This is a genomic window from Micromonospora sp. LOL_021, assembly GCF_048060215.1.
GTDB lineage: Bacteria > Actinomycetota > Actinomycetes > Mycobacteriales > Micromonosporaceae > Micromonospora_E.
Genome location: NZ_JBHMIN010000024.1, coordinates 56,098 through 97,169, shown reverse-complemented (window position 1 = coordinate 97,169; position 41,072 = coordinate 56,098). Strand labels below are relative to the sequence as shown.

The window sequence follows — 41,072 nt, the reverse complement described above, 5'->3', positions numbered from 1 at the left end:
CAGAGGGCACTTTCTACATCCGGGGTCCTGCCGGTCCAACCTTCATCGGTGGATCGAGGCTCAGGTCGACACCCCGGACCGGGACTGGTTCACGTCGTCACGCAGCTCAAGCAACGCCAACTGCGTCGAGGTCCGCTTCGCTGGCGGCCAGGTGGACGTACGCGACACCAAGGACCGCACCGGCCCGACGCTCGCCTTCGACGCCACCACCTGGACGAGCTTCGTCACCGGCCTCAAGCACACCCCCACCCAGCCTTGACCGCAGGATCCTGCGGGGCTGGGCTCCCCCGAAGTCAACCGTGCGGGCTGATCCGGCAGCCCCGGGTCAGCCCACCCAACCCCGGCAGCACCACCCGCGCCCGCTGACACCTCCAACGCAGACGAATAGACCGCTACTACATCCTGGCATCCAGAAACGAACTTCAGGGCAATCAGGTTTCCGAAGCGACCAGTAAGAGCGCCACCAAGACCAGGATGAGTGGACCGACAGCAATAATTGCAATTGCAGACTGCGGCACGGGCGGTGCCATCTCCGCGCCGGTTCGTGGATCGATGACTCGATCACCCTTTCTACGCCGCCGCACTATCAACCACATTGCGACAGACAGCAGAGTGACTTGGCCCAGCATCACCGAAAGAAGCGCAGGAGATCCAACGACGTTGGACTGCCCGGTCAGCAGCTGATGTAGACCTCGGACCAGAAGCGCCACAGCGGCAGCGAACAGCACCGCAGCGGCGATCGCACTCCGAGTTAGCGCCGCAAAGGTCGTCCTCCATCCGCCTCGCCGACGACCGAGCGCTCGAGCCAGTTCATTTGCGTATTCGACCGGCTCGCCGAACGCAAGTCGAGGGTCCTCGCCGCTCTCAATGACATGACTCTCCACCTCGGCGAGCGCCTCTGCTATACGTGGTGCAGGTAGCTTGCACATCCGCAGCGCAAGCAACAACTCCTGTTGGTACCTCTCAAGTCTGATACCCACACTCTGATGCATCACTGTCCCGTCGGATCACTGATCTTACTAAGGATTAATCACAGGGAGGCTTCTTCTCCGAAGGCGCTCTCTTTATCAAAAGCTTGAATCATCGACAGACCGCGCGTCAAACTTGTTGATTACCGTAGCCACCTTGTCGGTAAATGTTCGCCAATCGGCGATTCGCGCTCGCAACTCTTCAAGGCCAGCATCGGTGATAGTGAAAAACTTGCGCCCCGGACCTGCCTCACCCTCGCGCCAGGATGAGATCACTAGGCCATCGATCTCCAAGCGCGCAAGAACGGGATAAAGCGTCCCTCCCTTCACAGCTCCGAGACCAGCACCCCGCAGACGCTGTGCAATCGCGTAGCCGTAGATTTCCCCCTCCGCGACCATCGCGAGCACGCAGAGCGCAAGCGCACCACGCATCCACTCTGTCGGCCACTGCCTGTTGCCATCCACTGGACAACTGTAACGCCAACTAGTTAGGCACACAACCTAGCTTACCGAACCACTGCCGGTCCTCGTCGCCATTGACGCGCCTGTGGCGCGGGGCGCGCTGCCGATGGTCTAGCGGCACCCACGACCACGTGAACCAGGGTATGTTGGTGATGTTGGGAAGGCTCATACATGATGGGGGTAGCGATGACCGTCACGCAGATCGACCTTGACGATGAGGCGTTGGCCGAGGCAATGCGCCTGTCCGGGGCCAGGAGCAAGAAGGAAACTGTGAACCTCGCGTTGCGCGAGTACGCTGCACGGCATCGACGCATCGCGGCACTCGATCACCACGCCGCAGTCGCGCAGGGCTGGGACTACGAGGGCTGGCAGGAGATCCGGGCAGCAGGCAAGGCGCCAGCTGCGTGATCCGGTACCTGGCTGATTCCTCGGCGCTATGGCGGCTCCTACGTGAACCTGCCGTGCGAGCTGCCTGGGCGGACGTCATTTCTGATCATGCGATCGGATCGTGCCAGCCGCAGCGCACAGAGTTCCGGCGTTCCGCTCGCTATCTGGACGAGTATGAGCAAATGAACGAAATGTTCGCCGATCTCTACCCCGATGTCCCTGTGCCCAAGGCAGCATGGCGGTGGGTGGAGTCAGCCCAGTACCGGCTGCTGCGGGCCGGCGCGCACCGGGCTCTGTCCTGCGTGGATCTTCTGGTATGCGCGTGTGCAGCCGTCAACGGTCTGGTGATCCTGCACGACGACAACGACTTTGTCACTGCTGGCCAGCACCTGCCAGATCTCGCCGAGAGACGGGTCAAGATGCTCCCTGCAACAGAGTGATTGGCAAGCGATAGCCTGCCCACCGGAGGGTGGTCAGGCCTGCTCGATCAGCTGGCGAAGATCGACTGCGCGGGCGTCATCGAAGCGGCTGAGCAGCGTCAACACGTCTTGCCGTACCGGCAGTGCTTCTACTTCGCGGCCGGTCGCCGCGAGGGCGGTCGCCAGGTTGTGCAGTGCGACGGCGGCTTGCCAGGAGTCGCCGAGCCGGCGGTGCACTCCGGCGGCCTGGCGGTGGAAGTCCACTGCCTCCGCCGACCTGCCAAGATCCTGATACGCCTCGCCGACGCCGTCGATTGCGGTTGCTTCCCGGCTGCGGTCACCGATCCGTCGTTGCAGCGCAGCAGCGCGGTGCAGGATGTCGAGGGCGGCGGCAGGGTCACCGATGGCCCGCCGCACCCGGGCCAGCTCGACCAGCCAGTGGCCCAGCCACAGCGAGTTGTTCGCCTCCTCGGCGATTGCGACCGCAGTCTCGATGTGGGGCCTGTGTACTGGCAACGTCGCCCAGCCCGCTCGGCCCTGCTGAGGCAGAACAATGCGTTACCTTCCTGGCCACGGTCGCCGAGGTCGCGTAGCTCAGCGAGGGCTTCCCGGAGCAATTCGGCGGCCTCCGGCAACCGCAGCATCTCGTACCGTGTCTCGCCCAGATTGCTCAGCACGAGCGCCCGCCAGCGCCGGTTGCCGAGTCGGGTGACGATCTCCAGGGCTTCGGAGAAGAAGCGGACCGAGTCGGTCAGCCGGCGATGCGGCAGCCCAGCAGGCTGAGCGCGTTGATCGAAACAGCGGTGCCGAACTCGTCACCGATCTCGCGGCGGACCGTCAGGGCCGCCTGGTGGCACTCGGCCGCCTCGTCGAGTTGGCCGTGCCTGGAAGTGTGCCTTGCCGCCTGGCGGGTCTTCCTGCACCCGACCCAACGGGAGATCGCCCACCGCCCGTCGTACGCCGGACCGGCGCTGGTCACCGGCGGTGCCGGCACCGGCAAGACGGTGACCGCCCTGCACCGGGCGGTGTTCCTCGCCGCCCGGATCACCGGCGGCCCGGACCGGCTGCTGCTGTCCACCTTCACCCGCAACCTCGCCGACGCCCTCGACCGGCAACTCGGCCTGCTCACCGACGATGCGCCGATACGGGACCGGATCGACGTGCTGAACGTCGACCGGCTCGCCTACCGGATCGTCGCCGAAACCCTCGGCCGCCAACCGGTCATCGCCGACGCCAGGACCGTCACCCGACCGCTGTGGGAACAGGCCGCCGACGCCACCGGCGGGCAGCACAGCGCCACCTTCCTGCAACGCGAATGGGAACAGGTGATCCTGGCCCAGGGCATCACCGAGCCGGCCGGCTACCTCGCCGCCCGCCGGCACGGCCGCGGCGCACCGCTGCGCGCCGACCAGCGGCTCGCCGTGTGGGAAGCGATCCGGCAGGTCACCGACGCGCTGCGGCAACAGGACCAGCACACCCACCTGCAGCTGGCCGACCAGGCGGCGAAGATCCTCGCCGAACGGCCGGACCGCCCGTACCGGCACGTCATCGTCGACGAAGGCCAGGACCTGCACCCGGCGCAGTGGCGACTGTTGCGGGCCGCCGTCGCCGCCGGCCCCGACGACCTGTTCATCGTCGCCGACCCGCACCAGCGCATCTACGACAACCACGTGTCGCTGGGCAGCCTCGGCGTCGGGATCCGGGGGCGCAGCCGCAAACTGACCATCAACTACCGCACCACCCAGGAGATCCTCGCCTGGTCGGTGCGGCTGCTCACCGGAGTCGACCCCACCTGGACTCGACGACCAACCGGACAACCTGACCGGCTACCGCTCGCCGATGCACGGCCGGCGGCCCCGGGTCGCCGGGCACCCCGACCGCGACGCCGAGCACGACCAGCTCGTCGACCAGGTACGCCGCTGGATCGACGACGGAGTCGAACCGCACGCGATCGCCGTCGCCGCCCGCAACGGCCACCTGGCCCGCGCCGCCCGCGACCGGCTCGGCACCGCCGGCATCCCGGTCAGCACCCCCACCGCCAGCAAGACCAACGCGGTACGGGTCGGCACCATGCACGCGATGAAAGGGCTCGAGTTCCGCTGCGTCGCGGCGATCGGCGTCGACGCCGACACCATGCCGGCCCGCTCGACGATCACCGCAGCCGACGACGACCCCACCGCGCACCGGCACGACCTGCAAGGGGAACGCTGCCTGCTCTTCGTCGCCTGCACCCGCGCCCGGGACTCGCTCTACGTCTCATACGCCGGTGCGCCCAGCCCGTTCCTCGACGCCCGGCCCACCCACTGACCAACCCCTTGAACCCTCCGCCACACAGCCCTGCTCAACGGACGCACGGTGGGGACCGCCCGTCGAGCCCGCCTCAACACTCGGCCGTCGAGGCGGGCTCGACGCAGACAGAAAGCCGGTGCGGGAAGTCGATCGAGCGAACGCCCCCGGTCGACCGGTAGGTCACCGTGACGGGTGGGGCCTCCCACAGGCCGGGCCGGACGGCCGTGATCTTGAATACGGCCGAGTAGCGTTCCCGGCTGGCATCGCTCGGCAGCAGCTTGGCCGAAGCCGGGTCGACGGCGGTCAGATCAGGTGCGAAAACGGGTGGGAACCGGTCGGTGAAGCCGACGCCGTCGGCCTGGTCCGGCGCCAGCGCCACCAGGCCGACCCGGTCCACGCTGACGACCGTCGAATCACCTGCCGCCATCTCGACGGAGATCAGCTGGACCGGAGAACCTGTCACGTTCCGGAAGACGACCAGGCCGTCGTAGCGGCTCTGGCTGACCTCCAGCTGTGAGCTGTGCTGGCTGCCGCGCCCGGCCCATTCGAGGGCGACACCTCGATGGTCGTCGTCGGCCAGGCCTGCGGACGACGACTGCCTGGGCGCCCCGGTATCCGGGCCGTCCGAGTCGCCGGTGCACCCGGCGACGCCGAACGCCAGGACCACAGCAAGGCCCAGGGCGACAGGCAGCCTATCCATGTCTCCCCACGTCACCCCTTGTTAACACCCGCCCTGCTGGTTCGGATACCACCAGGCCGTCGCCGGGTAGTCGTCCCGCTTCCAGCAGTAGTAGTTCGAACTGTGTGACGCGAGTGGGGCGTACGCCACCGCGTCAGCCGACGTGGTCACCGTGCAGTTGGTGTTGAGCCGATGCTTCCTGAAGCCGAACAGCCGGCCTTCTTTCGTCCGTACCAGGCGGGACGTCACACCGGACGACAGCGGGATCGAGTGGCTCCAGCTGGTCGTGTGGCTCGACCCGACGGTGAGGTCGACACCGAAGGTGGTCTCAGCCGACGCGACGAGCGCACCGGCCGAGACCGAAAAGCTCGCCGACGTGGTGACCGAGATGTCGATCGTGCCGCTACCGGTGAAGTCGATGGACCCGGGACCGGTCTGCCAGTCGCTCGCGGTGTCGGTGGAGATCCAGACCTTCTGTGGCGACCAGACCTCGTAGGTCTCCTCGATCGGACAGGCCTGGGGCAGGATGTCGGCGGCCCGCACCGGAGCGACCGCGAGCAACGACAGCGCCGTGCCGGCCGCCACGACCATGGCGGCCCGTACCCCGCTCGGCAGGCACCCCCGCCCCATCAACGACAATGATCGGGACATATCGATACGGTAGGCGGGCCAGTCCACGGATCACAAGGCGGACCCGGGCAGCACGGTGCAAGATCTCCGACAGACACCTCGGCGCTCAGGTCAGGCCGGGGGTCAGCAGGCCGCTTTCGTACGCGAGGATGACCAACTGGGCGCGGTCGTGCGCGTACAGCTTGGTCATGATCCGGTTGACGTGGGTCTTCGCCGTGTGCGGCGAGATCACCAGGTCCCGGGCGATCTGCTGGTTCGACCGGCCGCGCGCGACCAGCAGCAGCACCTCGCGTTCCCGGTCGGTCAACTGGTCCAGCGCCTCGCTGGCCGGATTCGGCCGGCCCACGGTGGCCGGAGCGGGACCTGGCAGCACGTACCGCTCGATGAGGCTGCGGGTCGCGGCCGGTGACAGCAGCGCGTCGCCGGCGTGCACCGCGCGGACCGCCCGGACGATCTCCTCCGGCTCCGCACCCTTGCCGATGAAGCCGCTGGCACCGGCCCGCAGCGCCGCCACCAGGTACTCGTCCTCCTCGAACGTGGTGAGGATCAGCACCCGGGTGTCGGCCAGCGCCGGGTCGGCGCAGATGGCCGCCGTCGCGCCGATGCCGTCGAGTTGCGGCATCCGGATGTCCATCAGTACGACGTCAGGACGCAGCGACCCGGCGAGCCCGACGGCCTGCGTACCGTTGACGGCTTCGCCGACGACGCCGATCTCGTCGTGGTCATTGAGGATGTCGGTCACGGCCTGCCGGATCAGTGGCTGGTCGTCGACGACGAGCACGCTGGTCACCGGGGATCCTCCTTGGGCAGTGGCAGGGTGGCGGCGAGCCGGTAGCCGCCCGGGGACAGGCCGGTTTCGACGACGCCGCGGACCGAGGCGACCCGTTCCCGCAGGCCGACCAGTCCGTGCCCGCTACTGGGCACGGGTACCTCGGGCCGGTCGTCGGAAGACCGACCGGACACCGGGTTCGTGACCACCACGCGGATTCGATCAGCGTCGACCTCGATCAGGACGTGGGCGCGGTGCTCGGCGCCGTGCTTGTGGGCGTTGGTGAGACCTTCCTGGACGACCCGGTATGCGACCACGTCGACCGCGCCGCTGACCACCGACAGGTCCCCTTCGGTACGCAGCGAAACGTTGAGGCCGGCCCGGGTGAATCCCGCGACCAGCTGGTCGAGCCGGCGCATACCCGGCTGCGGGGCGGTCGCCGCCCCGGTGGCGGGGTCGTCGTCCTCGGTCCGCAGCACCCGCAGCAGGTCGCCGATCTCGGTGAGCACGGTCCGGGCCGCGCCCCGGATGACGCCGAGGGCCTGCTGGGCCCGGTCGGGGCGGGTCTGCAACGCCGACGAGGCCACCCCGGCGTTGAGGCTGATCACCGAGATCTGGTGGGCGACGACGTCGTGCAGGTCACGGGCGATCCGCAGCCGCTCCTCGGTCACCCGTCGACGGGCCTCCGATTCGCGGGTCTGTTCGGCGCGTTCGGCGCGTTCGATGATGGCCAGCAGGTACTCCCTACGGGAGCGGGTGGCGTCGCCGGCGGCGGCCGCGAACGCGATCGTCACGGAGAACTGGAGTGCCCGTGGGTCGGCCACGCTCTGGATCGCCGCCAGCAGACTCAGCACAGCCGTGGCCACGACGGCGACGCTTGTCACGGCGAACGTCGTGCGCCGGTCCATCCGGTTCGCGACGTGGAACACAGCGGCCGACGACGCGATCACGACGCCCGGAGCGAGCGTGCCGGCGGAGGCCGCGACGCCGTAGATCGCCACGCAGCCGGCGAGTACCGGGACCGGCCAGCGCCGCCGGGCCGGCAGCAGTACGGCCGGCACGATCACCAGAGCGGTCACGGCGGGCCCGTTCGACCGGAAAACCGGCACATCGTACGGGAGGAAAGCCGCCGGAACGATGAGACCGGCGACGATCAGGTCGCCGGCCCACGCCGGCACGCGTGAGCGGCGGTATCTCGGTCCCCGAACTCCGCCGGCCGGGCTCGTCATGGCCCCAGTGTGCCGGTCGCCGTGGCGAGTGGAGTCACCCTGCAGCGGCAATCCGCCTACCACGTACGCGGTACGTGGGTGCCCGCAGCAGGGTGACGCGGCGGGCCCTGACCGCCGGCAACGATGGAGACACCCCACAGAAACGTGACCTGATCCGGAATGAGGAGTCCTGTGGAGAGCCCCATCATTTCGGCCGTCGAAGTACGCAGAACGTACGGTCGCGGCGCGAGTAGTTTCGACGCGCTGAAGGGAGTGAACTTCGACATCCGGGACGGCGAGAGTGTCGCCATCCTCGGCAAGAGCGGGTCGGGCAAGTCGACCCTCATGCACATTCTCGCGCTGCTGGACGCGCCGACGTCGGGCTCGATCATGCTCGGCGGCGTCGATACTCGTACGCTGCGGGGCAGCCGGCTCAACCAGACCCGCAACAAGACCTTCGGGTTCGTCTTCCAGCAGTTCTTCCTCACCCCGAACGTCTCGGTGCTCGACAACGTCATGCTTCCGATGAAGATCGCCGGCGTGGGGCGCACCGAGCGCAGACGGCGCGGCATGTCCGCCTTGGAGCAACTGGAGCTGGTTGACAAGGCGAAGAACAAGGCTGCGAATCTTTCCGGCGGGCAGAAACAACGCGTGGTGATCGCGCGGGCGCTGGTGAACAATCCGCGGATCATCTTCGCCGACGAACCCACCGGCAACCTCGACTCCGCGACCGGCTCGGTGGTGGAGGACATCCTCTTCGGCCTCAACCGCCAGCACGGCATCACCCTGATCGTCGTCACCCACGACGAGGAGCTAGCGGCGCGCTGCGACCGCCGCATCCTTGTCCGGGACGGTCAGCTGGTCAGCGACTCGGCGGCGGTGCCGGCATGAAGATCTCCGACCTGGTCGGTTCGGCCACCGCGAACACCTTCCGGTCCAAGACCCGTACGCTGCTGACGATCCTGGCGATCTTCATCGGCGCGTTCACCCTGACCTTGACCAGCGGGCTGGGCACCGGCATCAACGCCTACATCGACGACACGGTGACGGCGATCGGCGCCTCCGACGTCATGACGGTCGTCAAGACCGCAGAGCAGGGCGACGGATTCGGTGCCGCCGACACCGGGCCGGCCGAGTACGACCCGGACACGGTGTCGAGTGGGCAGCCCGGCCCACCCGGGCAGACGGTCGTCGCCCTCACCCCGGCCGATTTGGACACCCTGGCCGGGATCGACGGGGTGCTCGATGTCGTGCCGACCAGGTCGATCAGCGCCGACTACATCCAGGTCGGCGACGGTACGCGCTACGTCGTCGACGTCGGCGGGCTGGTCGCCGGGCAGCAGACGCCGCTGGCGGCCGGGGCCGAGCCGGACAACTCGTCCGCCCAGCCGCAGCTCGCACTCCCGACGTCGTACGTCGAACCCCTCGGCTTCGCCGACGAGGCGGCTGCGCTCGGCGAGACCGTCTCGATCGCGGTCACCGACGTTGAGCGCACCCGGCAGGTGGTCGAGGCGACGATCGTCGGGGTGGCCGAGGAGACCCTGGCGACCCCGGCCGGAGCCAGCATCGTGCCCAACGACGCGCTGACCGACGCGCTGTTCGACGCGCAGACCGCCGGCCTGCCCGCCGCCGAGGCGCAGCGGTACGCCCAGGCGAGCATCTGGTTCGACCCGGTTGCCACCGACGCGCAGATCAGCGCGCTGAAGGAGCGGCTTACCGCCGCCGGCTACACCGGGCGCACGGTCGCCGACCAGCTCGGCGCGTTCCGGACCGTCATCGACGGCATTGTCTGGGTGCTCAACGCCTTCGCGGTGATCGCCCTGCTGGCGGCGAGCTTCGGGATCGTCAACACCCTGTTCATGTCGGTGCAGGAGCGCACCCGTGAGATCGGCCTGATGAAGGCGATGGGTATGGGTTCCGGCAAGGTGTTCGGCCTGTTCAGCCTGGAGGCCACCGTCATCGGCCTCCTCGGCAGCGCGATCGGTGCGGTGCTGGCGATCGTGGCCGGTACGGCGATCAGCGGCGTACTGGCCGATGGCTTCCTGTCGGACCTGCCCGGACTGACGCTGATCGCGTTCGAGCCGGCCTCCATCGCGATGATCATCCTGCTGGTGATGGCGATCGCGTTCCTGGCCGGCACGCTGCCGGCGTCGCGGGCAGCCCGGGCCGATCCGGTCGAGTCGCTGCGCTACGAGTAGCAGCGACCGGGCCGGTTGACGGCCGGCAAGCACCACGTGCCTGGCGGGATCCGTTCCCGCCAGGCACGTCACTGCTGCCAATCAGGCTCCGCAGGTCGGTCAGGACGGGAAGTACGAGTTGGTGGTGGCGCTGCTGTACGGGGAGTCGTTCCAGTGGTGGTACATCAGGGGCAGCTGGCCCCACTTTGACCGTACGTAGTTGCCGGTGCCGACCCAAATCCCGGAGTGATCGTCACTGGCGTACGACAGCTTCATGCTGGAAAACCAGATGTACGGCGGGTGCCAGCGGGTGTAGCTGCCATCGAGCCAGTACTGGTCGTCACCGGGGCTGTTCATCCACCGGTTGTTCGCGCTGGAAGTGCTGTACCAGGCGTACGAGTGGCAGTTGTACATGCGCGAGGCGTTGCTTTCCCGAGTGGCCGACGGATAGGAGTTGTCCACGTAGTTGTTGTAGCTGGCGATCTCGGCGCTGGTCAGCTCGTACGTCCTGGTGATCACCGTGACCGGGGTGCCGTTGGGGGTGTAGACGGTGCTGTAGTAGTCCAGCGTCCCGACATCGTCGCTGACCGGGTGGGCGACGCTGGGATCGGCCAGGTGTGCCCGTACAGCGGCGACGATGGTCTCGACCGCGCCCGGCCGCAGTTGCAGGCCCTCCCGCAGCAGCTCCGAGCGGGTCCAGTCCCAGTTCTCCCGGATCGCGAGCGTGCGGCCCAGCAGCACCGCGGTCGGTTCCAGGCTGGCCTGGCCGTACGTCTTGGCGTCGGCCTGCTTGGCTCGGTGTACGGCGAGTCCGACGTGCAGCAACTCCGTGGACTGCGCCGTGGTCAGGGTGGCCAGCACCTGCGGCTGGGCGAGGATGGTCTCCAGTTTCCACGCGGCCAGGGCCCGGTCGCCGGCATCGGCGAGGGACTCGCCGCTACGGGCCGCGACATCCATGGTCCGGTAGCGCTTGAGCAGTTCCTGGCCGGCGTCGGGGCGGCGGAGCAGCTCCTGCAGTCCGGTGAAGCGGGCGGTGACGGTCTCGAAGCCTTGTTGGACGCTGTTGAAGGCCAGGGCGTCGGGCAGCAGCGGGTACGCCAGGACGGCGTCGACGAGCAGCGGGGTCCGCAAGGCGACGGCGGTCTTGTCCGGCATCTGTACGGCGTCGACCATCTCCTGATGGCTGCTGAACGCGCGCCACTGCTCGGTGCCGGGGGTCACCTGGTAGGTGAAGGGTCGGTCGGCGGCCGAGACCGGGGTGCCGGGGGTGAGGGTGGCGACGAGGGCACCGGCGACCGCTGCGACGAGGGCGCGCCGGGCGAGGCGGGCAGGACGGGACATCCGTGATCCTCTCGACGAAGAACTGGATCGACACACCGCACTTCATGATCGAGATACATCTATCTGTGTCGACTCAGAAACGTTACCAGGATCAGCAGTTGTAAAATTGCCGCAAGTCTCAATCAGGATACGGGCAGTGTCAGTAGTTCATTGGACACCAGACCAGCGGGTGACATGATCGTCCGATGCCGTCCTCCCGTGCCGAACTGCTGCGGTGGCAGTTCGATCTGACCTGGTCGCTGTTCGAGTATCACCTGGAGCGACTACAGCCCGACGACTTCCTCGCCGAGCCGGCACCGGCGTGCTGGACACTGCGGCCGTCCGACGACGGCGACTGGCTGCCGGACTGGGCAGAGACCGAACCGGATCCGGTCCCGGTGCCGACAATCGCCTGGCTCACCTGGCACATCGGCTGGTGGTGGACTGTTGCCATCGACCACGTCGAGGGTCGTACGCCCCACGACCGCGCGGACACCCGCTGGCCGGGCAGCGGTGCGGCGACCATCGGCTGGCTGCGGGCGTTGCGTACCACCTGGACGACGGTGCTGGACCGACTCGCCGACGCCGACCTCGACCGCCCGACGGCCTATCCGTGGCCCGCCGAAGCCGGGCTCAGCCTCGCCCACCTGGCCAGCTGGGTCAACGCGGAACTGATGAAGAACGCTGCGGAGATCGGCCAGCTCCGGATGCTCCGGGCGGCGCATGGCGACCTCGACGAGACCACCTGCTGACCGGTGCGGGACCCCGCCAAGTCAGACAACTGCCAGAATTGTTTTTCATATTGGCTATTGTCTAAGTAATCTTAGCGTGTTAGCGCTTGCATCAACATCGACAGACAACAAAACTGTCAATATCCAGTAAGCCTGAGATCCCCAGTCCCATTCAGGAGGGAACAGTGCGGATCAGCCACACGACCAGCCGGGCCACCCGGCTGCTCGCCGTCGCCGTCGGCGTGGTCACCGCCGGCGCGCTCGCCCTACCATCCGCCGGGGCCGCCGCCCCAGTGGTCTACACCGCCAGCGAACTCGCCCAGGTCAGCGACCTGGTGGAAGCCTCCGGCGTCGAAGGGATCGCCTGGCACGTCGACAGCGCCTCCGGTCGCGTCGTGGTGACCGCCGACAGCAGCGTCTCCCGCGCCGAGATCGCCAAGATCCGGCTGACCGCGCGCGGCAAGGCCGGCGCGATCCGGGTGGAGCGTACGCCCGGTGTCTTCACCCGACTGGTCTCCCCCGGTGACCCGATCTACGGCAGCGGCGGCCGGTGCTCGCTCGGCTTCAACGCCGTCCGTGGCAGCACCTACTACTTCCTCACCGCCGGGCACTGCGGTGAGGTGGTCAGCACCTGGTACAGCAACTCCGCGCAGACCAACCTGATCGGCCCGACCATCGACTACAGCTTCCCGGGCGACGACTACGCGCTGGTCCGCTACGACAACCCGGCGCAGAGCCACCCCGGTGGGTTCAGCGTCGGCGACGCCTTCGTCGGGCAGTCGGTGACCCGCACCGGTTCGACGACCGGCACCCACAGCGGTACGGTCACCGCGCTCAACGCCCGGGTCCGCTACCTGGGCAGCGGAGTAGTCCGCGGTCTGATCCGGACCAACGTCTGCGCCGAGCCGGGCGACTCCGGCGGCCCGCTCTACTCCGGGTCGACCGCGCTGGGCCTCACCTCGGGCGGCAGCGGCAACTGCCGGACCGGCGGCACGACCTTCTACCAGCCGGTCCGCGAGGCGGTCGACGAGTACGACGTGACGATCTACTGATCGCCCCGGGTGGCCGTCGCCGCTGATCGCGACCGGCGGCCGCCGCTACCGATCAACCTGCGGCCGGGCCGGTCGCCGGAGGGCGTGCTCTCCGGTGGCCGGCCCGGCCGACGTCGGGTGGTTCGGCCGACGTCGGGTGGCCAGCAGCATCCGCAGCATCATCGCCGGAGTCGCCAACGACACCGGCCGGGCCAGCAGATGCTGCACCAGCAGCGCCTGCCGGGCCACCACCGGCGACGTGTGGCAGGCCCGCGACACCAAATCCCGGTACCGGTTGACCAGGCCGGTTCCGACCGGCCGGCGGCCGGTGGTCCGCGGGTCGGCGAAGTCGGCTCCCACGGCGGTACGCCACAGTACGTCGACCGCCCGGCCGGCCCGACGATAGAAGGCACCGGGCAGCCGTGGCGAGGTCGGCCCGTACCGCCGCAGCACCCGGTCCAACGCCAGGGCCTGCAGCGCGGCGGATGTCATGCCTTGCGCGTGGATCGGGTTGAGGCTGCAGATCGCGTCGCCCAGGACGAGGAATCCGGCCGGGGCACGGCGCAGCCGTTCCACCTGACGGCGCTGATCGGTGGCGATCCGGTGGGTCAGCACCGGGCTGAGCGCTTCGGCCTTGGTCAACACGTCGGCGATGGTGGGCGACGGGAGCTCCCGGGCGAAGGTCTCGAACTCGGTCGGGTCACTCGGCGGCACCTCACCGTGCCGGGAGCCGATGGTGATCAGCCAGCGGTCGCCTTCCACCGGCACCATGGTGCCGGTCCGGTGGCCGCCGGCCCGGTCGTCGACCATGACCGCGAGGGCACCGTCGAGGTCGTCCGGACCACGCCGGACCAGCTGTGACGCGTACGCCGCGTCGACCCGGACCGCCGCGACCTCCGGTGCCGGGAAGCCCAACTCGGCCAGCTGGTCCAGAAAGTGGGTGTTGCGCCCGGTGCAGGCCACGACCAGGTCGGCCCAGTGCTCGACCCCGTCCACCCGGACCCCGACGACCCGGGCACTGTCGATCCTGGCATCGACCACCCGGGCACCGGCGGTCCGGTCGGTCGCGACCACCAAGCCGTCGACCGCGGTCTGGTCGACGACGGTGACGTTGCGCCGCTGCCGCAGCAGGCACCGGCGGACGGCGTCCTCCAGCAGCGGCCGGCTCGCCGACATGGCGAGGAAGCCGAGGTCGGGACGGGCCCGGTAGCCGCCGCCCTGATGCCACACCAGGTCGGCGCCGTGCAGTGGGACGGCACCGGCGGCGGCCAGCTCCCCGGTCAGCCCGGGGAACCAGCCGTCAAGGAGCCGTCGACCGGCCGCCAGCAGCAGGTGGCCGTGGCGGCCCTGCGGGACGCCTCGGCGCGGCACCGCGTCGTCGGGTAGCCGGTCGCGTTCCAGGACCGTCACCCGGTCGACGTGGTCGCTCAGCACCCGTGCGGTGATCAGGCCGGCGATCCCCGCCCCGATCACGATCGCGTTGGTGCCGTCGCTGTCGCTCACCCTTGTTTCGCCCTTCCGGGTCGAACTCGCCGACCCGTCGACGGGTCCTACGATCATCGGGCCGCGACCGGACACGACGCGTGATGGAGATCTGAGGATTCTCTGAGGAAGGGCTGAGCCCCAGGGTTCAGCCCAAACCGAAGCGTTCGGCGTGGATCTGGGCGTTCGGCACGCCGATGGCCCGGACGCTGGCGACCACGGCGGTGGTCATCGCCGGCGGCCCGCAGACGAACACCTCGCGTTCGGTGATGTCCGGCACCCGGGCGAGCAGGTTCTCCGGGTCGAATGGCCGGTTCGGCGGCGACCCGGACCCGGTGCGCCCGGTCAGCAGGTGCAGCTGCGCACCCTGCGCGGCGGCCAGCCCTTGCAGCTCGCCGAGGAGCACCGCGTCGGTTTCCTTGGCCGCCCGGTAGAGCACCACCGTCGAACCGCCCGACTCCTCCAGCAGCGCCCGGATCGGGGTGACCCCGACGCCACCGGCGACCAGCAGGGTCTTGTCCAGTTTGCGGTGCAGGTTGGTGAATGCGCCGTACGGCCCCTCGATGAAGACCCGGTTGCCGACCTTCAGGTGCCGTAGCCCGGCGCTGGTCTTGCCGGCGGCCTTCGCGGTCAGCCGCAGGGAACGTCCGTCGGGTGCCGCCGACAGCGAGAACGGGTTCGCCTGCCACCAGCGGTTGTGACCGGGGAACCGCCAGATGCAGAACTGCCCGGCCCGCGACGGCAGCCGGTCCAGGTGGCGGCCGGTGACGTACACCGAGGTCACGTTGTCGGCCTCGGGCACCACGGCGGCGACCCGGAACCGGTGGTACGCGTTGCGCCACAGCGGCACAGCGACCCGGTTGACGATCAGGGCCCCGATCACCAGTGCCCACAGTGTCCACCAGTAGATGTTGGCCGGGGCCGAGTCGAAGGTGGTGGTCTCCATGAACTGGTGCACCAGGCCGGCCAGCAGCGCGAGGTAGATCAGCACGTGCAGGCTGTGCCAGGCCTCGTACGGCAGGCGGCGTCGGGCGTACCGGATGGAGGCCCCGACCACGACGATCATGATGCCGGCGGCGATCATTCCGAGCAGCGAGGCGGTCACCCCGGCCAGGCTCAGGAACGTCTCGCCGAAGCCCATGTCGTACAGGGTGGCGTAGCCGGCGATCACGAACACGGCGTGCAGCATCACGGTCCAGAACAGACCGAAACCGATCCACCGGTGCCAGGCGGTGAGCCGGTCCATCCCGAGCCGCCGGTCCAGCCAGGGAATCCGGGCCACCAGGGTCAGCTGCAGCATCATGATCATGGCGGCGTGCAGGCCGAAGAACTTGGCGACGGTCAGCACCGGGTGCTTGCCCTGGCCGTACGCGAAGAAGGCCACTTCGAGGATCAACAGGTTGGCCGCCAGCACGCCCCACAGGGTCCAGCGGGCCAGGGTCATCGGGGGGATGCCGGTCGGAGGGGTCGGGGTGGGGGTGGCCTCCATCGCGTCTCGCACGCGATTGGGATCGCCGTACAGCCGGCTCACTGCCTTGCTCCCTGCTATCAGTTACTATCAATCGAATTCCGGAAAGGGTGCCCCGCCGCCGATGCTGGTGGCAACCGGCGGACGGTTGGGTCCGGTTCGATCATGAAGCAGGCATGTCCCGCGACGCTTGGCGGAGATCTGAGGATTTCCTGAGGATCCGCGTGCCAGGGTCACGGGTACGGCTCAAGAGCCGAAGGGTACGGCTGAGAGCAGCTCGTGGCGTACCACGTTCTCCTCCCGGCCGGGACCGACGCCGACCACGCTGACCCGGGCCCGGCACAGCTCCTCGATCCGGGCGATGTAACGCCGGGCGTTGACCGGCAGCTCCGCCTCGGTGCGGGCTGCGGTGATGTCCTCCCACCAGCCGTCGTGCTCCTCGTAGATCGGGGTGGCGTGGTGGAAGCCGGTCTGCGTCATCGGCATGTCGTCGAAGCGCTCGCCGTCGATCTCGTAGCCGACGCAGATCGGCACCTTGGCCAGCCCGGTCAGCACGTCGAGCTTGGTGACGACCAGGTCGGTGATGCCGTTGAGCCGTACGGCGTACCGGCCGACGACCGCGTCAAACCAGCCGCAGCGGCGCTCCCGACCGGTGGTGGTGCCGTACTCGGCACCGACCTTGCGCAGATGGTCACCGGCGGCGTCGAACAGCTCGGTCGGGAACGGCCCGGAGCCGACCCGGGTGGTGTACGCCTTGGTCACCCCGATCACCTTGGTGATCGCGGTCGGCGGGATGCCGGTGCCCACGCAGGCCCCGCCCGAGGTGGGGTTGGACGAGGTCACGAACGGGTACGTGCCGTGGTCCATGTCGAGCATGGTGGCCTGCGCGCCCTCCAGCAGCACGGTGTCGCCCCGGTCCAGCGCGTCCCAGAGGATCGCCCGGGTCTCGGCGATGTGCGGGCGCAGCCGCTGCGCGTACGCCAGGTACTCCTCGACCACCGCGTCCAGGTCCAGCGCCTTGCGGTTGTAGACCTTGAACAGGATCTGGTTCTTCTCCCGCAGCGCCAGCTCCAGCTTCTTGCGCAGGATGCCGGGGTCGAGCAGGTCCTGCACCCGGATGCCCATCCGGGCCACCTTGTCGCCGTACGCCGGCCCGATGCCGCGCCCGGTGGTGCCGATCCGCGACGATCCGAGGTAGCGCTCGACCACCCGGTCCAGCGCCCGGTGGTGCGGCATGATCAGGTGCGCGTCGCCGGAGATCCGCAGCCGGGAGACGTCCACGCCGCGTTCGGCGAGGCCGTCGATCTCGGTCAGCAGCACCTTCGGGTCGACCACCACCCCGTTACCGATGATGATCATCGCGTTCGGGGAGAGGGCACCGGACGGCATCAGGTGCAGGGCGTACTTCTGCCCGTCCGGCGTGATCACGGTGTGCCCGGCGTTGTTGCCGCCGGAGAACCGCACCACGTAGTGGACCCGCTCGCCAAGCAGGTCGGTAACCTTGCCCTTGCCCTCGTCACCCCATTGCGCGCCGAGCAGCACGATCGCTGGCATCTTGTGTAACCCGCCTCCATGGGGCTCGGGTGCCAGGTGGCGACCGCGTGGCAAGCCCGAGGAGTCAGGCTAACAAGGGTCACGAACCTGGTGGACGTGGCCGCAGAGATCGGCGGAAGGCGGCGACGGTGTACGACGTGGTGCTGCTGACACTCGGCAGCCAGCCGGACGCGGGCTGCGACGGCGGCTGCGGTGTCAGCTGCGGCACGGCACTCACCCGGGCGAAGCCGCACTGCGCCGAACCGGTCCGGGTACCGGTGCTGACCTGCCGGGACGCGCTGATCGCCGCCGGTGCCCGGGTCGAGACGGTGACGGCGCGGTCGGACCGGGAGATCGACGACGTCCTCGCCCGGTTGGACGGCCCCGCCCGACCGGACGGTCTGACCTGGCCCGACGACGACGGCAAGACCCGGCTGATCGTCGCCACGGCCACCGACGGGCAACTGCGGGCGGTACTGCGCCGGATGGTCCGCCGCTACGCACCGCCGCCGAGCCGGCGACCCGCCGACCTGGCCGACTCCCGGACCCTGCCGGACCTGCCGGCGATCGGGGTGCTGCCGCTCGACCCCGGCGGCTCCACCGATCTGGCCAGCCGGCTCGGCCTGCCCCGGGAGCCGGCCGCGGTCGCCGCGGCGGTCCTCGGCGGCCGGCAGCGCCGGCTGGATCTGCTGCGTACCGACGGCGGTTCGGTGACCCTGGACGGCGCGCTGCTGGGTGCCGCCGACGAGCACGACCACCCGTTACCCTGGCGCGGACGGATCGAGGTCGATGACGTCGTGCTGAGCGCGGGCAACGACCCGCTGTTGGCCTGCGTGGTGGCGAACGCCGACGGGTACGCCCGGCTCGCGGAGGTGGAACTGGTGGCCCGGGCGGACCCGGCGGACGGGGTGCTGGAGGTGGCGGTGGCGGTGCCGGTGAAGACCAGGTCGTGGTGGCGCGGCGACCGGGTACGCATCGAGATCCGCCGGGCCCGTGGTCGCGCGGCGGCGGTCACCCCGCGCGACGGCGAACTACCGTTCCTGGACGACGGCGTAGCGGGCGGCTTGACCCGGAAACGCTCCTGGTGGGTGGAACCAGGCGCCTGGGCCGTGTACACATACTGACCTGGTATGCGACGCTAAGTAGCGACTGACCTGCACATCCTCGGGTGGTCCACGGGGGGCGAGGGGGGTACTACGCAGTGCACGACAACACCGATCCGGGGCGGTCGACCGGCGCCGACGGAGGCCAGGTGGAGGAGCCGTTCTGGCCGCCGGACGAGGTCGTGGCCACTCCCCGCAGCGATCAGACCATCGCCGTGCCGGTCATTCCGACGGCGACGTCCGGAGCCGAGGCCCGGCCCGGCAACGGCCAGCCACCCGGCAACGGCAGGCCGGCGGGCAACGGTCAACTGAGCCGTGATGGGCAGGCCAACGCGAACGCCAACGGCAGCGGTGGCGGCCTGCCCGCCGACCGCGATCCGGAGCTGCCGCATTCGCCTGCGTCGCCGTGGGCGCAGCCACCCAGCAGGTTGACCAGCCGCTCGACCGGTGCGGCTGGCGGCACCGCCGGCGACAGCGGCACCGGCGGCGATGCTGGTCCGTCCGGCGCTGTGCCGCCGGCTCCCCGGCGGTCACCGGAGCAGCCCGTACCGCTGGCGGAGCAGCCCGTACCGCTGGCGGAGCAGCCCGTACCGCTGGCGGACGCGGCCGCGCCCACGTCGGAGGCTGCCGGCCGGCCGCACCCGACGCCGCCCCGGCCCGGCCCGACCCACCCCCGCCAGCCGCATCCCGGCCCCAGCCGACCCGCCCCGCCACCCGGTCAGACGCCGACGCCGCCCCCACTGCCACCGACCGGCCCCGGCCGACCGGTTGAGCCCCGGGAAGAGGCGACGGACGAGGCGACGGAACCCGCGCCGGGCCAGCCCGCCGACCCGTGGGCCCCGCCGGCCGCCGGCCCGGTGTCGGCAGCCGTGTCGGCGTCGGCGTCGACACCCGGCTGGGACGACTGGACCCCGACGGACGGCGGGGCCTGGTCACCGACAGCGCCACCGCCTACCCAGACTTCGGCGTACCAGCAGGTGAGTCCGGGCGTGACCGAGCTGCCCCGACAGCCGTACCAGGAAGCGCCCGGGGTACACCGGATGCCGTCGCCCCCCGGGCCGGACACTGCGATGCCGGACACTGCGATGCCGGGCGCACCGGGGCCGGACACTCCGGTGCCGCCGCCGCGGTCGGCGATGTTCGACTCGGGCTACCCGGTGCCGCCCGGGGTGCTCGGGTCGGTGCAGCAAGGTCCCACCCAACAGGGTCCCGCGTACCAGGATCCTGGGCAGCAGCCGGCCGCGTCGGCGCACCACCAGACCGGCCCGCCGGCCGGCGGCAGCCAACTGCCGGCGGGCTGGACACCCGACTCGTTCGTGCCGACCGCCGAGGAGTTCGCCCTGCGCCGAGCGGCGAAACCGGCCAACCCGGTCGCCACGATGGGGGTCCGGGCCGCGCTCAACCGGACCACATTGGGCCTGGTCAAGCTACCGCCGGGGCAGCACGAGCAGGAGATCCGGCGGGACGTCGAAATGGTGCGCCGCAACTTCGGTGGGCTGCGCCAGGTCACCGTGGTCAACCCGAAGGGCGGTGCCGGCAAGACCGTCGCCATCCTGATGCTGGCCATGACGTTCGGGCAGAAGCGCGGCGGCTACGTGCTGGCCTGGGACAACAACGAGACCCAGGGCACCCTCGGCATGCGCGCCCAGCAGGACTTCCACTCCCGTACGGTTCGCGACATGCTGCGCGACCTGCGCCTGTTCCAGGGGTCACACGGCCGGGTCGGCGACCTGTCGCAGTACGTGCGGGCGCAGGGCGAGGGCATGTTCGACGTGCTCGCGTCGGACGAGTCGGCCACCGCCGGCGAGATGCTGACCGCCGCCGCGTTCGCCGAGATCCGTGAGGTGGTCAGCCGGTTCTACAAGTTGATCTTCGTGGACACCGGGAACAACGTACGGGCGCAGAACTGGCAGGCGGCGATCGACGCCACCGACCAGCTCGTGGTGACCATGTCGGCCCGCAACGACTCCGCCGAGCCGGCCGCCCGGATGCTCGACCACCTGGAGCAGACCGGCCGGCAGCGGCTGGTCCGGCAGGCGGTCACCGTCATCTCCATGCCGCCGTCCCGCCGGGAGATCGACCTGGCGCCGATCCAACGGCACTTCGCCGCCCGCACCCGTACGGTGCTGCTGGCACCGTACGAGCGAATCATCGACAGCGGGGAACCGATCCGGTACGGACAGCTGTCCGCGACGTTCCGGCAGGCGTGGCTGAAGATCGCCTCGGCGGTGTCCGAAGGGCTCTGAGCCGTCAGCTGCTGGCGAGAGCGTCCCCGGCGGCCGGGTCGCAGTCCCGCAGGAACTGCGCGCACCGGGCGGCCTCGTCGCTCTCACCGATCTCCCCGGCCGCCCGGGACAGCAGGTGCAGGCAGGCCAGGAAACCCTGGTTCGGCCGGTGCGACCAGGGCACCGGGCCGTGCCCCTTCCAGCCGCTGCGGCGCAGCTGGTCCAGGCCCCGGTGGTAGCCGGTGCGGGCGTAGGCGTACGCGGCGACGACCTCGCCCTTGGTGAACGCACGCTGGGCAAGCACCGCCCAGGCCCGACTGTAGGTGGGGTGGCGGCCGGCGGCACCGGCGTACGCCTCCTCGGTGTCCACCTGGGCAGCCTCGGCGAGCGCCGCCTCGGCCTGCTCGTCGCCGGGCAGCATGGTGGCCGGCGGTTCGGGCAACAGGTTCTGCATTTTGCCCATTCAACCTGGATTCGCAGCGACATGGTGTCTGAACGGATGAGTCCTTCGTCACGCGTGCGGCCGGTGTGCCGATGCCGGTACTCGACTAGAAATAGAAGTCCGGAGCCTCCCCAGGAACCGGTTTGGGAAGCCCGGTGGCCTCGTGCCACCGGGCTTCGCTGTGTGACCGCACCGGTTCGGGCTGCGGTGGAGCAGGCCCGGCCCGGTTGCGGCGGTACGGAAAGATGGCGGAGTGCCCACGCCACCCCCCGCAGCGCTGTCCGGCGACTACGACTCCACCCCGCACGAGGTGGAGTCCCGCGCCGAGCTCGACCATCATCTGCGCGCCGGCAGCCTGGCCGGGCTGACCGTGCAGGGACTGCCGTTCGACGTACCGCCGGTGCCCGACCTGACCGACGTCGACCTCACCGACACGTTGTTCCTGGGCTGTTCGTTCCCGTCGGCTACGGCGGAAGCGGAGCTGGTGCGCCGGGGCGCGCACGTGGTCCCGCCGTTCGCCGGGCTGCCGTACCCGAGCCACCCGCCCCGGCTGTACACCCCGGCCGACCTGGCCGCCGGGTTCGCCGAGCACGGCGCCGACGGGATGTACGACAACCTGGTCTACCGGCATTTCCGCCGGCACGGCGGCGCCCAGCCGGAGATTCGGGAGGCGCTGGCCCAGCGGCTGCACGACCACGGCATCGACAACGCGCTCACCGACGCCACCCGGACCTGGATCGACCGGTACGGGCCGGCCTCGGTGATCGGGGTGATGGGCGGGCACGCGGTGCCGCGCGGCACCTCCGCGTACCGGCTGGCTGCCACGCTCGGCTGGGAGCTGGCCCGGGCCGGCCGGCTGGTGGTCACCGGCGGCGGACCGGGCGTGATGGAGGCGGCGAACCTCGGCGCGTACCTGAGCAGCCGCGACACCGAGGAGCTGACCGACGCCATCGACCTGCTGGCCGGCGCGCCGGACTACGCCGACCAGCAGCCGTACACCGCCGCCGCGCTGGCCGTCCGCGACCGGTACCCGGTCGACGCGGCGGTGACCGACGACGCCGGCTCCGGCTGGGCGCGGGCCGGCGGGCTCGCCGTCCCCACCTGGCTGTACGGGCACGAGCCGGCCAACCTGTTCGCCGGCCGGATCGCCAAGTACTTCTGCAACGCGGTCCGGGAGGACACCATCCTGCGGCTGGCCCGGGGCGGGATCGTGTTCGCGCCGGGCCGCGCCGGCACCGTGCAGGAGGTCTTCCAGGCGGCCACGAAGACGTTCTACGGCACCGACGGGGCCAGCGGCCCGTACGTCTTCCTGGACCGCGCCTTCTGGACCCAGACCCTGCCGGTCGAGGCGATGCTGGCGCCGCTGCTGGCGCTGTCCCCGGCCGGCGACCTGTCCGCGCTGATCCGGCTCACCGACGACGTGCACGAGGCGGTCGCGCTGCTCACCGCCGACGCGCTGCCGCCGGTCGTACCGCACCAGGTCACCCGGTCGAGCTGACCGTCGGCTCAGGGTACGACGTCGGCGACGAGGCAGGCGACGTTGTCCGGGGCGCCTGCCCGGTACGCCAGGTCGATCACCGCGCGTACTGTCTCGGCCGGGTCGAGCCCGGCGCCGACGGCGGCGACGAGGTCGTCGTCGGGCACCACCGCCCAGACCCCGTCGGAGCAGAGCAGATACCGGTCGTACGCGACGAGCCGATGCGTCGCGTACGCCGGTTTCGCCGTCCCGGTGCCGTCCAGCGCCTGGGTGAGCAGCGCCCGCCGCCGGTGTGCCAGCGCCAGCGCCGGGTCGAGCCGGCCGGCGTCCACCAGCGCCTGCACGTAGCTGTCGTCGCGGGTGAGCCGGGTCAGTTCGCCGCCCCGCCACCGGTACGCCCGGGTGTCGCCGACGTGCACCAGCTCGAACCCGTCGCCGACCTGCAGCAACGCGGTCACCGTACTGACCGGCGACGCACCGGTGCCGGCACCCATCTCGCGGATTGCGTCGTCGGCGGCGCGGTACGCGTCCGCCAGGGCCGTGCCCGCCGCATCCGACGGCGCGGTGTCGAGCTGCGCGAGCGCCTTGATCACCGCTGCACTCGCCTCGGACCCGCCCGGCCCGGCGGCACCGTCGGCGACCGCGAGCAGCCGGCGTCCGGCGTACGCCCGGTCCTCGTTACTGGTCCGCACCCGGCCGATGTCGGTGCGGGCCGCACTGCGCAGATCGAAGCCTGCCGGTCGGTCTGAGCTTGCCGGTCGGTCGGTCATCGTCGCTCCCCTCGTCTGGAGTTCCGCGACGAGGCTGGTCACGAGTTGTTCCCTGGCCGCCGTCTCGGCCTGGGTGGCCGACCACCAGCGGGCAATCTCCCCGGCGACCGCCACCGGGTCGTCCGGCCAGTGCACGCAGACCTGCCGAACACGGCGCAGCGGCATCCCGCCATGCCGCAACCGGGCCACCAACCGGGCCAGCTCCAACTGCTCCGGCCGGTAGTACCGGTAGCCGGACTCCGGGTCGACGGCCGCCGGCCGGAGCAGCCCTGTGTCGGCGTAGATCCGCAACGCCTTGACCGTCAGCCCGGCGGCGCGGGCGAACGCGCCGATGGTGAGCAGCCGCATCGTGCCCTCCTCGTGCCGGCCGTGGTCGACCGGCAAGGGTCATGCTGTGGTCGGCCCCAAGGTCCGGGTCAAGCCCGGTGTCAGCCGAGCGAGTAGACCATCGACATCGCCCGCCGGTGCGGCGATGCTGGGCGGATGCAGATCGCGGTGCTGTCCGACATCCACGGCGTACTTCCGGCGCTGGAGGCGGTGCTCGCGGAACCCGACGTCCGCTCGGCCGACCAGATCGTGCTCACCGGTGACCTGGCTGCCGGACCGCAGCCGGTCGAGACCCTCGACGCTCTCGACGCCCTCGGTGAGCGAGCCGTGTGGGTACGTGGCAACGCCGACCGCGAACTGGTCACCGCACGGCAGGGTGGAATGCAGACCATCCCTGACCCTGTGGCACCGTGGGCCGCCGCCGAGCTGCGTCCCGAACAGGTCGACCGGCTCGCGACGCTGCCGCTGACGGTCACCCTCGATCTGCCGGTACGCGGACTGACCCTGTTCTGCCACGCCACTCCCCGCGACGACGAGGAGGTGGTCCTGGTGGACAGCCGACCAGCCCGCTGGGCCGAGGTGTTCGCTGGGCTGGGCGACACGATGCGCACGATCGTTTGCGGGCACACTCACATGCCGTTCGTCCGGCTGGTCGATCGCCGTACGGTGGTCAACCCGGGCAGCATCGGCATGCCGTACGGCGGTCCGGGCGCGTTCTGGGCGCTGCTGGACGCCGCCGGTGGGGTGACCCTGCGGCGGACCAGCTTCGACGTCGATGCCGCCTGTGCCCGGGTGGTTGCCGAGTCGGGCTACCCGGACGCTGCGGCCTGGGCCGACTACTACCTGCGATCGAAAGCGTCGGACCTGGAGGCTCTGCGAGTGTTCGGGCCCCGCGACGGACGCCGGGATGGCTAGCGCTCGCGGGATGGCTAGCGCTAGTCGGTGCCGGCGGCGACGGGGCGGCGGCGCCAGGCGACGATCGGCAGCTCGACGTCGGGCTCGGCGGACAGGCCGTTCTCGTCGAGGGCGTTCTGGACCGCCAACCGGGCCCCGTCGAAGAGGAACTCGACGGCGTGCAGCACGTGCGGACGCCAGTGCGACGGCATGATCCGCTCGATCACGTTGACCGCCCGCAGCGGCCGGCCCCGCGCCGGCAGCGGTGCCGGGTGCCGGTCGCTGTGCCAGTCCAGCCGCAGGCCGGGCAGGTCCAGCGGCATGGACATGTCGACCTGGTTCCAGGTGATCGCGCACTCGTCGAACTTGCGGTGGGTGACCTCGACGTTGACGTCACCGAAGCCGAGGATGACCGGACCGTTGGCGTACCAGGTGTCCAGGTCGAGGTCCCACATCAGCCAGGTGTCGACCAGCGGACGTCCGATGATGCGGGAGAACCGGGCGCGGTGGGCGGCGGCGAGCGTCGCGGCGTCGTGACACCACTGTGGCTCGTACCCATCGATGCCGAGCACGACCGACCTCCGCAGCGGACCACTCTGAATCGGTAGATCCTACCGGTGTGGTTCGTCCGGCAGCGCCGCGCGGCCGGCCCCGGGGTACGGGACCGGCCGCGCGGCGAGTGGTTCGGTGGCGGTTACTTGGCCAGCGTGGTGCCGGTGGAGCGCAGGTGCTCGCAGGCGTCGACGACCCGCTTGGCCATCCCGGCCTCGGCCGCCTTGCCCCAGGCACGGGGGTCGTACGACTTCTTGTCGCCGACCTCGCCGTCGATCTTCAGCACCCCGTCGTACTTGGTGAACATGTGGGTGACGACCGGACGGGTGAAGGCGTACTGGGTGTCGGTGTCGATGTTCATCTTGACCACGCCGTAGTCCAGTGCGGCCCGGATCTCCTCCAGCAACGAGCCGGAGCCGCCGTGGAAGACCAGGCTGAGCGGCTTCTCCTTGCCGTACTTGGCGCCGACCGCGTCCTGGATCTCCTTGAGGATCTCCGGCCGCAGCTTGACGTTGCCCGGCTTGTAGACGCCGTGCACGTTGCCGAAGGTGAGCGCCGCCATGTAGCGGCCCTTCTCGCCGAGGCCGAGCGCCTCGACCATGGCCAGCCCGTCCTCGACGGTGGTGTACAGCTTCTCGTCGATGGCGCCGACGACGCCGTCCTCCTCGCCGCCGACGACGCCGACCTCGATCTCCAGCACGACCTTGGCGGCGGCGGCCTCGGCGAGCAGCTCGGTGGCGATCTCCAGGTTCTCCTTCAGCGGTACGGCGGAGCCGTCCCACATGTGGGACTGGAACAGCGGCGCGCCACCGGCGGCGACCCGCTCCTTGGAGGCGGCCAGCAGCGGGCGGACGAAGCCGTCGAGCTTGCCCTTCGGGCAGTGGTCGGTGTGCAGCGCGATGTTGACCGGGTACTTCTTGGCCACTTCCTCGGCGAAGGCGGCGAAGGCCAGCGAGCCGCTGACCATGTCCTTGACGGTCGGGCCGGAGAGGTATTCGGCACCACCGGTGGAGACCTGGATGATGCCGTCGCTCTCGGCCTCGGCGAAGCCCTGCAGCGCGGCGTTGAGGGTCTGCGAGGACGTGACGTTGATGGCGGGGTACGCGAACGCGCCGGCCTTGGCGCGGTCAAGCATCTCGGCGTAGACCTCGGGCGAGGCGATGGGCATCTCGAACGCTCCTTTGTACCGGTTCGGCCCGTCGACGGGCCGGATTCCATGCTCAGCTCACTGCGCTGGACCGCGCTGTCCTCCGTTAGGCAGTATCCCGCAGCGGTACCGCCCCGGCGACATCGGCCCTGTCTGTGGGCGCGGTCAGCGGCGGTCGTACTTGTCGGGGATGACCAGGCTGATCAGCCAGCCGACGACGGCCATCACGATCGCTCCCCAGAATGCCGGCCAGAACCCGTCGATGGCGAACGGCAGGTCCAGTTGCTGCGCCAGCCAGTCGGTCAGCAGGAAGAGCAGGGCGTTGACGACCAGGGCGAACAGACCGAGGGTCAGCAGGTAGAAGACACAGCCGACGACCTTGATGACCGGTTTGAGGACCGCGTTGACCAGTCCGAAGATCAGCGCCACGATGACCAGGGTCAGCGCGTTGTTGGTCGCGGTGTCACCGGTGACGTCGATGCCGGGCACGATCAGCGTGGTTATCCACAGGGCGACCGCGTTGACCGCGAGCCTGATCAGGAATCCCATGCGCCCATCCTGCCACCCGGCGTAAACCACCGCGCCACGAAAGGGGACAAGCCTCTTATTTTGGACGGTGGTCGGCGGGCGCCCCGGTCGACCCGTACCGTGGTGGGGGCACCGGTACGGACGGACGGACGAACGGAGGCGAGACATGACCTACCCGGACGAGGACATCGCCCCAGGGGACCACCTCGCTCCCGAGGAACGTGACCCGGAGGCGCCCGCCGACGACGCGTTTGAACAGTCAGTCGTGGCCAACCCGGTGGAGCAGCAACCCGAGGTGCACCGCGGCCTGGAGGTCGACGACTGGGACGCGGTCGAGCAGTCCCGCATCGTCGACCTCGATGACGACGACGGCTACCGCTGACCGCAGCGGGACGCTGCCGCTGACCGCTTCACGGCAGCCGCCAGGGCAATCGAGATAACCGGTGTCGACCGGTGGCGGCCGGCTGGCACCATCACCCGGGTGCTGATGACCGTGACGACGACCCACCGGCCCGCCACCGACCTCGGCTACCTGCTGGTCAAACATCCGGACCGGATGCAGTCGTTCGACGTACCCACCGGCACCGCGCACGTGTTCTACCCGGAGGCCACCGAGCAGCGCTGCACCGCCGCGCTGCTGCTCGACGTCGACCCGGCACGCCTCGCCGCCGGCGGCCCGCGCCGCGGCCGGCGCACGGCCGCGATGCCGGAGAGCTTCACCCTCGGCCAGTACGTCAACGACCGGCCGTACGCCGCGTCCAGTCTGCTCGCCGCCGCGCTCGCCAAGGTGTTCCGGTCCGCGCTGCGCGGGGAGAGCCGGGACCGCCCGGAGCTGCCCGGCACCGCTCTGCCGCTGACCATCCGGGTGCCGGTGCTGCGCTGCCGGGGCGGTGCCGTCCTCGCCGAACGCCTGTTCACCCCGCTCGGCTGGACGGTGACCGCCCGGCCCATCCCGCTGGACGAGCGCTACCCGCAGTGGGGGGACAGCCGCTACGTCGACCTCACCCTGACCGGCACGCTGCGGGTCGCCGACGCGCTCAACCATCTGTACGTGCTGCTACCGGTGCTCGACGACGCCAAGCACTACTGGATCGCCCCGGACGAGTTGGACAAGCTCATCCGGGCCGGCGAGGGCTGGCTGGCCGGCCACCCGGAACGTCGGTTGATCACCCGGCGCTACCTGGCCCACCGCCGGGTGCTCGCCCGACGCGCCGAGGACCGGCTCGCCGAGGCGCGGGCCGCCGAGCTGCGGCTCGCCGATGCCGACGCCGACCCAGGTGCCGACGCCGACCCAGGTGCCGACGAGGACGCCGGGCTGCCGGCGGCGGCCCGGCCGCGCCCGCTGGCCGCGACCCGCCGGACCGCCGTGCTCGCCGCGCTGGCCGAGGCCGGCGCCACCCGGGTGCTCGACCTGGGCTGCGGCGGTGGTGCGCTGCTCACCGAACTGCTCGCCCAGCCCCGGTTCACCGAGATCGTCGGCACCGACGTGTCGGCCCGGGCGTTGGAGCTGGCCGCCCGCCGGCTGCGGCTGGACCGGCTACCGGCGCGCCAGCAGCAGCGGGTACGGCTGTGGCAGTCGGCGCTGACCTACCGCGACGACCGGCTGCGCGGCTACGACGCCGCCGTACTGATGGAAGTTGTCGAGCATCTCGACCCGCCCCGGCTGCCGGCCCTGGCCGAAGCGGTCTTCGGCCACGCCCGCCCCGGCACCGTGCTGGTGACCACCCCGAACGTGGAGTACAACGTGCGCTACGAAGGCCTCGCCGCGGGCGCGCTGCGGCACCCGGACCACCGGTTCGAGTGGAGCCGCGCCGAGTTCGCCGACTGGGCCGGGCGGGTCGCCGCGGCGTACGGCTACCGGGTCGGGTTCCGGCCGGTCGGCCAGGTCGATCCGGACGTGGGGCCACCGACCCAACTGGCGGTCTTCACCCGCGGCGACGCCGGCTCGGACGGTTCCGGCCGGGACGGCGCGGGCGCCGGGGGTGCCCGGTGACCGTGCTGGAGATCCCCGAACTCGCCCTGATCGCCCTGGTCGGTGTCTCCGGCTCCGGCAAGTCGACCTTCGCCCGCCGGCATTTCGCCGCCACCCAGGTGCTCTCCTCGGACATGTTCCGGGCGATGGTCGCCGACGACGAGAACGACCAGTCGGCGTCGGCGGACGCCTTCGACGCGCTGCACTACGTCGCCGGCAAGCGGCTGCGCGCCGGCCGGTTCACCGTGGTCGACGCCACCAACCTGCAGGAGCACGCCCGGGCCGGGCTGGTCGCCGTCGCCCGGGAACACGACGTACTGCCGGTCGCGGTGGTGCTCGACGTGCCCGAGCAGACCTGCTGGGAACGGACCCAGGGCCGGGCCGACCGCACCTTCGGCCGGCACGTGATCACCCGGATGCAGCGTGACCTGCGCCGCTCGGTCGGCCGGCTGACCCGGGAAGGATTCCGTCACGTGTTCGTGCTGCGCGGCACCGACGAGATCGACGCCGCCGAGATCCGGCTGACCCGGCTGTACAACGACCGACGGGAGCTCACCGGGCCGTTCGACATCATCGGTGACGTGCACGGCTGCCGCGCCGAACTGGAGGCGCTGCTGACGAAGCTGGGTTGGACCATCGACCGCGACGACGCCGGTCGACCGGTCGACGCCCGGCACCCGCAGGGGCGTACCGCGGTCTTCGTCGGTGACCTGGTCGACCGCGGCCCGGACTCACCCGGGGTGCTGCGCCTGGTGATGGGGATGGTGCGGGCCGGCACCGCGCTCTGCGTGCCCGGCAACCACGAGCAGAAGCTGCTGCGCAAGCTGCGGGGCCGCAAGGTGACCGTGTCGCACGGGCTCGCCGAGACGCTGGAGCAGTTGGCCGCCGAGCCGGCCGGGTTCACCGACGAGGTCGCCAGGTTCATCGACGGGCTGGTCAGCCACTACCGGCTGGACGGCGGTGCGCTGGTGGTGGCGCACGCCGGGCTCAAGGCCGAATACCAGGGCCGGGCGTCCGGCCGGGTCCGCAGCTTCGCGTTGTACGGGGAGACGACCGGCGAGACCGACGAGTACGGCCTGCCGGTGCGCTACCCGTGGGCCCGCGACTATCGGGGTGCCGCAACCGTGGTCTACGGGCACACCCCGACGCCCCGCCCGGAATGGGTGAACAACACCATCTGCGTCGACACCGGCTGCGTCTTCGGTGGCCGGCTGACCGCGCTGCGCTACCCGTCGCGGGAGCTCGTCTCGGTACCGGCTGACCGCGAGTACTACCCGCCGGTCCGGCCGCTGACGGCCGAGCCGGGTGCCGCCGACGGCACCGGGCCGGTCACCGACCGCCCCGACGACGTGCTCGACCTGCGCGACGTCACCGGCCGCCGGCACATCGACTACGGCTACGGCACCACCACCGTTCCGGCCGAGAACGCGGCCGCCGCGTTGGAGGTGATCAGCCGATTCGCGGTGGACCCCCGCTGGCTGGTCTGGCTGCCGCCGACCATGGCACCCTGCTCGACGTCGACCCGGGACGGCTTCCTGGAGCATCCCGCGGAGGCGTTCGCCGACTATCGGGCCGCCGGTGTCGACCGGGTGGTCTGCCAGGAGAAGCACATGGGGTCGCGGGCGGTGGTGCTGGTCTGCCGCGACCCGGCGGGCGACCCGCTGTTCGGCCCTGGCGGCGGGGTGGTCCACACCCGCACCGGGCGGCCGTTCTTCACCTCCGACGAGCGGACCGACGCGCTGCTGTCCCGGGTCCGGGCGGCGGCCGAGGCGGCCGGGCTGTGGCAGCGGCTGGCCGCCGGCGCCGGGCCGGCCGGTTGGCTGCTGCTCGACTGCGAGCTGCTGCCCTGGTCGGCGAAGGCACTCGGGCTGATCCGCGAGCAGTACGCCAGCGTCGCCGCCGCCGGCCGGGCCGCGCTGCCCGCCGCGTTGGACGTGCTTGACGCCGCCGCCGGTCGGGGCCTGCCGGTCGGGCAGCTGCGCGAGCGGCTGGCCCGCCGGGCCGTCGACGTCGACCGGTACGCCGACGCCTACCGGGCGTACGTCGGTGACCCGGACGCGGTGACGTTGGCGCCGTTCGCGGTGCTGGCCGCCGACGGCCGCTCGTACGCCGACCGAGACCACGGCTGGCACCTGGAGTGCGCGGACGCGCTGGTGGCGGCAGATCCGCAGCTGTTCACCACCACCCGACGGCGGGTCGTCGACCTGACCGACGACGCGGCGGTGGCCGACGCCACCGACTGGTGGTCGGAGCTGACGGCGACCGGCGGTGAGGGCATGGTGGTCAAGCCGCACGCCGGACTGACCGCCCGCAGTGGCACCGGCCGGCTGCTGCAGCCCGGCGTCAAGTGCCGGGGCCGGGAGTATCTGCGGATCATCTACGGCCCGGAGTACACCGAACCGGAGCGGCTGGCTGAGCTGCGCCGCCGGTCGCTGGGCCGCAAGCGGTCGATGGCGCTGCGCGAACACGGTCTCGGTCTGGCCGCGCTGGACCTGCTGGCCACCGGCGCGCCGCTGTGGCGCCGGCACGAGTTGGTCTTCGCGGTGCTCGCCTGCGAGTCCGAACCGGTCGACCCCCGACTGTGAACACTGGCCCGGTATGGTTCTGCAGATGTCAGTGCGCGAACGTGTCGGCCATGTGTTCCGGGGTGCGGCGATCGGAGTGGCGGAGGCCGTCCCAGGGGTCAGCGGTGGGACCATCGCCCTGGTCACCGGCGTGTACGAGCGGCTCATCGCCTCGGCCGGGCACCTGATCAACGCGGTCCGGTACGCGGTCACCGACGTGCCCCGTAGGCAGGGCTGGGCCCGCAGCCGGGAGCAGTTCCGGCAGGTGCACTGGGGAGTGATCATCCCGCTGGCGCTGGGCATGCTGCCCGGTCTGCTGCTCGCCGCCCGGCTGCTGGAGCCGATGCTGGAGGAGCACCCGGAGCAAACCCGGGGGTTGTTCTTCGGCCTGGTGCTGGCCTCGGTGCTGGTGCCGGTTTCGATGATCGGCCGGCCGTGGCGCGGCCGGGACGCCTTCGCGGTGGCCGCCGCCGCGGTCGCGGCGTTCGTGCTGACTGGTCTACCGTCGGCCAGCATCGACCCGAACCCGGTGGTGGTGCTGCTGGCCGCCGCGGTCGCGGTCTGCGCGCTGGTGCTGCCGGGCGTGTCCGGGTCGTTCCTGCTGCTGACCGTCGGGCTCTACGAGCCGACGATCGAGGCGGTCAACGACCGCGACGTCGGCTACCTGGCGGTCTTCGCCGTCGGCATGCTCGTCGGGTTGACGCTGTTCGTGAAGCTGCTGCAGTACCTGTTGGAGCACCACCGGCGGGTCACCCTGGCGGTGATGACCGGCGTGATCGTCGGCAGCCTGCGGGCGCTGTGGCCGTGGCAGACCGAGGATCGCGGGTTGCTCGCCCCCGACGGCAATGTGCTGTCGGTGGCCTTGCTGCTGGTGCTGGGGGTCGTCATCGTCACCGCGATGGTGGTCCTCGAGCAGCGCCGGTTGCGCCGCGCGGCGGTCGATGTCACCCAGGAGGAGTCGCCGCAGCTGCCGACCCACCACTGAGCCCGACCGGCCGGGTGTGGCCGATGACGTGCCAGGGGTTCAGACGGTGCCGTGCTCCGCGTCCGGCAGCTGGTCGAGGTAGTCGGCTGGCAGCGGCGTCAGCTCGTCGAGCCGGCCGACGGCCAGTGCCCGGTAGGTGAGCCGGGCGGCCTCTTCCAGGTTGACCGCCCGTTTGTGGGCGAGCTCCACCGACCCGGCCAGTACGGAGCAGCCGTGCCGGGACAGGATCAGGCAGTTGGTGCCGTCGGCGGCCGCGTCGGCGGCGGCTCGGGCGAGCCGCTGTCCGCCGGGCGGCGCGAACGGCACGGTGACGACGCGCCGCAGGTAGAAGGCGTGGTCGGTGGTGACCAGCCGGATCGGTACGCCGAGCGCGTCCAGCAGCAGCATGCTCTGCGGGTGCAGGTGCACGATGGCGCGGACGTCGGGGCGGGCACGGTAGACCGCCAGGTGCAGCGCCAGCTCACTGGTCGGTCGGATCTGCGGTTCGTCGGGCAGGGTGCAGCCGTCCGCGATCCGCACCCGGGCGAACGATGCCGGGCCGAGCCGGTCCAACCAGGTGCCGGACGCGGTTACCCAGCATTCATCGCCGCCCGGCAGGCGGGCGGACAGGTTGCCACCGGAGCCCACGACGAGGCCGGCGCGCACCACGTCGGACCCGACGTGGGCGAGCTGGTCCCGCAGATCGCCAGCGACGTACGTCACGCGGCGACCTCCGTAAACCTTGGGCACCTTGCCTGGCAGCTCCGCCTCCGCGAGTCGACCAGGCAAGGTGCCGTCAGGTCAGCGTGCCTTCTTGGTGGCGCGCTTACGCGGCGGGGTCAGCAGATCCGCGATCGTGGCGATCGCGGTCGGCACCAGCCGGTAGTAAGCCCACACTCCGCGCTTCTCCCGCTCCAGCAAGCCGGCCTCGGTGAGGATACGCAGGTGGTGGCTCACCGTCGGCTGGGAGAGCCCCAGCGGAGCGGTGAGGTCGCAGACGCAGGCCTCGCCTTCCGGCGCCGACTGGATCAGGCTGAGCAGCCTGAGTCGGGCCGGGTCGGCGAGCGCCTTGAGGACTCCAGCGAGTCGCTCCGCGTCCGCGCGTTCGATCGGCTCGCCGGCAAGCGGCGAGATTTGAGGCATGGTCATTTCAGCCAACGCAGTTCCCACGAAACCCATCCTTCCACCAAACAGCATCGATCCGCCTGCATATCAGCAGATCCGAATCGGCAAACTTTTAGGCCGGAAGGCCGAGGTCAGCCAACGTATAGGCGGCCCGATAGGCCAGTCCGGCTGCCCGAACCGCGTCACCGGCCCCACGATCGACGATCACCGCCACGCCGACCACCTCAGCTCCTGCCTCCTGTAACGCCTCGACAGCGGTCAGTACGCTTCCGCCGGTCGTCGAGGTGTCCTCCACTGCCAGCACCCGCCGGCCGGCCACGTCCGGCCCTTCGATTCGTCGCTGGAGTCCGTGCGTTTTGCCAGCCTTGCGCACCACGAAGGCGTCCAGTCGCCGTTGCTCCGCCGCAGCGGCGTGCAACATGGACAGAGCCACCGGGTCCGCTCCCAACGTCAGGCCACCAACCGCCTCGTACTCCCAGTCCGCGGTGAGATCGAGCAGCACCCGTCCCACCAGCGGTGCGGCGGCGTGGTGCAGCGTCACCCGCCGCAGGTCGACGTACCAGTCAGCCTCGCGACCTGACGACAACACCACCCTGCCGTGCACCACGGCCAGGTCAGTGATGAATTTGCGCAGGTCGTCGTGGTTCCCCATGTCACAAAGAGTACTGCCCGTCACTGGGTCCCCATCCGCCGGCCCGGCAACTCGCCGATATCCACCATCCACCTCGCTACCTGGTCATACACCACGAAATTCCTGGTCAACGCGGCAACCAGCGCAGCGATGTACCCGCTGATACGCTCTTCGGCTCACTCGCCACCCTTCGGACGCCCGGCCGCCAACCGGAGCAGTCCATGCGGAGCGTGACGCACCACAGTGGCGAGCGCCTTGTAGCGCCAGTCCGGGACACTCACCGCCCGCCCCCTGGCCAGGTCCCGCAGACCATCGGAGACCACGTCGTCGGCCCGCAGCCACAGCCAGGTCGGCGAGCCGGAGGTCCGGATGCCGGCGCGTTCGTGGAACTCGGTGCGGACGTAGCCCGGGCACAACGCCATCACCCGCACCCCGAGGTGGCGGACCGACATGTCGATCGACTCACTGAAGTTCGTCACCCAGGCCTTGCTCGCCGAATAGGTCGAACCAGCTGCTAACGGACCAAAGCCTGCCACCGACGAGACATTAATCACTCTGCCCTGTCGGCGTTGCACCATGCCGGGCAGGACGGCATGCGTCAACCGCAGCACCGCCTCCACATTGAGCCGCAGCAGCCGCAGCTCGTCCGCCTCATCGGTGCGCCGGAACGACCGGTTCAGACCGATGCCCGCGTTGTTGACCAGCAGGTCGACCGGTGCGTCAACGGACCGCAGCCGGTCGGCCACGGCGGTCACTCCACCGTCAGTAGCCAGGTCGGCGTCGAGCACCTCGACGGTCACGCCGTGCCGGTCGGCCAGTTCGTCCGCCAACGTGGTGAGCCGCTGCCGGTCACGGGCGACCAGCACCAGCCGGTACCGGTCGGCGGCGAGCCGACGGGCGAAGCTGGCACCGAGGCCGGCAGTGGCCCCGGTGACCAGTGCGGTACGCAGGGCAGGCTTGTCCCCCACGTCGTCACCTCCTACGAGGACCGGGTCTCCCCGTACCGGCGGGTCGGTCCGCCCGGGGCGAACCGACCCGGTCGGCGGCTGATCGTCAACTGGTCGGCGGCGGAGGGTTGCCCGGCGGATTCTCCGGCGGCCCGGCAGCCGGCGGCGCGCCCGGGGTCGGCGGCGGACCGGGCGGGGTGGCCGGCGGTGGTGGGCCGGCGGCCGGCGGTGTGCCGGGAGCGGCTGGGTAGCTCGGGTAGGCGCCGCCCGGCATCGGCGGTACGCCGTACCCGCCGCCCGGCACCGGCGGCTCCCAGGCCACGGCGGGCTTACGGAAAAAGTCGTTCGACGGCGGCAGCGCCAGCAGAATCAACGCGGCCAGCAGCGCCAGGACGGTCACGACGCCGAGCAACAGGTTGACCGGCTCGTACCAGCCGGGCAGCGCGGCCTCCAGATCCCGTTGCACCTGCGCCGGGTCCGGCATGTTCGGGTCGGTGCTGGTCGGGCCGGTGGGCAACGCGCTGCCGGCCGCGCCGAGCGCGAGCCCGCCCCCGGAGCAGCAGAGGAAGATGCCACCGAGCACCCAGGTGACGATCCGGGACGGGTTCTTGCCCCGGTTGTTGAGCAGAGCCAGCACCACCAGGCCGGCGGCGATCAGCAGGCCGAAGATCGCGCCGGCGATCAGGGAGATCGTCGTGAGGCTGCTGATCGCCTCCATGTCGGTGCCGGCGTAGGCGTCCTCGTAGACCTGTTGCATCGTGCCCATCACCGACAGCGCGACGATCAGGCTGACGACCTGCAGCGCGGCGATCAGGAACAGCAGGTAACTCGAAATGGTGACGGTGCTCGGCCGCGCCTTGACCGGTGGCGCGGCCGGATTCGGATCCGACACGGCTCTCCTTCCCGAAGCTTCGGAAGATCACCGTAGCGGTACCCCGCCAGTGACACGGGGCAAACGACACCGCGTCGACCTCGTGTTTCACCGCCGAACCCGGCCTCGCCGTCGAGCGAAGTGATCGACGGCACTCACCGACATACATCGATGCTGGTCAGCTGGCCTGCACCGCCAGCCCTTCCTTGTCGTCGGCGAGCTGCACCCGGACGGTGTCGCCGTCGCGGATCTCACCGGCCAGCAGCGCCTTGGCCAACTGGTCGCCGATCGCCGACTGGACCAGCCGACGCAGCGGCCGGGCCCCGTAGATCGGGTCGTAGCCGTGCTCGGCCAGCCAGCTGCGGGCAGTGTCGTCGACGTCCAGGGTCAGCCGCCGATCGGCCAGCCGTCGGCGCATCCGGTCCAGTTGGATGTCCACGATCGACCGCAGCTCGGCGCCGCTGAGCATGGCGAACACCACGATGTCGTCCAGCCGGTTGAGGAACTCCGGCTTGAAGTGCGCCCGGACCACGGCCAGCACCGCGTCGCGGCGCTGCTCCTCGGTCAACGTCAGGTCGTTGATCAGCGTCGAGCCGAGGTTGGAGGTGAGGATCAGGATCGCGTTGCGGAAGTCGACCGTACGGCCCTGCCCGTCGGTGAGCCGGCCGTCGTCGAGCACCTGCAACAGCACGTCGAAGACATCCGGGTGGGCCTTTTCCACCTCGTCGAGCAGGATCACCGAGTACGGCCGGCGGCGTACCGCCTCGGTCAGCTGACCGCCCTCCTCGTACCCGACGTAGCCGGGCGGGGCACCGACCAGCCGGGCCACGGAGTGCTTCTCGGCGTACTCGCTCATGTCGATGCGAACCATGGCCCGCTCGTCGTCGAAGAGGAACCCGGCCAGCGCCTTGCCCAGCTCGGTCTTGCCGACGCCGGTCGGGCCGAGGAAGAGGAAGCTGCCGGTCGGCCGGTCCGGGTCGGCGACCCCGGCCCGGGCCCGGCGGACCGCGTCGGAGACGGCGGTGACGGCGGCGGCCTGGCCGACCACCCGGGCCCCCAGCGAGGACTCCATCCGTAGCAGCTTGGCGGTCTCGCCCTCCATGAGCCGGCCGGCCGGGATGCCGGTCCAGGCGGCGACGACGGCCGCGATGTCGTCCGCGCCGATCTCCTCCTTGAGCATCGCGCCGTCGGCCTGCAGCGCGGCCAGCTCGGTCTCGGCGCGGGCCAGCTCGCCCTGCAGCGCCGGGATCCGGCCGTACCGCAGCTCGGCGGCGCGCTCCAGCTCACCGTCGCGTTCGGCCCGCTCGGCCTCGCCGCCGAGGCGTTCCAACTCCTCGCGGGCGGTGGAGATCCGGGTGATGTGCCCCTTCTCCAGCTGCCAGCGGTCGCTGAGCGCGGTCAACTGCTCGCGCTTGTCGGCCAGCTCCCGGCGCAGCCGCTCCAGGCGCTGCGCCGAGCCGGGGTCCGGCTCCTTGGCCAGCGCCATCTCCTCGATTTCCAGCCGGCGGACGGCCCGCTCGATCTCGTCGACCTCGACCGGCCGGGAGTCGATCTCCATCCGCAGCCGGGAGGCGGACTCGTCGACCAGATCGATCGCCTTGTCCGGCAGGAACCGGTCGGTGATGTAGCGGTCGGACAGGCCGGCGGCGGCGACCAGCGCGGCGTCGGTGATCCGTACGCCGTGGTGCACCTCGTAGCGTTCCTTGAGCCCGCGCAGGATGCCGATGGTGTCCTCCACGGTCGGCTCGCCGACCAGCACCGGCTGGAACCGGCGCTCCAACGCCGGGTCCTTCTCGATGTGCTCGCGGTACTCGTCGAGGGTGGTGGCGCCGACCATCCGCAGCTCGCCACGGGCCAGCATCGGCTTGAGCATGTTGCCGGCGTCCATCGAGCCCTCGCCCTTGCCGGCACCGACCACGGTGTGCAGCTCGTCGAGGAAGGTGATCACCTGGCCGTCGGAGCTCTTGATCTCCTCCAGGACGGATTTGAGCCGCTCCTCGAACTGGCCCCGGTACTGCGCACCGGCGACCATCGCGCCGAGGTCGAGCGACACCAGCCGCTTGTCGCGCAGCGACTCGGGTACGTCGCCGGCGACGATCCGCTGGGCGAGCCCTTCGACGATCGCGGTCTTGCCGACGCCGGGTTCGCCGATCAGCACCGGGTTGTTCTTGGTACGCCGGGACAGCACCTGGATCACCCGGCGGATCTCGGCGTCCCGGCCGATCACCGGGTCGATCTTGCCGTCCCGGGCGCTGGCGGTCAGGTCGACGCCGTACTTCTCCAGGGCCTGGTAGGTCTGCTCGGGGTCGGCGGTGGTGACCCGGCGGTCGCCGCCGCGTACCGACGGGAACGCGGCGACCAGGTTTTCCTCGGTGGCTCCGGCATCCTTGAGTAGCCCGGCGACGGCCCCGCCGACCCGGGCCAGGCCGGCCAACAGGTGCTCGGTGGAGGTGTACTCGTCGCCGAGTGGACGGGCGATCTGCTCGGCCGCGCCGATCGCGTTGGCGAACTCGCGGGACAGGCTCGGCTCGGCGACGCTGGAGCCGCGCGCGGCGGGCAGGTTCTCCACGGTCCGTACGGCGGACCGGCGGATCTCCACCGGGTTGGCGCCGACGGCCCGCAGCAGGCCGGCGGCGGTTGAGCCGCCGGTGTCCAGCAGGGAGAGCAGCAGATGCCACGGTTCGACCGTGGCGTGGCCCCGCTGGTTGGCGATGGCGACCGCGGCGGTGATGACTTCGCGACTCTTGGTGGTCAAACGTTCGGCGTTCATGAGCTCCCCTGTACGGCAGGTTGGTCCACTGATGAGGACACCACCAAACTTGAGTCTATTCCACTCAACTCCGATCGACGAGTCGACCGCCGAAGCCCGACCCGCACCGGGCTACCGCCCGTACGGTTCCCAGGAGATCTCCACCCACCCGGCACCCGACGGCTGTCGCGCCTTGAGCAGCACCGCGCCGCCCGGCCGGACCGCCTGCACCGTCCCGTCCCGCAGCCGGGTCAGGTAGGCGCCCTGCACCGGCCAGTCAACCGGCTCGAAGCGGCCGTCGGAGCCGACCGACCAGACACCGGTACTGGTGGTGACCAGCAGCCGGCCACCGTCCGGCAGCACCGACATCACCTCCGGCGGCGGGTCATCGACCGGCACCGGCTCCAGCCGACCCCAATCGGCCCGCCAGACGAGCGGAAACTCACCCGGCAGGGGCACCGGCTCGCCGATCAGCCAGTAACCGCCCGACGGCGTCGTCTCCACGACGAGCTGACGGATCCGCTCCGGATCCGCGACGGTGACCGCGTCGGTCCGCCACAGCCAGCGCACCCCTGGCCCACCGCCGCCATCATCGTCGGTCGCCACCGGCGCGCCGAACGCCACATGCAGCCGGCCGTCGTGCAGCCCGGCGACGGTCAGCTTGTCGCCGATGTGGCCGACGGTCTGCACCACCGGTATCGGCGGCTGCGGGGCCAACGGGACCGTCCCCTGCTCGGTCACCTCGACGACCCGCGGCACGGGATCGGTTCGGCAACACACCTGGTACGGCCCGTCCCAACTGGCGAACTCGGGCGGCATCGACCCGTCCGGACTGTCACCCTGGGTGAAGGTCACACCCCCGTCGACCGACCGGTACCAGGCCGCGCCGGCGGACAGCACCAGGCTGCCGTAGCCGACCAGCATCGAATGCTCCACCGCCGCCGGGTCCGGGTGCTCCCGGTGCTGCCAGGACCGGCCGCCGTCGGCGGTCGCGTAGAGCTGCGACGGGCAACCCGACGCAACCCCGACGGACGCCCGGGCGTTGCATCCGTGAAAGAAGGCGTACCCGTGGTCGGCGTCGTCGAACGCGACGAATGGGGCGTTGTAGCCGGCCCGCACCCGCATCGGGCGTACCTCGACGGCGGGCCCGCCGACAGGCACCGTCGCGTCCGTCGACGGGGCCGCGCGGTCTGGAGGTGGCCGGCGGATGTCGCCGATCGAACACCCGGTGAGGATCAGCACGGCCGACAGACCGACGGCCGCGACCGACCCGCCTACCCGACGTCGCATCCACCCTCTCCTTCCGCCCGCGCCCCACAACCGCCCGGTCCGGCGACCACTCCTGGGCCGATTCGGCACCGCGTCCGCACCAGTCTGCCGGGACGCGGCGCGACCGTCTGCCCTTAGGCGGCGTAGCGTGGACGGTGTGCGCGCACGTGTGGAACAGGTCGATCTCCCCGGCATCGGAGTACGCCACGACCTGATGACCGAGTCAGGCCGACGGATCGGCGTGGTGAGTCACCGGTCAGGGCGTCGGGACCTCGTCCTCTACGACCGGGACGATCCGGACGCCTGTGACGCCGACATCCCGCTGACCGACGACGAGGCGGAGGCGCTCGCCGACATCCTCGGCGCGTCGCTGATGCTCAGCCAGCTCGCCGGGTTGCGCGACCAGGCGGCCGGGCTGCTCACCGAGCAGGTGCCGATCTCGGCTGGCTCGCCGTTCGTCGGCCGCACCCTCGGCGACACCAAGACGCGGACCCGTACCGGGGCGTCGATCGTGGCGGTGCTGCGCAACCGGGAGGTGCTGGCCTCCCCGGGGCCGGAGTTCCGGTTCGCCGCCGGCGACGTGGTGGTGGTCGTCGGTACCAGGTCCGGGCTGGACGGCGTGGGCGGCATCCTCGCCAACGACGACCCGGCCGGCTGACCCGGCCATGCACGACAGCGCACTGCTGCTGATCGAACTCGGCGCGCTGCTGCTGCTCCTCGGGCTGCTCAGCCGCCTGTCCCGGCGCTACGGGCTGTCCCCGATCCCGCTCTACCTGCTCGCCGGGCTGCTGTTCGGTCACGGCGGGCTGCTCCCGCTGCACGACATCCAGGACTTCTTCGCCGTCGGGGCGGAGATCGGCGTGGTGCTGCTGCTGGTGATGCTCGGGCTGGAGTACTCGGCGAGCGAGCTGATCGGCAACCTGCGCCGGGCGGCACCGGCGGGCCTGATCGACGCGCTGCTC

41 protein-coding genes and 2 pseudogenes (1 of these 43 running past the window's edge) are annotated in these 41,072 nt (G+C 70.7%); 19 read left to right on the top strand and 24 right to left on the bottom strand.

Annotated elements, in window-relative coordinates:
• A partial coding sequence (locus ACFHWT_RS17430; RefSeq protein ID WP_416595694.1) for a DUF397 domain-containing protein occupies nt 1–259 on the top strand: 259 nt, incomplete at its 5' end.
• Nucleotides 260–431: 172 nt separating this feature from the next.
• Here the strand turns inward: ACFHWT_RS17430 and ACFHWT_RS17425 are convergent.
• Together ACFHWT_RS17425 and ACFHWT_RS17420 are read right to left on the bottom strand one after the other, a co-directional pair.
• Nucleotides 432–947 (bottom strand): hypothetical protein, encoded by a 516-nt coding sequence (locus tag ACFHWT_RS17425; protein WP_416595693.1) that lies wholly within the window; start codon nt 945–947, stop codon nt 432–434.
• Nucleotides 948–1,067: 120 nt separating this feature from the next.
• Entirely contained in the window at nt 1,068–1,433 is a 366-nt protein-coding gene (locus tag ACFHWT_RS17420) for a PadR family transcriptional regulator (protein ID WP_416595692.1), read from the bottom strand.
• 183 nt (nt 1,434–1,616) lie between these two features.
• Between ACFHWT_RS17420 and ACFHWT_RS17415 the strand changes: the two genes are divergently transcribed.
• Together ACFHWT_RS17415 and ACFHWT_RS17410 are read left to right on the top strand one after the other, a co-directional pair.
• A complete protein-coding gene (locus ACFHWT_RS17415; RefSeq protein WP_416595691.1) occupies nt 1,617–1,838 on the top strand; it encodes a type II toxin-antitoxin system VapB family antitoxin in 222 nt (73 codons plus the stop codon).
• Nucleotides 1,835–2,257 (top strand): hypothetical protein, encoded by a 423-nt coding sequence (locus tag ACFHWT_RS17410; RefSeq protein WP_416595690.1) that lies wholly within the window; start codon nt 1,835–1,837, stop codon nt 2,255–2,257. Before ACFHWT_RS17415 ends, ACFHWT_RS17410 begins: the two co-directional genes overlap by 4 nt.
• A 33-nt stretch (nt 2,258–2,290) precedes the next feature.
• On the opposite strand, the gene ACFHWT_RS17405 is transcribed toward ACFHWT_RS17410, so the two are convergent.
• Together ACFHWT_RS17405 and ACFHWT_RS17400 are read right to left on the bottom strand one after the other, a co-directional pair.
• Nucleotides 2,291–2,752 carry a tetratricopeptide repeat protein gene (locus tag ACFHWT_RS17405; protein WP_416595689.1) on the bottom strand — a complete coding sequence of 154 codons (462 nt, stop codon included), beginning with the start codon at nt 2,750–2,752 and terminating at the stop codon, nt 2,291–2,293.
• 92 nt (nt 2,753–2,844) lie between these two features.
• Nucleotides 2,845–2,991, bottom strand: a pseudogene (locus ACFHWT_RS17400) (hypothetical protein); the annotation flags it as partial.
• A gap of 6 nt (nt 2,992–2,997) precedes the next feature.
• On the opposite strand from ACFHWT_RS17400, the pseudogene ACFHWT_RS17395 reads away from it, so the two are divergent.
• Both ACFHWT_RS17395 and ACFHWT_RS17390 read left to right on the top strand, forming a co-directional pair.
• Nucleotides 2,998–3,837 (top strand): annotated as a pseudogene (locus tag ACFHWT_RS17395) (UvrD-helicase domain-containing protein); the annotation flags it as partial.
• Nucleotides 3,838–4,075: 238 nt separating this feature from the next.
• Nucleotides 4,076–4,543 carry a 3'-5' exonuclease gene (locus tag ACFHWT_RS17390; RefSeq protein WP_416595688.1) on the top strand — a complete coding sequence of 156 codons (468 nt, stop codon included), beginning with the start codon at nt 4,076–4,078 and terminating at the stop codon, nt 4,541–4,543.
• A gap of 73 nt (nt 4,544–4,616) precedes the next feature.
• Here ACFHWT_RS17390 and ACFHWT_RS17385 read toward each other — a convergent pair whose 3' ends face one another.
• From ACFHWT_RS17385 to ACFHWT_RS17370, 4 genes are all read right to left on the bottom strand, one after another.
• Entirely contained in the window at nt 4,617–5,225 is a 609-nt protein-coding gene (locus ACFHWT_RS17385; protein ID WP_416595687.1) for a hypothetical protein, read from the bottom strand.
• Between the two features lie 21 nt (nt 5,226–5,246).
• Nucleotides 5,247–5,855 carry a hypothetical protein gene (locus ACFHWT_RS17380; protein ID WP_416595686.1) on the bottom strand — a complete coding sequence of 203 codons (609 nt, stop codon included), beginning with the start codon at nt 5,853–5,855 and terminating at the stop codon, nt 5,247–5,249.
• 85 nt (nt 5,856–5,940) lie between these two features.
• A complete protein-coding gene (locus tag ACFHWT_RS17375; RefSeq protein WP_416595685.1) occupies nt 5,941–6,624 on the bottom strand; it encodes a response regulator in 684 nt (227 codons plus the stop codon).
• Complete coding sequence (locus tag ACFHWT_RS17370; protein ID WP_416595684.1) at nt 6,621–7,682, bottom strand: sensor histidine kinase; 1,062 nt, start codon at nt 7,680–7,682, stop codon at nt 6,621–6,623. The genes ACFHWT_RS17375 and ACFHWT_RS17370 overlap by 4 nt, the downstream gene beginning before the upstream one ends.
• A gap of 402 nt (nt 7,683–8,084) precedes the next feature.
• Here ACFHWT_RS17370 and ACFHWT_RS17365 point away from each other — a divergent pair, with 402 nt between their 5' ends.
• Together ACFHWT_RS17365 and ACFHWT_RS17360 are read left to right on the top strand one after the other, a co-directional pair.
• Nucleotides 8,085–8,702, top strand: coding sequence for an ABC transporter ATP-binding protein (locus tag ACFHWT_RS17365; RefSeq protein WP_416595683.1), 618 nt, complete (start codon nt 8,085–8,087; stop codon nt 8,700–8,702).
• A complete protein-coding gene (locus ACFHWT_RS17360) occupies nt 8,699–10,009 on the top strand; it encodes an ABC transporter permease (protein WP_416595682.1) in 1,311 nt (436 codons plus the stop codon). The genes ACFHWT_RS17365 and ACFHWT_RS17360 overlap by 4 nt, the downstream gene beginning before the upstream one ends.
• A gap of 99 nt (nt 10,010–10,108) precedes the next feature.
• On the opposite strand, the gene ACFHWT_RS17355 is transcribed toward ACFHWT_RS17360, so the two are convergent.
• Nucleotides 10,109–11,329 carry a hypothetical protein gene (locus ACFHWT_RS17355; RefSeq protein ID WP_416595681.1) on the bottom strand — a complete coding sequence of 407 codons (1,221 nt, stop codon included), beginning with the start codon at nt 11,327–11,329 and terminating at the stop codon, nt 10,109–10,111.
• Nucleotides 11,330–11,514: 185 nt separating this feature from the next.
• Here ACFHWT_RS17355 and ACFHWT_RS17350 point away from each other — a divergent pair, with 185 nt between their 5' ends.
• Both ACFHWT_RS17350 and ACFHWT_RS17345 read left to right on the top strand, forming a co-directional pair.
• Entirely contained in the window at nt 11,515–12,060 is a 546-nt protein-coding gene (locus ACFHWT_RS17350; RefSeq protein WP_416595680.1) for a DinB family protein, read from the top strand.
• Nucleotides 12,061–12,224: 164 nt separating this feature from the next.
• Nucleotides 12,225–13,091 carry a S1 family peptidase gene (locus ACFHWT_RS17345; protein ID WP_416595679.1) on the top strand — a complete coding sequence of 289 codons (867 nt, stop codon included), beginning with the start codon at nt 12,225–12,227 and terminating at the stop codon, nt 13,089–13,091.
• Between the two features lie 45 nt (nt 13,092–13,136).
• Here ACFHWT_RS17345 and ACFHWT_RS17340 read toward each other — a convergent pair whose 3' ends face one another.
• The 3 genes from ACFHWT_RS17340 to ACFHWT_RS17330 form a co-directional block, all read right to left on the bottom strand.
• Nucleotides 13,137–14,573: an NAD(P)/FAD-dependent oxidoreductase gene (locus ACFHWT_RS17340; RefSeq protein WP_416595677.1), complete on the bottom strand. Its 1,437-nt coding sequence runs from the start codon at nt 14,571–14,573 to the stop codon at nt 13,137–13,139.
• A 127-nt stretch (nt 14,574–14,700) separates the two neighbouring features.
• Nucleotides 14,701–16,053, bottom strand: coding sequence for a ferric reductase-like transmembrane domain-containing protein (locus ACFHWT_RS17335; RefSeq protein WP_416595676.1), 1,353 nt, complete (start codon nt 16,051–16,053; stop codon nt 14,701–14,703).
• Nucleotides 16,054–16,266: 213 nt separating this feature from the next.
• Complete coding sequence (locus ACFHWT_RS17330; RefSeq protein ID WP_416595675.1) at nt 16,267–17,574, bottom strand: adenylosuccinate synthase; 1,308 nt, start codon at nt 17,572–17,574, stop codon at nt 16,267–16,269.
• 128 nt (nt 17,575–17,702) lie between these two features.
• On the opposite strand from ACFHWT_RS17330, the gene ACFHWT_RS17325 reads away from it, so the two are divergent.
• Nucleotides 17,703–18,677, top strand: coding sequence for a hypothetical protein (locus ACFHWT_RS17325; RefSeq protein WP_416595674.1), 975 nt, complete (start codon nt 17,703–17,705; stop codon nt 18,675–18,677).
• Nucleotides 18,678–19,207: 530 nt separating this feature from the next.
• Nucleotides 19,208–20,902 carry a MinD/ParA family ATP-binding protein gene (locus ACFHWT_RS17320; protein ID WP_416595700.1) on the top strand — a complete coding sequence of 565 codons (1,695 nt, stop codon included), beginning with the start codon at nt 19,208–19,210 and terminating at the stop codon, nt 20,900–20,902.
• Between the two features lie 4 nt (nt 20,903–20,906).
• On the opposite strand, the gene ACFHWT_RS17315 is transcribed toward ACFHWT_RS17320, so the two are convergent.
• A complete protein-coding gene (locus ACFHWT_RS17315) occupies nt 20,907–21,335 on the bottom strand; it encodes a DUF3151 domain-containing protein (RefSeq protein WP_416595673.1) in 429 nt (142 codons plus the stop codon).
• Between the two features lie 241 nt (nt 21,336–21,576).
• Here ACFHWT_RS17315 and ACFHWT_RS17310 point away from each other — a divergent pair, with 241 nt between their 5' ends.
• Nucleotides 21,577–22,821 (top strand): LOG family protein, encoded by a 1,245-nt coding sequence (locus tag ACFHWT_RS17310; protein WP_416595672.1) that lies wholly within the window; start codon nt 21,577–21,579, stop codon nt 22,819–22,821.
• Between the two features lie 8 nt (nt 22,822–22,829).
• Here the strand turns inward: ACFHWT_RS17310 and ACFHWT_RS17305 are convergent, their stop codons facing one another.
• Entirely contained in the window at nt 22,830–23,918 is a 1,089-nt protein-coding gene (locus ACFHWT_RS17305; protein WP_416595671.1) for a MerR family transcriptional regulator, read from the bottom strand.
• 135 nt (nt 23,919–24,053) lie between these two features.
• Here ACFHWT_RS17305 and ACFHWT_RS17300 point away from each other — a divergent pair, with 135 nt between their 5' ends.
• Nucleotides 24,054–24,812: a metallophosphoesterase family protein gene (locus ACFHWT_RS17300; protein ID WP_282232905.1), complete on the top strand. Its 759-nt coding sequence runs from the start codon at nt 24,054–24,056 to the stop codon at nt 24,810–24,812.
• 20 nt (nt 24,813–24,832) lie between these two features.
• Here the strand turns inward: ACFHWT_RS17300 and ACFHWT_RS17295 are convergent, their stop codons facing one another.
• The 3 genes from ACFHWT_RS17295 to ACFHWT_RS17285 all read right to left on the bottom strand — a co-directional run bounded on the left by ACFHWT_RS17295 (nt 24,833) and on the right by ACFHWT_RS17285 (nt 27,039).
• The gene (locus ACFHWT_RS17295) at nt 24,833–25,363 is read right to left on the bottom strand and encodes a hypothetical protein (RefSeq protein ID WP_416595670.1); all 531 of its coding nucleotides are present in this window, start codon (nt 25,361–25,363) and stop codon (nt 24,833–24,835) included.
• 122 nt (nt 25,364–25,485) lie between these two features.
• Nucleotides 25,486–26,511 carry a class II fructose-bisphosphate aldolase gene (gene fbaA / locus ACFHWT_RS17290; RefSeq protein WP_123606504.1) on the bottom strand — a complete coding sequence of 342 codons (1,026 nt, stop codon included), beginning with the start codon at nt 26,509–26,511 and terminating at the stop codon, nt 25,486–25,488.
• A gap of 144 nt (nt 26,512–26,655) precedes the next feature.
• Nucleotides 26,656–27,039, bottom strand: a complete 384-nt coding sequence (locus ACFHWT_RS17285; protein ID WP_123606505.1) for a phage holin family protein — start codon at nt 27,037–27,039, stop codon at nt 26,656–26,658.
• Nucleotides 27,040–27,184: 145 nt separating this feature from the next.
• On the opposite strand from ACFHWT_RS17285, the gene ACFHWT_RS17280 reads away from it, so the two are divergent.
• The 4 genes from ACFHWT_RS17280 (at nt 27,185) to ACFHWT_RS17265 (ending at nt 32,539) form a co-directional block, all read left to right on the top strand.
• Nucleotides 27,185–27,400 (top strand): hypothetical protein, encoded by a 216-nt coding sequence (locus ACFHWT_RS17280; RefSeq protein ID WP_416595669.1) that lies wholly within the window; start codon nt 27,185–27,187, stop codon nt 27,398–27,400.
• A 99-nt stretch (nt 27,401–27,499) separates the two neighbouring features.
• A complete protein-coding gene (locus tag ACFHWT_RS17275; RefSeq protein WP_416595668.1) occupies nt 27,500–29,011 on the top strand; it encodes a 3' terminal RNA ribose 2'-O-methyltransferase Hen1 in 1,512 nt (503 codons plus the stop codon).
• Nucleotides 29,008–31,575 (top strand): polynucleotide kinase-phosphatase, encoded by a 2,568-nt coding sequence (locus tag ACFHWT_RS17270; protein ID WP_416595667.1) that lies wholly within the window; start codon nt 29,008–29,010, stop codon nt 31,573–31,575. The genes ACFHWT_RS17275 and ACFHWT_RS17270 overlap by 4 nt, the downstream gene beginning before the upstream one ends.
• Nucleotides 31,576–31,600: 25 nt before the next feature.
• Nucleotides 31,601–32,539 carry a DUF368 domain-containing protein gene (locus ACFHWT_RS17265; protein ID WP_416595666.1) on the top strand — a complete coding sequence of 313 codons (939 nt, stop codon included), beginning with the start codon at nt 31,601–31,603 and terminating at the stop codon, nt 32,537–32,539.
• 39 nt (nt 32,540–32,578) lie between these two features.
• Here ACFHWT_RS17265 and ACFHWT_RS17260 read toward each other — a convergent pair whose 3' ends face one another.
• The 7 genes from ACFHWT_RS17260 to ACFHWT_RS17230 all read right to left on the bottom strand — a co-directional run bounded on the left by ACFHWT_RS17260 (nt 32,579) and on the right by ACFHWT_RS17230 (nt 40,131).
• Nucleotides 32,579–33,241 (bottom strand): class II aldolase/adducin family protein, encoded by a 663-nt coding sequence (locus ACFHWT_RS17260; RefSeq protein ID WP_416595665.1) that lies wholly within the window; start codon nt 33,239–33,241, stop codon nt 32,579–32,581.
• A 78-nt stretch (nt 33,242–33,319) separates the two neighbouring features.
• Nucleotides 33,320–33,697, bottom strand: coding sequence for an ArsR/SmtB family transcription factor (locus tag ACFHWT_RS17255; protein WP_123606510.1), 378 nt, complete (start codon nt 33,695–33,697; stop codon nt 33,320–33,322).
• A gap of 58 nt (nt 33,698–33,755) precedes the next feature.
• On the bottom strand, nt 33,756–34,295 hold the full coding sequence (gene pyrE, locus ACFHWT_RS17250) for an orotate phosphoribosyltransferase (protein WP_416595664.1): 540 nt from the start codon (nt 34,293–34,295) through the stop codon (nt 33,756–33,758).
• Between the two features lie 155 nt (nt 34,296–34,450).
• Nucleotides 34,451–35,242, bottom strand: a complete 792-nt coding sequence (locus tag ACFHWT_RS17245) for an SDR family NAD(P)-dependent oxidoreductase (protein ID WP_416595663.1) — start codon at nt 35,240–35,242, stop codon at nt 34,451–34,453.
• An 85-nt stretch (nt 35,243–35,327) separates the two neighbouring features.
• Nucleotides 35,328–36,113 carry a hypothetical protein gene (locus ACFHWT_RS17240; protein WP_416595662.1) on the bottom strand — a complete coding sequence of 262 codons (786 nt, stop codon included), beginning with the start codon at nt 36,111–36,113 and terminating at the stop codon, nt 35,328–35,330.
• Nucleotides 36,114–36,270: 157 nt separating this feature from the next.
• Nucleotides 36,271–38,862 (bottom strand): ATP-dependent chaperone ClpB, encoded by a 2,592-nt coding sequence (clpB, locus tag ACFHWT_RS17235; protein ID WP_416595661.1) that lies wholly within the window; start codon nt 38,860–38,862, stop codon nt 36,271–36,273.
• Between the two features lie 111 nt (nt 38,863–38,973).
• Complete coding sequence (locus ACFHWT_RS17230) at nt 38,974–40,131, bottom strand: hypothetical protein (protein ID WP_416595660.1); 1,158 nt, start codon at nt 40,129–40,131, stop codon at nt 38,974–38,976.
• 136 nt (nt 40,132–40,267) lie between these two features.
• Here ACFHWT_RS17230 and ACFHWT_RS17225 point away from each other — a divergent pair, with 136 nt between their 5' ends.
• Entirely contained in the window at nt 40,268–40,768 is a 501-nt protein-coding gene (locus ACFHWT_RS17225; protein WP_278172676.1) for a cation:proton antiporter regulatory subunit, read from the top strand.
• A gap of 7 nt (nt 40,769–40,775) precedes the next feature.
• Nucleotides 40,776–41,072: the 5' portion of a cation:proton antiporter gene (locus ACFHWT_RS17220; RefSeq protein WP_416595659.1), read on the top strand. Its footprint extends 933 nt past the window's final position; 297 of the gene's 1,230 nt are visible here — the first part of the coding sequence; it begins with the start codon at nt 40,776–40,778; its stop codon lies beyond the right edge, outside the window.

Bases quoted from the DNA above. Each gene is read 5' to 3' on its own strand.
- ACFHWT_RS17415 (WP_416595691.1), top strand. From the start codon at position 1,617: ATGACCGTCACGCAGATCGACCTTGACGATGAGGCGTTGGCCGAGGCA.
- ACFHWT_RS17390 (WP_416595688.1), top strand. From the start codon at position 4,076: ATGCACGGCCGGCGGCCCCGGGTCGCCGGGCACCCCGACCGCGACGCC.
- ACFHWT_RS17385 (WP_416595687.1), bottom strand. From the start codon at position 5,225: ATGGATAGGCTGCCTGTCGCCCTGGGCCTTGCTGTGGTCCTGGCGTTC.
- ACFHWT_RS17380 (WP_416595686.1), bottom strand. From the start codon at position 5,855: ATGTCCCGATCATTGTCGTTGATGGGGCGGGGGTGCCTGCCGAGCGGG.
- ACFHWT_RS17360 (WP_416595682.1), top strand. From the start codon at position 8,699: ATGAAGATCTCCGACCTGGTCGGTTCGGCCACCGCGAACACCTTCCGG.
- ACFHWT_RS17355 (WP_416595681.1), bottom strand. From the start codon at position 11,329: ATGTCCCGTCCTGCCCGCCTCGCCCGGCGCGCCCTCGTCGCAGCGGTC.
- ACFHWT_RS17350 (WP_416595680.1), top strand. From the start codon at position 11,515: ATGCCGTCCTCCCGTGCCGAACTGCTGCGGTGGCAGTTCGATCTGACC.
- ACFHWT_RS17330 (WP_416595675.1), bottom strand. From the start codon at position 17,574: ATGCCAGCGATCGTGCTGCTCGGCGCGCAATGGGGTGACGAGGGCAAG.
- ACFHWT_RS17315 (WP_416595673.1), bottom strand. From the start codon at position 21,335: ATGCAGAACCTGTTGCCCGAACCGCCGGCCACCATGCTGCCCGGCGAC.
- ACFHWT_RS17305 (WP_416595671.1), bottom strand. From the start codon at position 23,918: ATGCGGCTGCTCACCATCGGCGCGTTCGCCCGCGCCGCCGGGCTGACG.
- ACFHWT_RS17300 (WP_282232905.1), top strand. From the start codon at position 24,054: ATGCAGATCGCGGTGCTGTCCGACATCCACGGCGTACTTCCGGCGCTG.
- fbaA (WP_123606504.1), bottom strand. From the start codon at position 26,511: ATGCCCATCGCCTCGCCCGAGGTCTACGCCGAGATGCTTGACCGCGCC.
- ACFHWT_RS17285 (WP_123606505.1), bottom strand. From the start codon at position 27,039: ATGGGATTCCTGATCAGGCTCGCGGTCAACGCGGTCGCCCTGTGGATA.
- ACFHWT_RS17280 (WP_416595669.1), top strand. From the start codon at position 27,185: ATGACCTACCCGGACGAGGACATCGCCCCAGGGGACCACCTCGCTCCC.
- ACFHWT_RS17265 (WP_416595666.1), top strand. From the start codon at position 31,601: ATGTCAGTGCGCGAACGTGTCGGCCATGTGTTCCGGGGTGCGGCGATC.
- ACFHWT_RS17255 (WP_123606510.1), bottom strand. From the start codon at position 33,697: ATGGGTTTCGTGGGAACTGCGTTGGCTGAAATGACCATGCCTCAAATC.
- pyrE (WP_416595664.1), bottom strand. From the start codon at position 34,295: ATGGGGAACCACGACGACCTGCGCAAATTCATCACTGACCTGGCCGTG.
- clpB (WP_416595661.1), bottom strand. From the start codon at position 38,862: ATGAACGCCGAACGTTTGACCACCAAGAGTCGCGAAGTCATCACCGCC.
- ACFHWT_RS17230 (WP_416595660.1), bottom strand. From the start codon at position 40,131: ATGCGACGTCGGGTAGGCGGGTCGGTCGCGGCCGTCGGTCTGTCGGCC.